At 51.3% G+C, this 57,671-nt stretch carries 40 protein-coding genes and 1 pseudogene (1 of these 41 running past the window's edge); 23 read left to right on the top strand and 18 right to left on the bottom strand.

Annotated elements, in window-relative coordinates:
* Nucleotides 1–202: 202 nt before the first annotated feature.
* The 5 genes from BGX12_RS15635 (at nucleotide 203) to BGX12_RS07595 (ending at nucleotide 4,005) form a co-directional block, all read left to right on the top strand.
* On the top strand, nucleotides 203–613 hold the full coding sequence (locus BGX12_RS15635; protein WP_199220742.1) for a hypothetical protein: 411 nt from the start codon (nucleotides 203–205) through the stop codon (nucleotides 611–613).
* Between the two features lie 77 nt (nucleotides 614–690).
* A complete protein-coding gene (locus BGX12_RS07580) occupies nucleotides 691–1,065 on the top strand; it encodes a hypothetical protein (protein WP_199220743.1) in 375 nt (124 codons plus the stop codon).
* The gene (locus tag BGX12_RS07585) at nucleotides 1,055–2,080 is read left to right on the top strand and encodes a phosphatase (RefSeq protein WP_233246306.1); all 1,026 of its coding nucleotides are present in this window, start codon (nucleotides 1,055–1,057) and stop codon (nucleotides 2,078–2,080) included. Before BGX12_RS07580 ends, BGX12_RS07585 begins: the two co-directional genes overlap by 11 nt.
* Nucleotides 2,081–2,446: 366 nt before the next feature.
* Complete coding sequence (locus BGX12_RS07590; protein ID WP_109735481.1) at nucleotides 2,447–3,166, top strand: pseudouridine synthase; 720 nt, start codon at nucleotides 2,447–2,449, stop codon at nucleotides 3,164–3,166.
* A gap of 8 nt (nucleotides 3,167–3,174) precedes the next feature.
* The gene (locus BGX12_RS07595; protein WP_109735482.1) at nucleotides 3,175–4,005 is read left to right on the top strand and encodes a metallophosphoesterase; all 831 of its coding nucleotides are present in this window, start codon (nucleotides 3,175–3,177) and stop codon (nucleotides 4,003–4,005) included.
* A gap of 182 nt (nucleotides 4,006–4,187) precedes the next feature.
* On the opposite strand, the gene BGX12_RS07600 is transcribed toward BGX12_RS07595, so the two are convergent.
* The 11 genes from BGX12_RS07600 to BGX12_RS07650 all read right to left on the bottom strand — a co-directional run bounded on the left by BGX12_RS07600 (nucleotide 4,188) and on the right by BGX12_RS07650 (nucleotide 15,565).
* A complete protein-coding gene (locus BGX12_RS07600) occupies nucleotides 4,188–5,429 on the bottom strand; it encodes a hypothetical protein (protein ID WP_109735483.1) in 1,242 nt (413 codons plus the stop codon).
* Nucleotides 5,430–5,534: 105 nt separating this feature from the next.
* The gene (locus tag BGX12_RS07605) at nucleotides 5,535–6,317 is read right to left on the bottom strand and encodes an ABC transporter ATP-binding protein (RefSeq protein ID WP_109735484.1); all 783 of its coding nucleotides are present in this window, start codon (nucleotides 6,315–6,317) and stop codon (nucleotides 5,535–5,537) included.
* A gap of 7 nt (nucleotides 6,318–6,324) precedes the next feature.
* Nucleotides 6,325–7,107 carry an ABC transporter permease gene (locus BGX12_RS07610; RefSeq protein ID WP_109735485.1) on the bottom strand — a complete coding sequence of 261 codons (783 nt, stop codon included), beginning with the start codon at nucleotides 7,105–7,107 and terminating at the stop codon, nucleotides 6,325–6,327.
* 17 nt (nucleotides 7,108–7,124) lie between these two features.
* The gene (gene dnaB / locus BGX12_RS07615) at nucleotides 7,125–8,540 is read right to left on the bottom strand and encodes a replicative DNA helicase (protein WP_109735486.1); all 1,416 of its coding nucleotides are present in this window, start codon (nucleotides 8,538–8,540) and stop codon (nucleotides 7,125–7,127) included.
* A 95-nt stretch (nucleotides 8,541–8,635) separates the two neighbouring features.
* Nucleotides 8,636–9,499, bottom strand: coding sequence for a hypothetical protein (locus tag BGX12_RS07620; RefSeq protein WP_109735487.1), 864 nt, complete (start codon nucleotides 9,497–9,499; stop codon nucleotides 8,636–8,638).
* Nucleotides 9,492–10,814 carry a phosphopantothenate--cysteine ligase family flavoprotein gene (locus tag BGX12_RS07625; RefSeq protein WP_109735488.1) on the bottom strand — a complete coding sequence of 441 codons (1,323 nt, stop codon included), beginning with the start codon at nucleotides 10,812–10,814 and terminating at the stop codon, nucleotides 9,492–9,494. The genes BGX12_RS07620 and BGX12_RS07625 overlap by 8 nt, the downstream gene beginning before the upstream one ends.
* Nucleotides 10,815–10,822: 8 nt before the next feature.
* A complete protein-coding gene (locus BGX12_RS07630; RefSeq protein ID WP_158278198.1) occupies nucleotides 10,823–11,902 on the bottom strand; it encodes an acyltransferase in 1,080 nt (359 codons plus the stop codon).
* Nucleotides 11,903–11,997: 95 nt separating this feature from the next.
* The gene (gene rpsA / locus BGX12_RS07635) at nucleotides 11,998–13,746 is read right to left on the bottom strand and encodes a 30S ribosomal protein S1 (protein ID WP_109735490.1); all 1,749 of its coding nucleotides are present in this window, start codon (nucleotides 13,744–13,746) and stop codon (nucleotides 11,998–12,000) included.
* A 36-nt stretch (nucleotides 13,747–13,782) separates the two neighbouring features.
* Nucleotides 13,783–14,451, bottom strand: coding sequence for a (d)CMP kinase (gene cmk, locus BGX12_RS07640; RefSeq protein WP_109735491.1), 669 nt, complete (start codon nucleotides 14,449–14,451; stop codon nucleotides 13,783–13,785).
* A gap of 36 nt (nucleotides 14,452–14,487) precedes the next feature.
* On the bottom strand, nucleotides 14,488–14,901 hold the full coding sequence (locus tag BGX12_RS07645) for a hypothetical protein (RefSeq protein ID WP_111361621.1): 414 nt from the start codon (nucleotides 14,899–14,901) through the stop codon (nucleotides 14,488–14,490).
* Nucleotides 14,902–14,941: 40 nt separating this feature from the next.
* The gene (locus tag BGX12_RS07650) at nucleotides 14,942–15,565 is read right to left on the bottom strand and encodes a hypothetical protein (RefSeq protein ID WP_109735493.1); all 624 of its coding nucleotides are present in this window, start codon (nucleotides 15,563–15,565) and stop codon (nucleotides 14,942–14,944) included.
* Between the two features lie 121 nt (nucleotides 15,566–15,686).
* Between BGX12_RS07650 and BGX12_RS07655 the strand changes: the two genes are divergently transcribed.
* The 6 genes and pseudogenes from BGX12_RS07655 to BGX12_RS07675 all read left to right on the top strand — a co-directional run bounded on the left by BGX12_RS07655 (nucleotide 15,687) and on the right by BGX12_RS07675 (nucleotide 21,168).
* Nucleotides 15,687–16,856 (top strand): TraB/GumN family protein, encoded by a 1,170-nt coding sequence (locus tag BGX12_RS07655; protein WP_109735494.1) that lies wholly within the window; start codon nucleotides 15,687–15,689, stop codon nucleotides 16,854–16,856.
* Between the two features lie 12 nt (nucleotides 16,857–16,868).
* Complete coding sequence (locus BGX12_RS07660) at nucleotides 16,869–17,369, top strand: hypothetical protein (RefSeq protein ID WP_109735495.1); 501 nt, start codon at nucleotides 16,869–16,871, stop codon at nucleotides 17,367–17,369.
* Between the two features lie 181 nt (nucleotides 17,370–17,550).
* Nucleotides 17,551–19,371, top strand: a complete 1,821-nt coding sequence (locus BGX12_RS07665) for a polysaccharide lyase family 1 protein (protein ID WP_109735496.1) — start codon at nucleotides 17,551–17,553, stop codon at nucleotides 19,369–19,371.
* Between the two features lie 77 nt (nucleotides 19,372–19,448).
* Nucleotides 19,449–20,000: a pseudouridine synthase gene (locus BGX12_RS07670; RefSeq protein ID WP_109735497.1), complete on the top strand. Its 552-nt coding sequence runs from the start codon at nucleotides 19,449–19,451 to the stop codon at nucleotides 19,998–20,000.
* A 67-nt stretch (nucleotides 20,001–20,067) separates the two neighbouring features.
* Nucleotides 20,068–20,319 (top strand): annotated as a pseudogene (locus BGX12_RS16105) (DUF4172 domain-containing protein); the annotation flags it as partial.
* Between the two features lie 24 nt (nucleotides 20,320–20,343).
* Nucleotides 20,344–21,168 carry a Fic family protein gene (locus tag BGX12_RS07675; RefSeq protein ID WP_233246307.1) on the top strand — a complete coding sequence of 275 codons (825 nt, stop codon included), beginning with the start codon at nucleotides 20,344–20,346 and terminating at the stop codon, nucleotides 21,166–21,168.
* Between the two features lie 321 nt (nucleotides 21,169–21,489).
* Here BGX12_RS07675 and BGX12_RS07680 read toward each other — a convergent pair whose 3' ends face one another.
* Nucleotides 21,490–23,127 carry a fumarate hydratase gene (locus tag BGX12_RS07680; RefSeq protein WP_109735499.1) on the bottom strand — a complete coding sequence of 546 codons (1,638 nt, stop codon included), beginning with the start codon at nucleotides 23,125–23,127 and terminating at the stop codon, nucleotides 21,490–21,492.
* A gap of 402 nt (nucleotides 23,128–23,529) precedes the next feature.
* Here BGX12_RS07680 and BGX12_RS15640 point away from each other — a divergent pair, with 402 nt between their 5' ends.
* The 6 genes from BGX12_RS15640 (at nucleotide 23,530) to BGX12_RS07710 (ending at nucleotide 41,288) form a co-directional block, all read left to right on the top strand.
* Complete coding sequence (locus BGX12_RS15640) at nucleotides 23,530–24,309, top strand: hypothetical protein (protein WP_109735500.1); 780 nt, start codon at nucleotides 23,530–23,532, stop codon at nucleotides 24,307–24,309.
* Nucleotides 24,310–24,690: 381 nt separating this feature from the next.
* Nucleotides 24,691–31,173, top strand: coding sequence for a glycoside hydrolase family 9 protein (locus BGX12_RS07690; protein WP_109735501.1), 6,483 nt, complete (start codon nucleotides 24,691–24,693; stop codon nucleotides 31,171–31,173).
* Nucleotides 31,174–31,194: 21 nt separating this feature from the next.
* On the top strand, nucleotides 31,195–37,059 hold the full coding sequence (locus BGX12_RS07695) for a glycoside hydrolase family 9 protein (protein ID WP_109735502.1): 5,865 nt from the start codon (nucleotides 31,195–31,197) through the stop codon (nucleotides 37,057–37,059).
* Nucleotides 37,060–37,074: 15 nt separating this feature from the next.
* A complete protein-coding gene (locus BGX12_RS07700; protein WP_109735503.1) occupies nucleotides 37,075–39,429 on the top strand; it encodes an ATP-binding protein in 2,355 nt (784 codons plus the stop codon).
* The gene (locus BGX12_RS07705; protein WP_109735504.1) at nucleotides 39,414–39,788 is read left to right on the top strand and encodes a response regulator transcription factor; all 375 of its coding nucleotides are present in this window, start codon (nucleotides 39,414–39,416) and stop codon (nucleotides 39,786–39,788) included. The genes BGX12_RS07700 and BGX12_RS07705 overlap by 16 nt, the downstream gene beginning before the upstream one ends.
* Before the next feature lie 24 nt (nucleotides 39,789–39,812).
* Complete coding sequence (locus BGX12_RS07710; RefSeq protein WP_109735505.1) at nucleotides 39,813–41,288, top strand: sigma-54-dependent Fis family transcriptional regulator; 1,476 nt, start codon at nucleotides 39,813–39,815, stop codon at nucleotides 41,286–41,288.
* 16 nt (nucleotides 41,289–41,304) lie between these two features.
* On the opposite strand, the gene BGX12_RS07715 is transcribed toward BGX12_RS07710, so the two are convergent.
* Nucleotides 41,305–42,258: a class I SAM-dependent rRNA methyltransferase gene (locus BGX12_RS07715; RefSeq protein WP_109735506.1), complete on the bottom strand. Its 954-nt coding sequence runs from the start codon at nucleotides 42,256–42,258 to the stop codon at nucleotides 41,305–41,307.
* Nucleotides 42,259–42,339: 81 nt separating this feature from the next.
* Between BGX12_RS07715 and BGX12_RS07720 the strand changes: the two genes are divergently transcribed.
* Nucleotides 42,340–43,068, top strand: a complete 729-nt coding sequence (locus BGX12_RS07720; protein ID WP_109735507.1) for a sigma-70 family RNA polymerase sigma factor — start codon at nucleotides 42,340–42,342, stop codon at nucleotides 43,066–43,068.
* Nucleotides 43,069–43,115: 47 nt separating this feature from the next.
* Here the strand turns inward: BGX12_RS07720 and nrdR are convergent, their stop codons facing one another.
* The 4 genes from nrdR to BGX12_RS07740 form a co-directional block, all read right to left on the bottom strand.
* Nucleotides 43,116–43,559 carry a transcriptional regulator NrdR gene (gene nrdR / locus BGX12_RS07725; RefSeq protein WP_109735508.1) on the bottom strand — a complete coding sequence of 148 codons (444 nt, stop codon included), beginning with the start codon at nucleotides 43,557–43,559 and terminating at the stop codon, nucleotides 43,116–43,118.
* A gap of 73 nt (nucleotides 43,560–43,632) precedes the next feature.
* Nucleotides 43,633–45,717, bottom strand: coding sequence for a transketolase (locus BGX12_RS07730; RefSeq protein ID WP_109735509.1), 2,085 nt, complete (start codon nucleotides 45,715–45,717; stop codon nucleotides 43,633–43,635).
* Between the two features lie 181 nt (nucleotides 45,718–45,898).
* Nucleotides 45,899–46,711, bottom strand: coding sequence for a hypothetical protein (locus tag BGX12_RS07735; RefSeq protein WP_143160210.1), 813 nt, complete (start codon nucleotides 46,709–46,711; stop codon nucleotides 45,899–45,901).
* Between the two features lie 10 nt (nucleotides 46,712–46,721).
* Nucleotides 46,722–47,402 carry a hypothetical protein gene (locus tag BGX12_RS07740; RefSeq protein WP_146196289.1) on the bottom strand — a complete coding sequence of 227 codons (681 nt, stop codon included), beginning with the start codon at nucleotides 47,400–47,402 and terminating at the stop codon, nucleotides 46,722–46,724.
* 75 nt (nucleotides 47,403–47,477) lie between these two features.
* Between BGX12_RS07740 and BGX12_RS07745 the strand changes: the two genes are divergently transcribed.
* The 3 genes from BGX12_RS07745 to gmk are packed head-to-tail and all read left to right on the top strand — an operon-like array spanning nucleotide 47,478 to nucleotide 51,542.
* Nucleotides 47,478–50,042 (top strand): NPCBM/NEW2 domain-containing protein, encoded by a 2,565-nt coding sequence (locus tag BGX12_RS07745; RefSeq protein ID WP_109735511.1) that lies wholly within the window; start codon nucleotides 47,478–47,480, stop codon nucleotides 50,040–50,042.
* A 13-nt stretch (nucleotides 50,043–50,055) separates the two neighbouring features.
* A complete protein-coding gene (locus BGX12_RS07750; protein WP_109735512.1) occupies nucleotides 50,056–50,970 on the top strand; it encodes a glycosyltransferase family 2 protein in 915 nt (304 codons plus the stop codon).
* A 14-nt stretch (nucleotides 50,971–50,984) separates the two neighbouring features.
* Nucleotides 50,985–51,542 carry a guanylate kinase gene (gmk, locus tag BGX12_RS07755; protein WP_109735513.1) on the top strand — a complete coding sequence of 186 codons (558 nt, stop codon included), beginning with the start codon at nucleotides 50,985–50,987 and terminating at the stop codon, nucleotides 51,540–51,542.
* Between the two features lie 93 nt (nucleotides 51,543–51,635).
* On the opposite strand, the gene priA is transcribed toward gmk, so the two are convergent.
* The gene (priA, locus tag BGX12_RS07760; RefSeq protein ID WP_109735514.1) at nucleotides 51,636–53,774 is read right to left on the bottom strand and encodes a primosomal protein N'; all 2,139 of its coding nucleotides are present in this window, start codon (nucleotides 53,772–53,774) and stop codon (nucleotides 51,636–51,638) included.
* 134 nt (nucleotides 53,775–53,908) lie between these two features.
* On the opposite strand from priA, the gene BGX12_RS07765 reads away from it, so the two are divergent.
* On the top strand, nucleotides 53,909–56,809 hold the full coding sequence (locus BGX12_RS07765; RefSeq protein WP_109735515.1) for a DUF349 domain-containing protein: 2,901 nt from the start codon (nucleotides 53,909–53,911) through the stop codon (nucleotides 56,807–56,809).
* Nucleotides 56,810–56,904: 95 nt separating this feature from the next.
* Nucleotides 56,905–57,671, top strand: the 5' portion of a protein-coding gene (locus tag BGX12_RS07770) for an L-threonylcarbamoyladenylate synthase (RefSeq protein WP_109735516.1). It continues 196 nt past the right edge of the window; the window shows 767 of its 963 coding nt (coding positions 1–767); it begins with the start codon at nucleotides 56,905–56,907; its stop codon lies beyond the right edge, outside the window.

The following is a 57,671-nucleotide window of genomic DNA, read 5'->3' on the forward strand; positions in this document are numbered from 1 at the left end:
TGTAGATGTAAAGATAGCCTACGAATGGGAATCGGAATCGAGAGAATCATCTAGCAAGGCTGCCTAAATGCTTCCACACATGTTGATGATGCCTCATTTTTCATAAAAATTTTCATTTTACGAAAAAAAGGTGTTGATTATTTGTTGAATTAAAGTTATTTTATAGACAATAAATTCACAACAACCATAAGGAAGAAGAAAAATGGCTACTGCAAAGAAGACCGTTGCTAAGAAGGCTGCACCTGCTAAGGCTGCTGCAAAACCCGCCGCTAAGAAGGCTCCTGCTAAGGCTGCTGCAAAGCCGGCTGCTAAGAAGGCTGCCGCTAAGCCCGCTGCAAAGCCGGCTGCCAAGAAGGCTGCCGCTAAGCCCGCTGCAAAGCCGGCTGCTAAGAAGGCTGCCGCTAAGCCCGCTGCAAAGCCGGTTGCCAAGAAGGCTGCCGCTAAGCCCGCTGCAAAGCCGGTCGCCAAGAAGGCTGCCGCTAAGCCCGCTGCAAAGCCGGTTGCCAAGAAGGCTGCCGCTAAGCCCGCTGCAAAGCCGGTTGCTAAGAAGGCTGCCGCTAAGCCTGCTGCAAAGAAGCCCGCTGCTAAGAAGGCTCCTGCTAAGAAGAAGTAATCTTCTTAACCAAGAATTCTCTCTTGTAAAAGGTTCTCCGCATTGCGGAGAACTTTTTGTTTTTCTATTTTTACGCCATGATTTCTGAAAAAGACCTTGCTGAACTTGAAAGCGTCCCTTACGAGGAACGCATTACCCGCGTCGAAAAACTTCTGGAAGGAAAATCCGAACCCCGAGCATTCGAATTGGGCCTCCTTCTCGCCCTCAAGATGGGCCAGGAATTGCGCCAGGGCAAGGAACTTGGAAGCGAATCCGGAGACCTGGTCGCCAGCTGGGTGGGCAAGCACCCGGATTCCATCGTAGAAGAGGCCATTGCACTGGCCAAGGAATTTCTCACCAACCCCGCCTCCCTTGCCGAAAAGATCAAGGCGGGCGTCATAAAGAAGGCGGAAGAAAAAGCCGCCGACGCAAACGAGAATAAGGCCGAGGACAAGTCCGAAGATGAACAATAAGCTCATCGCCACCGTGGACATTGGAAGCCATAGCTGCATCATGCTGATTGCAGCTTTCGAAGACGCACCCAATCCACCCTCCCCTGCCCCAAATCAGGAAGCAACGACCGAATCCGCCGATGCTGCGGAACCCGCTATTGCACCAGCCCCCCGCCAGATCCTCGTCCCGAAACTTCAGAAAGTTGAGGTTTGCCGTCTGGGCGAAGACATTTACGAGACAGGTTCCATCAGCGAGAAGCGCATCGAGGAACTGACCCGCATTATGACCAAGTTCCGCATGGATCTTCACGCACTGGGCGCCGACCTGAAGGCTGCCGCCGCTACGGAAGCCATGCGCAAGGCGGAAAACTCCGAAGTAGTTCTTGACGCTATCGAGAAAGCCCTCTGGGTTCGCCCCCAGATCATCTCCGGCGAACAGGAAGGCAAGCTGACCTTCCGTTCCGTCCGCGAATGGCACGGCAAGGACATTGTCACTCTGGACATTGGCGGCGGATCTACGGAACTTTCCAATGGGGAAACAACCTTCTCCATTCCGGTGGGCGCCCTGAAGATGTTCAAGGAAATGGGTCCCATCCCCGGTCCCGAATACAAGAAGTTTGTAAAGGAAGCCTTTAAGGACGTTTCCTTCAAGGGCATGACCAAGAAACAGGTCTACCTCATTGGCGGTACAGGCACAGCCCTCGCCATGGTCTACCTGAACAAGCAGGTCTTTGACTACAAGGCCATCGAAGGCCTGGAACTGACCATCCGTGATCTGGATGCAGTTACCACCCGCATTACCAATCTTTCCAAGGAATTGCGAGCCATGTTGCCCGGCCTGGAAAACGGCCGTCACGACGTCATTATCTGCGGGCTGTTCTGGCTCAAGTCCCTTCTGGAAAAACTCCGTGTGGAATCCTTCCGCATCAGTACCGCCGGTCTGCGTTTTGGTTTACTCTATCCCCCAGAGGCTGAACCCGAGGAAAAACCCAAGGCAAAACGAATCCCGCCCTGGATGAAAAAAGCGGAAACTTGAAATTAGAGACTAGAAACTAGAAATTAGAGATTAGAGGTTTAAGGGTACAGGGTACAGGGTATAGGGTATAGAGATTAGAGATGTTGGGAATACTCCATATGAAAATTTCAAGACGAAACTATCCAGAAATCAAAAGCATATACATCTTGACGCCCTAGCCCCTAGACCCTAGATCCTAGCCTCTAAAACCCCCTAGACCCTAGATTAGTGGTTAGTGATTAGTGGTCAGTGATTAGAGATGTCGGGAATACTCCATATGAAAATTTAAAGACGAACCTATCCAGAAATCAAAAGCATATACATCTTGACGCCCTAGACCCTAGACCCTAGACCCTAACCCCTAAAACCCCCTAGCCCCTAAAAAATATGCGCATCAATAAGTTCATCTCCCTCTGTGGAATCGCAAGCCGTCGCGCAGCAGAAGCACTGATCGAAGACGGCAAGGTCATGGTCAACGGCGAAGTCATTCGAGACTTGGGCCACCAGGTTGACGAAGACAAGGACCAGGTCATGGTAGACGGCAAGAAGGCTCGTCTCCCCAAGAAGACCACCACCATCATGTTCCACAAGCCCGCAGGCTGTGTATGCACCAAGGACGACCCCCAGGGTCGCCAGACAGTGTATGATTTTCTGCCGCCGGGATACCATAGCTTGAAATACGTAGGCCGTCTGGACTTGCAGAGCCGCGGTCTCTTGCTATTTACCGACGACGGGGAACTACTCCACCGCCTCACCCACCCCAGCTTTGAAATTCCCCGTAGCTATTACGTGTGGACCGACCGTCCCCTCAGCGAGCACGCCTGCCAGCGCCTGGTAGATGGCGTCGACATTCGTGAGGAAGGTTCGGACCAGGAAGAAATCGCTTTCGCTACGGACATCTATCTGGAAAATGGCTTTGCGGAACTTGTCCTGATTGAAGGAAAGAACCGCGAAATCCGTCGTATGATGAGAGCCGTAGGTTACGAAATTCGCGACCTGAAGCGCGTCAGCTATTGCCGCATGACCTTGGGAGATCTCCCCGCAGGTGAATACCGCGAACTGACCGCCGACGAAATGAACAAACTCCGTCAGGCAGTCCACATCTAGGAATCATCATGAAGCGCACTCTTTATATCGGGGACGTTCACGGCTGCGCCGACGAACTGGAACGCATCGTTGACGCATTCGGATTCGTTCGCGGTACAGACACTCTGTACCAGACAGGAGACATCATCAACAAAGGCCCCGACATGCTTCGCGCCCTGAAGTTTATTCAGGACAACGGAATCCTTGCAGTTCGAGGCAATCACGAGGAACATCTGATCCGCATGATGGCCACCGACGAAAGCGAATGGACCGAAAAGCAGCGAGCCCGATTTGCAAAGCTTCCCCTGGAAGATTGGCGCTACATTCTGGACGAAGTCAAGACCTGGCCCCTCTGGCGCGACACGCCCCACGCCCTGCTGGTTCACGCAGGCCTGGAACCCGGCAAGACCCGCCTGGAAGACATGGACCCCAAGGTCATTCTCTCCATTCGTGACTGGGATGGAAAACCCTGGTTTGAACAAGTGAAGTGGGAAAAGACCGTGGTCTTTGGACATTGGGCCAAGATGGGTTTTGTAGACAAGCGTCCTGGCTTTATCGGACTGGATTCCGGCTGCGTCTACGGCAAGAGACTTACAGCCTGGTGTCCGGAAGAAGACAAGTTCTACGAAGTTCCAGCCGCTCGAATCTACTCCCCCGTCAAGGATAAGGCAAAGACCGCTATTGACGCCCCCTGTATGGTCCCCGGCGACAAGCTTCCGGAAAACGAGCGTCCTAAGGATTTCGCAGACATCAAGGCAAGAATTGCAAGTGGCGACATCGCCATCGCGGACGACTCTCCCGAAGCACAAAAAATCCGTAAGGCCAGTCCCAGCATCACCGCCGAGTGGAGCGGGTATTAATGATGCAAAGGGGATTACCATCCCCTTTGGAACCCCCTACAAAAGAAGACGGCTTTCCAAGCAGAGCTTGGTTAGCCTTTTCTTTTGTGGTTGAGGGGAAGCGGAGCTTCCTCCTCAAGGGTTTCGGGATATAAAAAAGACCGACTCAAGGAGTCGGTCTTTTCTAGATCTTTTAATTGTGATTACTGGACACCGCAAGTAGCAGGAGCAGACAAATCAAAGTCAATCATGTCATCATCACACTGATCCACAGGCAACGATACGGTAACGTTAAAATCACCCGTAGCCTTAACACCACCAACAGTCATATTCAGTTTGCCTTTCAATTCCTGAGTCCAAGTGGTTTCGCAGAAAATCACACAAGGCTGACCAGAAACAGGAACCTTAACATGAACGGAGGTTGCTCCAGCAGGGATAGCAATCTTACCTGCGGCCTGATTTGCAAGAATTTCGTAATCAAGAATATTACTATCAATAGCCTTCACTTCGTCACATTCAACGAGTTGAACAGTGTTATCGTCATTAGCAACGCTCACACTGGGCTTCAAGGTCTGACCCTTTTCGGTGAAGGTGTGAGAAGCACTTTCACCAGCACCAGTAGCACCGGTCCAGGTGTAGCCAGTAATGTTAGCACCGACAGAAGTACAGCCCGCAACAGTCCAGCCAGCAATTCCACCATCAGCAACATCTGCAGTAGCTGCGGTAGCAGCACACTTACAACCAGTAATGGGAGCGCCATTCACCTGAAGGTCAGAGCAGGTCACGCTATAAGCAGCAGCACCCTTGGAAATGGAGACAGTAGCCTTAGCCAAACCGGAATTCATGTAAGTGATCGCACCGGTTGGAGAAAGGCCTGTAATCACCTCAGAGGGTTTAGAGGCATTAGCATCGAAGTTCCAGGTAAAGTCGTAGCCGATAATATCCTTAGCGGTCAAGCCAGCGGAGTTCTTGTTATTGAAGGAGAACTTCCAGGTAGTGGAGCCTCCCTTGGAAATAGGATTATCAACAGGAGCACAGGTACCGATATCGCCGGTACCACCCGGAACAACAGCGATGGAGCTAGAGGATGCGCCTCCCTGGGAGTCAGAGGAAGCAAAGACTATCTTACTGCTAGAAGATCTAAAAGTGGGCGCTGCTGCGGAGGAAGACGAGCCAACAACCGGCTGTTGCGGCTGCTGAGCAATAGAGGAGCTGGAAACAACGGGCGTTGAAGGAGCCTGGCCCATCAATCCGGCGCATGCGGGATCGCCCTTACAATCGTTAACGGCATTTACCATTATGGAGGTATCGTTGCTTTCAACGTAACCGAACATAATCGGGCCGTCATTACGTTCGTCGAATTCATAAACTTCGCCATCACCACAGGCAAGGAAAGTACCAGCAATAGCTAAAGAAGATAAACCAACAATAAACTTCTTATTCATATTAACCTCTTTGGGGCAAATCTAAATAATTCTTTTCAAAAACGAACACCTTGTTTTAATTTTTAGTGCGTCAAAACACTTAAAAACGCTTTTGTAAACTTTTATTTATTCATCCACCGAAATTTTACGCTGACCCGTAATAAACTGATGCACATACGGGTTGCTCGTATTCTTGATTTCATCCACAGTGCCCACTTCAATGATACGTCCATTGTAAAGCATGGCAATACGGTCCGCTACCTTAAACGCACTCACCATATCATGGGTCACCACCACAGATGTCACCCCAAGCTTGCTCTGCATATCCAGAATCAGGTCGTTAATCACGTCACTGGTAATGGGATCCAGACCGGTAGTGGGTTCATCGTACAGCAAAATTTCGGGATTTAGAGCGATTGCACGGGCAAGGGCCACACGTTTACGCATACCACCGGAAAGTTCAGAGGGCATCTTGGTGCGGAACTCCGGAACCAGGTTGATCATCTGGAGTTTTTCAGTCACCACATCCTGGATCTGCTTTTCCGTCAGTTCCGGATGATGTTCACGGAGGGCAAAAGCGATATTTTCGCCAGTGTTCATGGAGTCGAACAGAGCGCCCATCTGGAACAGCATACCCATCTTTCTACGGATGGTATGAGTATCAAAGAACTTCGGGGTACTGATAGTCACGCCATCCACGGTCACCTCGCCACCATCCGGCTGAAGAAGTCCGATCATATGTTTCAGGATCACGGACTTACCGCCACCGGACTTACCAATAATCACCATGGTCTCGCCACGGCGAATATCCAAGTTCACATCGCAAAGAACATTCTGGGGACCGAAGGACTTCTTCAGGCCCTTCAGGCGAATGGCAATATCGTTTGGGTCAATCTTTACGTTTGGCATAAGTTACCTAGAAGAATAGAACTGCGTCTACGATAAAGTCCGAAATCAAAATCATCAAGCAGCAGGACACCACCACGCTCATGGTCGCAAGGCCCACACCGCGTGCACCAGCCTTGGCGTTGACGCCATGATAGTATCCCAGCAGGAAAATCAACGTACCGAACACGAAGGACTTAAGAACCCCGGACCACAGGTCCATAGGGTCAAACAGGTACTGCATGCCGGTTGTATAAGTATATGTGGTAATATCCAATCCCAGGACGCATACAATCCAGCCTCCAATAAGGGCAAGGGCATTGGAAATAATGGTCAGGCAAGGAATCATGGTCACGAAAGCGACAAAACGGGGCAAAGCCAGATAGCGATAGGGTTCCAGTCCCAGCACCGTATAGGCAGCCAGTTCTTCCTTTTCCTTCATGGAGCCAAGTTCAGCAGCAATGGCACTTCCCACACGTCCCGAAAGCACAATCGCGGTAAGCAGGGGGCCAAGTTCAATAAGCACCATCTTACAGGCAGCCGTTCCCACAAATTTATCTGCAACCAGATTGTGAAATTCGAATTCAGCACAAACCGTAGCCACCATCCCCGTAAAGATGGAAGTGACGAACAGAAGAGGTAGGGAGGAAACACCCACAGAAATCATCTGCTTCACGATCAGGTTTGGATTCTTGTGAATATAGCGCAGCTGTTTCAAAGTATTCAAGAGGATACAGATCACTTCGCCCACACCGGAAATACCGGTGAAGATAATTTCACCAATCCAGGAAATAGGGCGTAGAATAAAAGACATCTTATAATCCTCGAATATTAACCAAAGTCTGCACCGCCGGGACCATCCTCAGCAAAATTGTATTCACCGCCATCCCCCTCGGAACCATAGCCGTCTTCAGGAGTATAATCGTAGAAGGTGGTGTATTCCGGAATGAAGGTCATAGGAATATCCTTCACGGAACCGTTACGGTGTTTTGCCACAATCAGTTCTGCGGAATGTTTGTCTTCTTCCTTATGGGTCTGGACAAACTTACGTTCCACAAACCACACCATGTCGGCATCCTGTTCGATAGAACCGGATTCACGAAGGTCTGAAAGCTGGGGACGTTCACGGCCCTTTTCTTCCACCTTACGGGAGAGCTGAGCCAGGGCAATCACAGGAATCTGCATTTCCTTGGCCAGAATCTTAAGGCCACGGGAAATAGCACCAATGGCCACGGCACGGTTTTCTTCCTTGCCAGTCTTCATCAACTGCAGGTAGTCAATGATCAGAAGGTCCAGCTTGCCCTTACGCTTCAGCTGGCGGGCCTTGCTCATCAGTTCCATAATGCCAAGGTCGGCATTATCATCCACATACAGAGGAGCCTGGTTGATAGGGGTGACCGCGGCAATCAGTCGGCGCTTTTCTTCGGCATTCAGGTAGCCGTTACGAAGTTTACTCTGGTCAATCTGGGCCTGGGAGCACAGAAGACGCTGGGCCAGCTGCACACCGTCCATTTCCAGGCTAAAGAAAGCCACATTCTGATTGTAGTTGATGGCTGCGTTTGCCGCAATGGTCAGGGCGAAAGATGTTTTACCCACACCAGGACGAGCAGCCAGGATAATAAGGTCGGAACGCTGGAGGCCGTTAGTCAATTCATCCAGTTCGGTAATACCCGTACGGATACCGGTAATACCATCCTTGCGTTCATTCAGGCGCTGAAGAAGGGGGGACACAAACTGGTCAATGGACTTGAGGGAGTCGCGGACCTGGTCATCCGCAATAGCGAACATGACCTTTTCCGCATCCTGGAGCACTTCGTCCGGAGCCGCAGCAGGATCCATCGCATTCTTGATAATGCCAGAGGACATCTTGATCAGCTTACGGAGGGTGGTCTTCTTTCGCAGAAGTTCAATATGCCAGGTCACATTAGCAGAAGAAGCCACCGTTTCCATAAGGGTAAATAGGTATTCACGACCGCCTACCAGGCTAAGTTTACCCATGGTTTCCAATTCAGAAGCCAAAGTAACCAAGTCAATGGGGGTCACTGCCTTATTCAAATTACAGAGGGCAGTCCAAATAATCTGGTGCGCTTCCAGGTAGAAGAACGACTCGTCCTTAATAATCATGATGGCTTCGCCCATCACTTCGGGATCACGAAGAATGCCGCCTAAAAGACAGCGTTCCGCGTCCAGGTCCATGGGGACCTGACGGCCTTCATACTGGTTCTGCTGGTTATCAAAATCTGGCATAGTCAATTACCCTTGAAATATAAATTATTGAATTGCGGTCTTTTGAAGACCACAACGTATAATCGCCAATATCAAGGGCTTTGTAAAAATTGCGGTTATTTAGCTGTAAAATAGGCGTTGCGAGGAATATGAACCTTCCAGGTGAGCCACTTCAGCTGTTTATCGTTTACCATCTGGTACGGGTCTACCAGCGGGCAGGTCCTGGTTCCGGAGAAGTCCTGATCGGAGCCGGCCAGTTCGTCAAAGTTCTTTGCCTTACCGAACAGTTGATGGAATAGAGGCTGTCCAAAGCACACCATCATTTCCGGCTGGATGAAAGACAGCTCCTTCATAAGCATCTTCTTGAGGGCGGTTTCCAGCAAGGGAGACAAGGCTCGTTCGGTGGATTTGAAGAAGTAAGTCACGCCCATGGATTCCTGGCCGATGTTCAAGTTGGCGAACAGTCGGACCAGCATCTCACCCACAGGGGACTGGAAAAATGCGGCAGGGGCCATTCCCGGTTTTGTCCCTGGAAGCAGGAACAGAAGTTTCGGATGTTCCGGACCCATATAGCGAACCAAGTTCGGCTCCTTGCTATAGAGCGCTTCATCCTTAATTTGTGTGTAGAATTCATCCAGGGAATTAGCGGATTCGAAAACAGAGGCGGAACGCTTTGCCACACGGGGTGCGGGGGCATTTGCGACGGCAGCACTGCCAAACATGGATCCCTGATTTCCATTGAAGGATGCCGGCTGTGGCGGCGGAGTGGGAGCAGAGTTCTGCTGCAGTGGAGCAGGACGCTGAGGAATGGGCGCCGGGCGACTTGCAGGAGTTGGCGGAATAAAAGGACGGGCTGGTGCCGCCTGTTTCTTTTCCAAGGCCCAAGGTTCATCCAGATAGAATTCGTCCAAACCGGCACCAAGGTCTACTTGCCCCTGGAGGTAATTGCGCAGCTCGCTAAAATCAAATTCGTCAGCCATTCAAACCTCTATCAGCACAAAAACGAAGGATGGTTTCTGCCAGGGAAACCTTACTGCCCATAGTCAGCGGGGGAATAGGCTTGCCATGTTCCACCAGGGAGTAGCGCACGTTATCACGTCCAAACCCGCTATCGGCAGCCACGGGAGCATTCAGCAGCAGGGCATCTGCACCGGACTTTTCAAATTTTTCGGCAGCATGCTCCTCGAAATGATCCGTTTCCAGAGCAAAACCGATAAGCACCTGACCAGGCTTTGCACGTCCCTCCTTACGGGCAGCGGCACAACCTCTCAGAATATTAGGATTGGGAACAAGCTCGATTGTCAATTGACTGCGGCTGTCCTTAATTTTTTCGTTGGCGGGTTTTGCAGGACGGTAATCAGCGACTGCAGCACAGTGGATGACCACATCCGCAGAAGCCAAGCGTTCCATAACAGCATCGTGCATGTCACAGGCGCTACGAACCTTGGCGACCCTTACGCCACCCGGGAACTGGGCTTCCATGGGGCCTGCAACAACTTCAACATCGTAGCCGTTGGCGAGGAAAACTGCGGACAGTGCAACCGCAGTTTTGCCGCTACTACGATTGGAAATGTAGCGGACCGGGTCGATAGCTTCTTCGGTACGGCCTGCAGTAATCAGCACTCTACGGGGCGCGGCTTCGCTCCGAGCATACGCAGGCAAGTCCTGCAAAGCAGTTTCTTCAAGGAATCCTTGCGCCTCGGAAACAGGAACTGTACCCGTCCCATTTTTCTTCTCGTAATTCGTACTTAGTAATTCATAATTCTCTAAGTATTCCACAATCTGCGCAGGCTCCAAGAGCCTTCCCTGCCCCACTTCGCCACAGGCCAAAAAGCCTGCAGGAGATTCTAGCACATGAGTGTGCTCAAATCCGCGAAGCATTTCAAGATTGCGTTTTACTGCAGGGGAATTGTACATGGCCACATTCATTGCCGGAGCAACAAAACGTTCGCAATCACAACTCATGAAGCAAAGGCTTACTGGATCGTCGGCAATACCGAAGGCAAACTTGCCTATCACATTGGCGGTAGCGGGCACCACCAGGTACAAATCCGCCCAACGGGGAAAATCAATATGCTGGAAGGGGCGCGCCTCGGCGGCTCCATTCTTCAGGTACACCGGGCACTTGCTCAGGCTGGCGAAAGTCAGAGGCGCCACAAACTGCGTCGCCGCTTCCGTCATGCACACGCGCACCTCAGCGCCCTTCTTTTGCAGCAGACGCAAAAGTTCGCAAGACTTGTAGGCGGCAATTCCACCAGAAACGCCAAGAAGGATGTGCTTACCAGAAAGATTCATACAGAAACTCAAGATAGAAATTTGCTCTCGGCAAATTTCACAACCTTATCGGAAACCAACTTCAATACGTATGCGGCCACCAGAATTACACCCAAAGTCGCGGCAAGAATCGCTAGGCAAAGCGGAGCACTAAATTCCACGGCGGGACGACCCAGGGCCTTTACAAAAGCCATTTGCAGCCACACGATGGCGATATGCTGAATCAAGAAAACGCAATAAGTCAAAGGCGCCAGTTTCTGCACAGTTTTCCACACCAGTGAGGACTCCTTGACACGTCCGCCAAAATTCAACACCCCAAGAAAAACGGCAATTCCTGCAACGGAACCAAGCAAGTCATTCTTAATGATTCCAACAGGAAGCATAACAAGGCTCAGTCCAAGAAACACCACCAAGGAAACCCACTTGACTGAAGGGGAACGCAACCTGGGCAACAAATCCATCAGCAGAAATCCCAGAACGAACTTTAACATCAAAGTGGCGGGAAAAACACTAATGTCCCATAGCCAACTGTTGGGCCAAACAAATTGCAAACCATAGCTGAAGCCCAGCACCACAAGTAAAGCAACCCTATTCTTCTTGTAAGCCCAGGCAAGGAACGGGAACAGCAGATAAAGCAAGATAATGGCCGCCACAAACCATTCACCACAGAAATAGTAGGACTCGTAGTCAAACAGTTTCAGATATCCGTCGACACCGGAAAAAGTCAGCAGCAATTTCAGTGGGTTTCCGGCAAAAAAGGGAGAACCATCAGAAATCCAGTGTCGCACCATGGCAAGCAGCACATACAAATTCAAAATCCAGAAAGGAGGATAAATCGCCTTCGCCCGCTTAAAATAGAAGGCAGGCAGACCGCCCACATTGCCGTTCCCGTACTTTCGATAAAGTAACGCACCGGAAAGCACCAGGAACATGGTAACGGCAACATTGCCAAAATCAAAATTGGGCGTTACGCAGAAAAAATTGACTATGGGAGAAAAAGGTCCGAAGCTATACTCGCAACCAAAGTGGTAAGTCACCACCCAGAACATGGCAAGCACACGGATGATATCAAATTCAAATATGCGGGATATCTTTGCGGAATGATCCATAAAACTAAAGTTAGCAAAAGCGGAAACAAAAAAGAAACCCCGCGGCATTCACCACGGGATTCCTTTAAGACCTTAAGGCCAGAAGCAAATTTTAATTAAGCTTCCTTCTTAGCGGACTTCTTAGCCTTGGGAGCTGCGTCACCGATAGTGGTGCCGTTTTCGCCCGGCTTATGAGAGTCCATCCAAGCCTTCAGTTCTGCGGATTCGCGATTCTTGAAGTAGTCGACCACAGAGAGGAAGATCTTGCGGTTGTTCTGATCGATTTCGGTAACAACGGCCGGAACTTCGTCGCCAACCTTGAATGCATCAGCAGGAACCTTGATGTATTCAGCGGTGAGCTTGGAAACGGGCACGAAGCCTTCGATACCTTCAGCCAGTTCAACAACAACGCCACGGTCAAGCATACGAACGATCTTGCCCTTGACTTCTGCGTTTACCGGGTAGGTAGAATCGATGGAATCCCACGGATCTTCGGTGAGGTGCTTCATGGACAGAGAAATGCGACGCTTTTCCTTATCGACAGCGAGAACGACGCATTCAACCTTGTCACCCTTCTTGACCATTTCGTTCGGATGGGTGATCTTCTTGGTCCAGGACATGTCGGAAACGTGGATGAGGCCATCAACACCTTCCTTGATTTCGACGAATGCGCCGAAGGAAGCGATGTTGCGGATTTCACCAACCACGCGTGCGCCCGGGGGAAGTTCGGTTTCGATAGAATCCCACGGATCAGATTCGAGCTGCTTCATGCCGAGAGAGATGCGTTCAGCTTCTTCTTCGACCTTGAGAACGACAGCTTCAACTTCCTGACCAACAGCGAGGATCTTGGACGGGTGCTTGACGTGCTGAGTCCAGGACATTTCAGAAACGTGAATGAGGCCTTCAACGCCAGAATCCAGTTCGATGAATGCACCGTAATCGGTGATGGAAACAACCTTACCCTTAACGATTGCGCCTTCGGGGTAACGTTCAGCGATGTCCTTCCACGGATGCGGCTTAAGCTGCTTCATGCCGAGAGAGATGCGTTCCTTCTTGTCGTTGAAGTCGAGAACCATAACTTCGACTTCCTGACCCAGCTGAACCATTTCGGTCGGGTGGTTGATACGCTTGTAGCTCATGTCGGTGATGTGGAGGAGGCCATCTACGCCGCCCAGGTCAATGAATGCACCGAAGTCGGTAATGTTCTTGACGATACCCTTGCGAACCTGATTCTTTTCGAGGGTTTCGAGAACGTCGCCACGCTGCTTGTTGCGTTCTTCTTCGAGAACAACACGGCGAGAAACGACGATGTTGCGACGAGCCTTGTTGACCTTGATAACCTTGAGGTCGAAATCCTGGCCGATGAGAGCGTTGATGTCCGGGATCTGACGGAGGTCGATCTGAGAACCCGGGAGGAAGGCGTCAATACCGAACAGGTCGACAACTACGCCGCCCTTGATACGCTTGGTGAGGGTACCCTTGACAACTTCGTTGTTTTCGAATGCAGCATGGATGCGATCCCATACGCGAACGAAGTCAGCCTTCTGCTTGGAGAGGATGAGACGGCCGTCTTCATCTTCGAGCTTTTCAACAAAAACTTCGATTTCGGAACCCAGTTCGAGAGAGTCAGAGTCCTTGAATTCTGCGCGATCGATCACGCCTTCGGACTTGTAGTTGACGTCAACGAGAACTTCCTGTTCGTTAACCTGGCTGATCTTACCAGTAACGAGCTTGCCCTGTTCGAGGCAGCCCATGCCTGCATACACGTCAGCGTTAGCCTTGCGGAAGTCAGCGCCGCATTCAGCTTCTGCTGCAAGGATTTCGTCGAGATCTGCCTGAGAACCGAATTTGAGATTATTTGCCATATTAGTTTGTTTTGGTTGCGGTTAAAAAAATTCAGGCTACGCCACTACACCTACGTAGTCGAGAATTTTTTGAACCTGTTGTTCAATTGAGGTTTGTGTAGTGTCAATTTCAATAGCGTCGTCGGCCTTCTTGAGGGGGGCCGTTGCTCGGGAGGAATCCAGACGGTCACGTTCGACCAGGTTCTGAAGTACGGCCTCCAGAGTCACCTGTTCACCGCGTTCGAGAAGTTCCTTATAGCGGCGTTCCGCACGGACCTTTACATCGGTGACCAGGAAAAACTTGTACTTGGCATTGGGGAAAACCACGGTTCCAATATCACGACCATCCAGGATGCAACTGGAGGTGGCGCCGATTTCACGCTGCTTTTCAGTCATGGCACGGCGGACGGACGGCAGGGCGCAGTAGATGCTCACATTGCTGGAGACACGCATACCACGAATATCGGATTCGTAGGAAACACCGTCAATGAGGATATGGTTTTCAGAATCAAAGCTAAGCTTGAGGTTCTTGAGCAATTCGTCCATGGCAGGACCTTCTTCGGCCGGGATACCCTTTTCAAGAGCGGCAAAAGTCACTGCACGGTACATGGAACCGGTATCCAGGTAGGTAATATTAAGCTTCTTGGCAATAATCTTTGCCGTTGTGCTCTTACCGGTACCGCTACCGCCATCCAGGGCGATCACAAAGTTTTCAGAATTACTCATAAGTGGGGCGAAATTTAGAAACATTCTTTCAATCGGTCACCACATTTCGTAGGAATAGATGGTGGCAACATGGTTTTCCAGGTCCCAGATAATCATTTCCGAGCCATCCTTATAGATGGTAAGCCCGCTACCAGCGTCATAAAAGTCAAAATAGCCGCCATGGCGATCCCAATCTTCATCGTAGGTCCCGTTCTCGAAATAGTACCCGTGGCCATCCAGATTTAGAGTCGCGTCACCAAACCCGTCAATACGAATGTGAACGACGTAAGCAGGACTTAGAGGTTCCACACGGCTGCAATCATGGAACCAGTCTCCGTCAACCAGGCATTCCTGTTCATAATAGTAGCGGAACGTCCGACTAAAGTGAGCGTCACTTAGAATGGGATCTCCCCCTAGATCGCCGCAACCACAGAACAAGAGGCAAGTGGCAGCCACGAAAAAAAACGGCACTTGAAAAAGCACCGTTCTTAACAGACTTGATGTAGGTTTCTTAATCGTCTTCGCCACCCACAGCACCGCCGTCAAAAGCTTCCTGAGCTTCGCGAACAGCTTCGTCGGTTTCGGAAAGTTCTTCCGGAGCCATGAGGTCACGAGTGCTGCCGTACTTACGCTTTTCTTCATCGGTCAGCTTGTTGGAGAATACGATTTCTTCCTGTTCCTGATTTGCAGCAGCTTCTTCTTCCTGCATAATCTTCTGACCCTGTTCCAGACGGCGCTTGATGCGTTCGTCTTCCATCTGCTTTAGGTTGGTACCAACCTTAGCCTGGTCAGCGGACATCTTGTTACGTTCGTTAGCTTCGTCCATAGCGGCCTTGATACCGACCAGACGACCACGGCCATCTACTTCCAGGCCCTGCTTACGAAGAACGGAAAGAGGCAGGCGGCGAGCTGCCAACATATATTCTTCCTTAAATTCGTAACCATCGGAAGTGCCGATTTCGTCAGCTTCATCCGGGGTGACGTATTCCAGAGCTTCCTGCCAGCGAGCGCCCTGCACGCAAGAGGTAAAGGCAACGAGAGCGTTGTCCAGAGCTTCAGGATCGTCAGACTTGGTTCCACCACATCCAATCAGAACCAAGGACATTAAAGAAAGATACACCAACAGTTTTTTCATAGGATTAACCTCCGAAAAATGAATCCCACGTAAAATATAACCATATTTTAGCATTTTTCCACATTATTGTACAATTTTTTACCTAACTTGTTGTTGTTCAATACAATCTACAGCGCAAAACATGACCGAAAACGCAGACATTTACCGAATCAAGAAAGACAACCGCGAAATTATTCTCGTGGGTACGGCCCACATCTCGCAGGCATCCAAGGAACTGGTTCGGCAGACCATCGAAACTGAAGCACCGGATACCGTCTGTGTTGAACTTGACGAAGGCCGTCTCGCTTCCATCAAGGACCCGGACCGCTGGAAAAAGACCGATTTACGCCAAATTATCAAGAACAAGCAGTTGGGGACCCTCATCGCCAACTTGGTACTGGGTTCCTACCAGAAGCGTATGGGCGACCAAACCGGGGTAAAGCCCGGAGCGGAACTGAAGGAAGCCGTAGACGTAGCCGAGGCCGCCGGTCACGAACTGGTCTTGGCAGACCGCGACATCAAGATCACCCTGAAACGCACCTGGGCATGCACCCCCTGGTACCGCAAGATGTCCCTCCTGGGAGGACTTTTCGGAAGCATTTTTGACAAGACCGAAGTCAGCGAAGAAGAGCTGGCCAAGATCAAGGAACAGGATGCGCTGAACTCCATGATGCAGGAGTTCGGCAAGACCTTCCCCGAAGTAAAGCAGGTTCTCATCGACGAGCGCGACCAGTTCCTGGCAAGCAAGATCAAGAACGCCCCTGGTGACAAGATCGTAGCCGTGGTCGGCGCAGGCCACATGCGCGGCATCGCAAGCATTATTGAAGAAGACAAGGAACTTCCGTCCGAGGAATCCATCTGTCTCATCCCCAAGGGAGCCCCCATCTGGAAGATTATAGGCTGGGCCATTCCCATCGCCATTATCGCAAGCATTATTGCCGTTGGCGTACACGCCGGTGCCGAAAAGGCTGGCGCACTTTCCCTCCAGTGGGCAATGCTCACCGGCGGCGGAGCCATGCTGGGAACGATTATCGCAGGCGGCCACCCATTGACAATTCTTGTAGCGCTGGTCGCAGCACCCTTTACGGGTCTTACGCCGCTTATTGGCGTCGGTTTCTTTACAGCCCTCACCCAGGTTTACATGCGGCCGCCCCGCGTTTCCGAAATGGAAACGCTCTCCGATGATATCTGGCAGGTGAAGCGTTGGTGGAAGAACCGTGTCACCCGAGTGATTCTCTGCTTCCTGTGCCCAGGCATTCCCGCCATCGTCGGAAAGATTCTCGCTATATTCAACATTTACCAGGCCCTTTAATCAGGAGTCCTCATGAAGCTGAACATCAAGGATTTCAAGATTGATCCCGACCAGGAAACCTTCGTTGAATTGAACTGCTTCGAAGTGAACCAGACCACGACGCTGACCTGCAACAACGACTTCATTTCCTGTCGAATGAATTCCTTTGGAAGCAAGGTCCTGCAGACAGTCCCCCTGAAATCCATTACCGGAATTTTCCTGCAGTTCCAACGCGACACCAAGTTCCTGGCAGCTTTCTGTTGCTTCATAGCAACAGCCATCGCACTTCTGGTCATTGGAATTTGCGTGGGTTCCAGCAGTGCCGGTCTATTCATCATGGCAAGCGTGAGCCTGGTCCTCAGCCTGACCTGTCTTCTGATTTTCTTCCTGAGCAAGACTATCCTTCTAGGTGTGCAGAACGGATCTAGCGATTTCGCTATTAAGATTTTCTGTAAGCCTACTGCAGAAAACGGACAGAAGAAATTCGAGGAAGCCATAGAGCTCATCCAAAACAAGATGTTCATGACCAAATAAACGGTCCGCCAAAGTAAAACAAAACTTTTGAGAACAAGCAAAACTACTCTTTTAGGGGTAGTTTTCTTTATTTTTACAAATTTTTATAAAAATTCTCGTATTTACCTATTGACTCAGTTCATTTTTTAGCATATATTTTGAGAAAGTTTTTGAGAACATCAAAACTAAAAGGGATGTGAGTATGAAAAATTTGACTAAAATCGCAGCAGGCGTGGTTCTGGGAACCCTCTTCGCAACTTCAGCCATGGCCTATGGCCCCGCACTTCCGCTAAGCGGTTGGGCAACACAGAACGGCGGCACCACTGGTGGAGCCAACTACGGCACTGTCACCGTGGACAATGTGAACGACCTGAAGTCTTACGCCAAGGCCGGCAACAAGACCATCTACATCAAGCCGGGTACTTACGCAGGAACCATCGAAGTGGGCAGCAACGTCACCCTCTACGGCTATCCGGGCGTCGTCATTACCCAGCCTTCCAAGGGCAGCGGCATCAAGATTTCCGGTTCCAAGAACGTCATCATCCGTAACGTTTCCGTACAGGGTGTAGGCGCCGTGGACGAAGATGACGAAGACTGCCTCCAGATCAACCACGAATCCAAGAACGTGTGGATCGACCACGTCCATGTCTACGACGGTCACGACGGAAACATGGATATCGTGAACCAGTCCGACTACATTACCGTTTCCTGGAGCAAGTTCACCTACACTTCCAAGTCTAAGAACCATCAGTTTTCCAACCTCTTCGGCAATAGCGACTCCAAGACTGCAGACGCAAACGCCCTGAAGATTACAGCACATCATAACTGGTGGGGCGACGGTGTGAAGGAACGCATGCCCCGAGTTCGTTTCGGTCAGGTTCATGTGGTGAACAACCTCTATACCAGCAGCGCCGCCAGCTATTGCGTCCGCGCCGGCATGAAGGCAAACATCCGCGTGGAAAACAATGTGTTCATCGGCGTCAAGAATCCCCTGGATTACAACAATCAGTCCAAGGAAGATGCCAAGGTATCCATGATTGGAAACTACTACGAAAAGACTTCCGGAAACACCACGGGCCAGGGCACCGCTTTTACCCCGGCTTACAAGATGAGCATTACCGACGTCAGTACCCAGGCAAAGGCCTACGCTCTCCGCGATTCCATCCAGGCATACGCAGGCCCCACCCTCCCCGCTCCGGGTTCTAGTGAAGTCACCCCCATGTCCTCTAGCGCAACGCCTAAGAGTTCCTCCTCCGTTGTCGTTCCCGTCGCAAGTTCCAGCTCTGTAAAGTCCTCCAGCTCCAGCGCAAAGTCTTCCAGTTCCACCGCTCCCGTTACTGGCGAAGCTACCCTCACCAAGCACGGCGTGGGCAGTTCCACACAGACCGTTGCTGCAGGCGCTGCCATTGACGAATTCTACTTCACTATCGCAGGTGCTACTGGCGCAACCGTCAAAGGCCTCCCCGAAGGTGTAAGCGGCACCTTGAAGGGTTCCGACTTCTACATCTCCGGAACTGTTTCTGCAAACGCTCCCGCAGGCGATTACAAGTGGACCATCACCACAACCGGCGGAAACAATACCGCAACAAAGAGCGGGACCTTTACTGTTACGAACGATTCTGCACCTGCAGCATCCTCCAGCAGCGTCACTCCCGAAAGCAGTTCCGCAAGCGTTCCTGCCAGCTCCAGCGATGTACAGCCAGCATCCAGCAGCACTCCGGAAAACGAGCCCGTAATCGAATCCAGCAGTTCTGCAGAAGAACCTTCTGTTGAATCCAGTTCTTCCGTAGAAGAAGACCAGGCAATTCGCCAGGTTGCAGCCATCAACTTCAAAGTTTCCATCACCGGCCTCACCCTGGTCGTGCATGGGGCTGCCGGCAGCACCCTCCACATTATGGACATGCAGGGCCGCCACATTTTCGGACGCTACATCCAGACAAACAACTTTGATGTAACCCTCCCCCATGCAGGCTCCTACCTAGTCCGTGTGGGCAAAACAACCAAGAGAATTTCTCTCAAGTAAGAAAATTCCAACAACCAAAATCAAAATTCGGCTCCACCCCTAATAAGGTGGAGTCTTTTTTTATATTGTCACCAGCCATGTCCAAGGTCATTCTGTTCAACAAGCCTTTTGGCGTATTAAGCCAGTTTACGCCGGAGTCGGGCCACCCCGCTCTGGACACCTTCGGCTTTCCGCCGGGAGTGTACGCCGCAGGCCGCCTGGATCATGACAGCGAAGGGGCTCTCCTGTTGACCGACAATGGGAAGCTCATCAAGAAATTGCTGGATCCAAAATTCGAACACCCCCGAACATACCTCGCCCAGGTCGATGGACAAATTACGGAAGAAGCCGTGGGCAAGCTCTGCAAAGGCGTAGACATCAAGGGGTATCACACCAAGCCCTGCCGCGCGCGAATCGTGCCCGCCCCCGATTGGATTTGGGACCGCAATCCGCCGGTTCGCTTCCGCGCAAACATTCCCACCAGTTGGGTGGAGCTCACCCTCATCGAAGGCAAGAACCGCCAGGTCCGCCATATGACAGCCGCCGTGGGATTCCCCACCCTTCGCCTGGTCCGCGTAAAAATCGGCAACATCCCCCTGGGTGATTTGCTGCCAGGTGAATGGCGGGTTGTAACGGAGAAAGTGATTTAATCCATTTGCGGAGAATGTTACAAATATCCACCGCATTTTTGCGGCGAATATTTTATATATTTACCGCATGCGAGTGTGTCCGAAATATATCTATCAGTACAAAAGTTGGCCAAACTTCACCTGGGATAATTCAAAAATACAGGTTTTACTTGGGAATGTAAGGCACCTGCAAGGGAAGATTTTCGGACAGCTTAGCGCCCTCGGATTTTCACTTCAAGACGAAGCTTTACTCAAAAGCCTGACCGAAGACGTGGTTCGCTCCTCAGAAATTGAAGGGATCGCCCTAAACTATGAGCAGGTTCGTTCGTCCATTGCAAGGCAACTAGGTCTAGAATTCGCAGGCATGGTCAATTCAGACAGAAGCATCGACGGCATCGTCGCCATGCTCCTTGACGCAACACAAAACTTCAAGAAAGCGCTTACCGCCAAAAGATTATTCGGATGGCACGCTTCCCTCTTCCCCACTGGTTTCAGCGGCATCTACAAGATTGACGTAGGCAAGTACCGCAAACACGAGATGCAGGTGGTTTCCGGAGGCATCGGCAGAGAACGAGTCCATTACGAAGCCCCTATGCCAAGCGTCATCAAAGCCGAGATGGACGTATTTCTAAAATGGCTAAACGCAAACAACATGGATTTGACTTTGAAGTCAGGCATAGCTCATTTTTGGTTTGTAGTCATCCACCCTTTTGACGATGGTAACGGACGCATTGCACGAGCCCTGTCAGACTATCTGCTAGCACAATCCGATAACTCCGAAAAACGCTTTTACAGCCTGTCGGCGCAAATTCTCACCGAGAAAAAAGAATACTATCGAGTTCTTGAGCTAACTCAGCAAAACGATGCGGACATCACCGAATGGCTTGTCTGGTATTTGAATTGTCTGAAGCACGCCCTGGAAAATAGCGAGAATAGCATCGCCAAAATACTTAATAAAACCCACTTCTGGGACCGCATCAAAGACGTGCCTATCAACGAACGCCAGCGCCTAATGATTAACAAACTGTTAGAAGGTTTTGATGGAAAATTAAAATCATCCAAGTGGGCAAAAATCACAAAATGCTCCGAGGACACTGCCCTCCGCGACATCAAGGATCTTGTCTCAAAAAGTATCCTGAAGCAGGAAGACGCTGGCGGCAGAAGCACCAGCTATATGCTGGTAGAATAAGGCCCCTTCCGGGAAACGCCAGAAATGACCTTGTCGCTAATGAAAACGATTCTGTCTATGCAAAAAAGCCCCGCCGGTGCAAACACGAACCGACGGGGTTAATTTTACTGGATCCTTCGCGACTTCGTCGCTCAGGATGACGCTGTATTAATCAATTACAGCAAGCCCAACGACTACTAAAGGAGACCCTTAAAGAAGTCGTTGCCCAACAAAGACTCCACACTTGATTATCGCAAATAGGAACATGTGTCATCAAGTGTTCCGCGCTTCAACGACTCGTTAATACGAGTCGCTTACGCTTGGCGACGGGCACTTTGTTCTTTAAAGGAGACCCTTAAAGAAGTCGTTGCCCTTGTCATCAACGAGGATGAAGGCGGGGAAGTTCTTGATGGTGATCTTGCGGATTGCTTCCATGCCCAGTTCCGGGAAGGCCACGATGTCGTTGGACAGGATGTTCTGTTCAGCAAGGATTGCAGCCGGACCGCCGATGGAGCCCAGGTAGAAGCCGCCAAACTTCTGGCAAGCGTCGGTAACATCCTGAGAGCGGTTGCCCTTAGCCACCATGATCATGGAGTGGCCCTTGCTCTGGAAGCGCATTACATACGGGTCCATACGGCCAGCAGTTGTCGGGCCGAAGGAACCAGTGGGCATGCCTTCCGGAGTCTTAGCCGGACCGGCGTAGTAGATCGGATGGTTGGAGACAACTTCCAGCACCTTCTTTTCGATGTCGGAGAGTTCCTGGCCAGCTTCCTGCTTGTCGAGGATTTCAGCAATCTTTGCGTGAGCCATGTCGCGAGCCACAATCATGGTGCCCTTCAGGTTCAGGCGAGTTGCAACCGGATACTTGGTCAGGTCTGCGCAGACATCCTTCATGGGGCGGTCCAGATCAATTTCCACAGGATCAGCAATCTTCACAGCTTCGCCCTTGGGCAGGTACTGTTCCGGATTGTGTTCCATCTTTTCGAGCCAGAGACCGTTTTCGTCGATCTTAGCCTTGATGTTACGGTCAGCAGAGCAGCTAACACCGATGGAAACCGGGCAGCTAGCAGCGTGGCGGGGGCAGCGGATCACGCGAACGTCGTGAACCAGGTACTTGCCGCCGAACTGAGCGCCGATGCCAGTCTTCTGGCAGATGTGGAGAACCTTTTCTTCCATTTCCACGTCGCGGAACATACGGCCGCCTTCGGAACCTGTGGTCGGAAGGTCATCGTAGTAACCGCAGCTAGCCAGCTTAACGGTATGGGTGTTCATTTCAGCAGAAGTACCGCCGATGACGATAGCCAGGTGGTACGGCGGGCAAGCTGCAGTACCGAGAGTCTTCACCTTTTCGGAGATGAACTTTTCCAGGTTCTTCGGGGTGAGGAGGGCCTTGGTCATGGGCCAGTAGTAAGTCTTGTTGGCAGAGCCACCGCCCTTGGCAACGAAGAGGAACTTCATGTCGGCACCTTCTTCGGCGTGGATGTCGATCTGTGCCGGCAGGTTGCAGGCGGTGTTCTTTTCTTCGTACATGGTCAGAGGAGCGATCTGGCTGTAGCGGAGGTTCTTGGTAGTATAGGCGTTGAAGATACCTTCGGAAATTGCTTCGAAGTCATCGCAGCCGGTCCAGACTTGCTGGCCCTTGTGGGCAACGCAGATAGCGGTACCGGTGTCCTGGCAGAACGGGAGCACGCCCTTTGCAGCGACGCAAGCGTTCTTCAAAAGGGTGAGGGCGACAAACTTGTCGTTGTCGGAAGCTTCGGGATCCTGGAGGATCTTAGCCACCTTGGCGGTGTGAGCCGGGCGAAGGCGGAAGCTGACTTCTTCGAAAGCAGCCTGAGCGATCTTGGTGAGGGCTTCCTTAGAAACCTTCAGGATCTTCTTGCCTTCGAATTCGGTTACGGAAACGCCTTCCTTGCCGAGATTTACGTATTCAGTGGTGTCACCCGTGTGCTGGACGGTTGCTTCGTACTTGAATTCCATATGAGCCTCTTGAAATCGGCAATTATAAATTACGAGTTATGAATTACAAGATCTAACCAGGCGGCATAGCCGCGATTATTCTTCTCATAATTCATACTTTATAATTCGTAATTACCCGTAGGGTTAAAGTTACATGGGCAAAATTACATAATATTAGCTTAAAGCGGAAAGAAATATCTTAAACCTTTAACATATTCGCTCTTTCCATCTTAGACCGGCATTTCAGGATAAACCACACATTTTGGGCGACAAATGCTCATTTTTAGGGGATGAACAGGCTGTTATCGCATTTTCGCCACACTTTTCACCCTTTTTTTTCACTTTTTTCTTATTTTTTGTTTCTGTTTTGTCAAAGAGAATTTATTTTTTGGCAGGAAAAATTTTAAATCAAAGAGGAATACTATGAATATAAAGAACCTGATGCTGGCTACCATGCTCGCCTCCGCAGTTGTTTTCGCAGCACCGGCCGCCAAGAAGGGCGCCGCTCCTGCTAAGAAGAAGCCTGCTGCCGCTGCTCCTGCTCCGGCTCCTGCCGAAGCTCCGAAGGCTGAAGTTGCCGCACCGGCTCCTGCTACTGAAGCAGCTGCTCCGGCCCCTGCCGCTGAAGCTGCTGCCGCTCCGGCTCCTGCCGCTGAAGCTGCCGCTGCTCCGGCTCCTGCCGCTGAAGCTGCCGCCGCTCCGGCTCCTGCCACTGAAGCTGCCGCCGCTCCGGCTCCTGCCGCTGAAGCTGCTGCCGCTCCGGCTCCTGCTGCTGAAGCTGCTGCCGCTCCGGCTCCTGCTGCTGAAGCCGCTCCGGCTCCGGCTGAACAGGCTGCTGCTCCTGCAGACTCTGCTGCAGCTCCTGCCGCTGAACAGGCTGCCGCTCCTGCTGATTCTGCCGCAGCTCCCGTTGCTGAACAGGCTGCCGCCGAAACCGCTGCAGTAGACACAGCAAAGACCGAAGTTCTCGAAGCAAAGGCTGAAGAAGCTCCTGTTGATTCTGCCGCCCTCGCTAAGTCTGAAGAAGAAAAGAAGGCTGCTGAAGCTGAAGCAAAGGCCAAGGCAGAAGAAGAAGCTAAGGTTGCTAGCGAAGCTAACGGCGCTGCCAAGACCTCCGTCATGGAAAACCCCTGGGAATTCCTGATTGTGTCCGTGGCATTCGTTGCCTCCGTTCTCGCCATCATCTTCACAGGCAAGGATTAATGACCGCTCGTGTAAACCGCCTGGCTATGAACCTCCGGTCACACTCGCTCTCTTAAAAAAAGCTCCGCTAATGCGGAGCTTTTTTATTCACTGGATGGCATCTCAGGGAATCCATATGGCAAAGCCCCGCGGGTACACCTTGAAAATTTTTGAAAATAAGAACAGAGTTTGTTACTTTTTTCTTACTTCGAGAGAATAGTCTTCGACTCCCGTAGGATTTTTAAAGGCTGTTGTCAGTTTGAGAACATTTATAGAACGTTTTATGGTTTACCCGAGAAACTTTTTCCACGGATAAATCTATTTTAGCTTGGAACGTGTTTGGATGTTAGGTTGAGTGCATCGTGTACTCATCTATTTTGTTGCGTATAAAAAGGAGGCCCTGTGCCGTTGAAGAAGAATCTTGCAGCCGTTTTGATGGCAGCCACGACAATTGTGGCAGCCGCTACTCAAGAGCAGCCCACTCCTTATGATCTGATAAGACCTGTCTGGCCTTTGACTTGGGACGAATCCGTCTTTGACCGTTATGATACTACGGTAACCACAAAGCATAACATGGTGCCCAAGAAGCGTACCCCGGCATCTTTCTTGCCAAACACCTTCATTCCGGACACACTGAACCAGGCCTATCTTGATGCCATGAACGTCAAGATGTCTCCCATCCGTGTAAACCAGGCTGGTTACATGGAAAGCGACATGGAACGCCAGTTCTATTATGTGGGATCCGCCACCACGTTCGAAATCGTGGACATTGACGGTAATTCTCTTTCACCAAAAGTTACTGGCAACTTTAAGTCATCTGGTCAGAGCATTTCTTCCGACTGGACCATTATTGCGGGTACCAACGCAGCAACCAACGACCAGAAGCGCTACCAGGTCGACATCACCGGTCAATCGGGCATGGTCCAAATAGGCAACATCCCGACAGCAGGACTTGCTACCGACACCCGTTACCGCATCAAAGTAGGAAACGATATTTCCAGCACCTTTATTATTAGTAACCGCGTTTATTCCATGGTCCGCTCCGCTGCGCTGAGATTCTACGGAATCAACCGTAGTGGTAACGGAGAATCCTGGTTCCATGGTCCCAGCCACACCTTGGACGGAGGCGGTCCCGTTGTAACCGGTGCGGATGATGTCCGCGGTCCCTTCAACCAGTCTCTGGCAGGAACTCTGGAAGGCGGTTATTACGACTGCGGTGACCACCTGAAGGAATCCCAAACCCAGATGTACGCTTTCATGGTGGCAGCCGTCATGGCAGCCGCCAATCCCGACGCTGACGAAGACGTTTATGCCTACAACCAGGGAGAAACCGTTAATACCGACGGTATTCCCGATATGCTCCGCGAAGCCAAACACGGTGCGGATTTCGTTCTCCGTGCCTACAATCGAGCCAAGGGTGTCATTGACGACATGGCCCTTTCTGTAGGTAACTTTGGTTCCGACCACGGCTGGTGGGGCCGTCCTGAAAACCAAGACAAGCTTCCTATTGATAATTCTGCAGCGGCAACGGACCGTGGCGGCCCGTCGTCCAGAACCGTCCGTCTTGGAGAAATCGGCGCAAACATCGGTGGTGAAACCGCCGCAGGTCTTGCAATTCTCTCCAAGAACTACCGCGAATTCGACGCTGCATTTGCCGATTCCTGCTTGATGGTCGCCGAAAAGATGTACGACTTTGCCAAGGCTCTTGCAACAGGCAAGTCCACCTATGACGGTGGTAAACCCTTTGTAAACAACAAGGAAGCCGCCGGTTGGAGCTCTCCCGCCTATAACGGCAACAACGAATACTTCGACGACATGGCACTTGCTTCTGTAGCCCTCTGGTATGCTACCGGCAAGAAGGAATACGCAGACGACGCCATCCGTTCCCGCACCCTTGGAACCACCGTTCCCCAGTCCTTTATGGAGAACTGCGTAGGCTGCTTTGAAGGAGGCTGGTTCGTAACCGACAATAAGGGCTTCTTGAAGAACCACAAGAATACCAGCTGGGCAAACGCCTATGCTTATGCAACCTATGCACTCTATAAGTTGATTCTCGCAGACAAGAACAAGGCTCTGACCGAATACGGACTCACCGAAAAGGAATGGCAGGATGCTATTGAAGACTGTGTCATGAGCATGATCCACAATCTGAACGACGTCAGCGCCGGTACAGCGACAATTACCCTCCCCAGCAAGGATCCTGCAAACTACATGGTCCAGAGTATTGGCTGGAAGGGCAACTCCGTGAGCTATGACCCGCTGTGGTACTCCATGCAGACGGACCAGACCTGGATTTACAACCGTTACCAGGCAGGTAACATCTTTGAAGTTCTCGCTTATGCAGACGTAGCAAAAGACATCCAGGAGAAAGGCATAGTCCTTCCGAATCTGGGTTCTCCCGACTGGAAGGCAGACGAAATGCACCAGTTGGGTATCAACCAGCTGAATTACCTCCTCGGTGTGAACCCCTGGGATGTATCCTACATTTTGGGCATTGGCGATAAGAACGATAACCATCCCCACCATCGTGCAGCCAACCCGGAAGGAAAGAATCAGCCCGGCGCAAACTACAAGTACAATCCTCCAGTAGGCGCTCTCTACGGTGGTGTCACTCCGGGTCTTACCAACTCCATGGTTCCCGACAACAAGAGCTGGGAAGACTACCACAAGTCAGAAACCTGTATCGACGCAGCAGCAACTTTGGTTAGCTCCGGCGCTCTTGCCGCAGCCAAGTTTGACCGAACCGAAGCCCCCAAGGTGAACGTGGAAATCCGCCATGTAAGCATGGACTCCGCCATTGTCATGGTAAAGCTTTCCAACCGCGGAACAGCAACGATTGTCTATGGTACAGCTGAAGGCTCCTACACCATGACAGCTTCCGATGACGAAAAGGGAATGCAGCACGAAATCATTCTGCGAGGTCTCGATAACGGAACCACCTATTACTTCTACGCCATTGGCGTTAATGCATACGTAGAAACCAACTACACAGAAAAGTTCATGGTGGATAGCACTAAGGCTCCTTACACCTTTACCACGCTGAACACTGTTGAAGCAGCAGAAATCAACAATGTAACTGTCTGTAACCTTCAGGGTGACAGTGCCGAAATTATGTGGTACACTCCCAACGGCGAATACGAATCCAAGATTTACTGGGATACCGTAGCTCATGCCACCCCAAGTGAATTCGCTTTCAATTCTGGAAACCGCAATGCAGATGTTTCTGGATTGCCCACCAAGTTCCATTATGTAAAGATTGGCGGCCTTAAGGAAAAAACTACCTACTACTACATGGTAGAAAGTAACGGTGTTTCCACCAACGTAAACGACAAGGGCGAACTGCTGAAGTTCACCACCCCCGTGGGCTGGTACGACTTTAGCGTCCGTACCTACCAGTACGTATTTGGTGGAATGGACTTCCTGGATGCAAATGTCTATAACAACGAAGCCCGTCCCTTTGACAGCTTGACCTTGCGTCTGTACTTTACTGCTAAACCAGAGCAGGTCGAAAAGTGTGCCACATTGATTGACTCCGACATCTGCCAAGCTTACGACGAAGCAGGCTTCAATAAGCCCTGCGAAAATGACCGTGAACTTCGCGACCTGCTGAGAGCCGCCCTGCCGGTCCGTTTGGACGACACCTACAATCCCAAGGACGGAACGTACTCCTACTACTTCCCGGCCCCCCTCGGTTCAACAACCATCAAGTCCCAGTCCCGTATGCGTGTTGACTTCGGATTCTCTTCAGGTATGTCCAACGATGGTTACAAGACTTGCGAGACCCAGCGTCAGCCGGGTAAGAAACGCTTTACCAAGGAATCTGGCGACTGGTCCTGGTCACCCCATGAATTCCTGGTTGACGGAGCAGACTACGACGGTATGCCCATCGAAGACAAGGACTACGGTGATATCGACAATGAAATTGCAATTAACCAGTTCATTACCGTTTACCGCAAGGACGAATTCATTTGGGGATATAGCCCCTCCAAGCAGGAAATGGGCACCAAGCGCGCCCACTACGAAATGAGCGTGGAATTCGACGCACCGTTTAATGTTTCCGAAGGAAGTTACGTCGAGCTGGACCAGACCAGCAGTACCGTATACGTAAAGGGCCATGCCTCTATTACGGAACAGGGTTACATCACCAAGATTTGGGCTAACGGCGTTCAGCTAAAGACCACCACCCAGCGCATTGGTGACGAAATTCTCATGTACAACACAGAAGGCGTTATTGTCGCCCACTACAATGTAGAACGCGGTGACGGTCCCATTGACTCTACCGGCCTCTGGACTTTGAATATTCCTGTGAAGATGGCTATTGGCAGCAACAAGGTGGACATCACCCTGTTTGCCGGTCCGGATCCGGAATGCGAAGCCTGTTCGGAAAACGGTGGCTGCGCCTTCGTGAACCGTAACTACTATGTACAGTTCTCTCGTGGAAACATGACCGCATCAGCCTTGACCATCAAGGACATGGCAGGTAACCCTGTTGCAAGTCCCGCAGATCCGAACAACACAAGCTTCAACATCTTCCTCGTCGATAGGGACAAGGCTAATTACAGCGGAGCACTCAACGTCCTGGTCATCAACAACAAGAAGAGCGACACTCTGAAAGTTGCCATGGGTGAAGACCCCAATAGTCCGGGTTCCTTCACCAGCAAGTTCACCGTGAATGCAGTATCCGTTGCAAAGAACCAGCGTAAGGGAGACCAGATTTCCTTCTTCGCAGGCGATACCATCCAGGTCATCTACCTGGATCCGGATGACGATGAAGACGTTTCCAAGCAAAGCTTCTACGCTGAAGCCACCTACCCCACTCCGCTGAAGGTCCTGGCACAGGACACCGACTGCGATAACGTGGCAGACCAGTTGCTGGTGCAGTTCTCCAGCGAATTGGACGATAACGTTCAGTTCCAGAGCATACGTTTCTACATTAACGGCATGTCCGATACCATGGACGTTTCCCTCGCCGGAATCAAAACCTCCGGAGAAAGAGACGTGGTGATAAAGATCCCTGCAGGAATTGTCATCCCCGAAACCGCAGCACCCACTGGTGTAGCAGAGCTCTTCCTGAAAGCCGATGGCGAAATCAGCAAGGAGCGTCTGGCCATTAGCGATGGCATTCTTCCCCAGCTGATCAGTGTCACCCTTCTGGAAAATCCGGACCGTCAGTATCCTGAAGATACCTTGATGGTAGGCTTCAACGAGCCGGTCCTGCTGGCTTCTAACACGGTATGGCCCATTGAAGTTCAGGGTGTTACTGGGGCAGTTATCAACGTCGTCGGCAAGGCTACCACCTCTAACAATGGCAAGAGCTGGATGTTTGCTGTTACCGGGAACACCGACGGACAAATTCTGAAGGAAGGTGCCTTTGTTCATATGTTGGCCAATATGGCTACCGACAATGCATTCAACGCTCTTGATCCTGTAAGTGCCTGTTATAATGTGCAGATTGCCGAAACCCCCAGACCTGTGGCCATCACCTTGGCAGAAATGCGAGACCTGCAGGGAGATGGTTATCCGGATGAACTTTACATGAAGTTCGAAAAGCAGCTTCGTGAAAAGGACATGCTGGACAGTTTCGTGGTCGTATGGGGCCTGAACGCAACAACAGTAAGCTTTAAGCCCAGCTCCTGGACTCACACCGTTGAAGAACAGACCCGTGACGAAGAAATCATCGACAAGGATTCCTCCAGCGCAACCTACGGCCAGGTCATCGGAACTCAACCTGTTACAGAAACCGTTTCCGTCATTTTAATCCAGATGGATGCCACCAACGGATTCCCCAAGGGAGCTACCAGTGGACCTAACGATGGTATCGGCGGCCGAGTGACTCCGCGTCTGGGACCGGAAGGTGGATTCTTCGACACCCACTATTCTATCGTCGACAAGTGTCCGCCCATTATTCTGAGCGCCATCAAGGAAAATCGCGGCGACAACGCATACCTTTCTGTAAAAATGTCCGAACCGCTGAATTCAAGCAAGGATATGCTCACCAGCTATATCGAACGTAAGCGTACCGGCAATGTCCCTGCCAACGCCTTCCTGAATCCTTTAGGCGTTATTGACGCCGATAGTAGGTACACGTTCTCCTATAAGGATGACGCCGATGACGCAATCCGTGTCGGTGACCAGATCAGGCTCGTTTATGCAGGCCAGGACCCAGCACCTCGTTTCAGCGACAAGACTGGTAACTTTGCAACGGATCAGAACCCCTGGGTCTCTGTATCGGGTAATTCTTCTGAAAAGACCCGCTTTATCGTGACCATGAATCAAAACATTGGAAACGAGGCAGATGTACAACCCTCCATGGTACCGCTCCAGTTCCAGGACTATCCTTTTGTCTTGACCGTCGCCAACAGCGAAGGCAACCGTACGTACCTGGAAAATCACAATGGATCCTGGTCCGTAGGTAACGTAACCTCCGCCATGCCGACTAGTTTCACAAGCCCGGTATTCAACATTACCGTCGTGATTCCGTCGGCAAGCTTGACAGGTAACACAAAGCCGTACTTCTACGATTACGAGATGAACATTGCCGCCGATGTCTATGACAATCTAGGCCAGTTCATCAACAATCAAAAAATCAAGATTAACGCGGCAAGTTTCAACGTCCTCCGTAATTACATCAACGAGAACGGCGAAATCAGGCTGAGCCTGGAATGGGTTGCAAAGGATGGCGAAGCCCCTGTATCCGTTGACGGTAGAAAAATCGGTACCGGTCCCTATATCGCCAAGTTTGATTTCAAGGCAACCTCCTACTGCACCGAAACCGTAGATGGCAAGCTTCGTGACGACGGTCTCAGCTGCACTCAGGGCGTACGCAAGAAGGAAACTGACTCCAAGACAAGGACCTTCGGCTTTAAGAGATCCAAGAGACGTTAATTTCTAATTCTAAAAATCCCTATGATGAAACTGATTAAGACAGCACTTTTTTTAGGCATGACCATCGTCACTGCAGCAACCGCTGCAGACGATTTTCCAAACATCGACCGCACCGACAAGGTCAGCGAGCGACGCTATTTGGATTCATTGAACGTCTATAATAGGCGTCCTATTCGAGTGAATCAAAGCGGATTTAGGCCACAGGACCACAAGTACGCTTACGTGGCTGATCCCTCCGTCAAGACATTCAAGGTGATTGACGCCAACACAGGCAAGCAAGTGGATGCCGGGAACACAAACCTGACCTTGCTGGATGCAAACGCCCCAAAGCCAAACATCTGGGTAAATGGATCATTCAACTCTCTTGACGTTCTTTACGAATTCGGGAAAAATGATTCCCTCACTACAGCAACGGAAGCGCTATACAAGGCAGACTTTACCGGTCTTACCACCATGGGTGAATATTACATCGTAGTTGGTAACGACACCTCCGCCACCTTCTATGTGCATCCCTCCATCTTCAACGCCATTCTTGAAAACTCCTTGAAGTTCTTCGGCATCCAGCGCTGTGGCAATACCAAGTCCCACATGCACGCTGCTTGCCACTTGAAGGATGGTTCTGCCATAGGTCACGACTTGACCGGTGGCTGGCACGACTGTGGTGACCATTTCAAGCCTTCCGAAACCATCGGCTACACAGCCTATGCACTAGCAACCACCTACCTCGTCTATAAGGACAAGGCGGAAGACCGCTATGGCAATTCCTACGCAGATACCACCATTACGGATGGTATTCCTGATATCCTTTACGAAGCAAAGGTCGGCGCAGACTATATCTTTAAGCTTTACAAGGCATCCAAGGCAGATGGTCTCATTGCCAAGAACGATATGTACCACACGGTGGGTAGTGAACTGGACCATCAATTTTGGGACGTTCCCGAAAAGCAGGATGCCCAGGCATACACAAAGGGCGGTCCCGATCGCGATGTGACTGCTGAAGTGGGAACTTACTCTGGCGCATTTGCCGCTGCCCTGGCCTACTTCGCCGCAGGTTGGGAACCTTATGACCCCGTTTATGCAGACTCCCTTCTGGAAGCAGCAAGAGACATCTACACAAACGTCACTTTCCCCCATACCACCGCAGGACAATATGGTTTAACCAAGTCCACAATCCCCAGCGATCTCTATCCCGGTGGTAGTAACCCCTCCAACATGAATGACGATGCTGCAGCAGCCGCATTGGCATTGTGGTACGCCACCAAGGATACCATATATCAGTACGATCTTTACAAGAACACGAAAATTCATGACAATCCGGACAACTACAGATTCAACAACGAACCCAATGATGCAGGTCCGTACTTTAGAGGCGGGTACCTAGGCCAGATTAGCGGTTTCTATCCCGGCGGCTGGATGACCGACTATGAAAATGTTCATGCCTATGTGCTGTTTTCCTTCGTCAAGCTTATTCTCGAAAACAAGGAAGTGGCCCTGAGCTACAATGTAGGCGAACTGGAAAGAGATACTTTGCTCCAGCGCGCCACCAACTCACTGCGTCGTTTGACCGATGACGGGTCCCAAGGTTCCAATAAGATCTATGAAAATCGATTCGGTAGCGTCAAGGCAGTTCCTCCCTACAATCTTGTCTGGACATCCAGCGACTGGGGTTTCAACCGTTATAACATGGGTGCCGCAAACGCAATCTTCATGCTTTCTGAAATCACCACAGGCGCAGAACATGAAGCCTACCTGAACCTGGCTCTAGACAACATCTACTACAACCTGGGCGCAAACCCCTGGGATATTTCCTTCATTATGGGTGCTGGCGACAAGAACCAGAATCACCCCCATAACCGTACTGCAAACCCCGATGGTTATAATGCAGGTGGCATGCCTTACGAATACCGTTGCCCCCGAGGAGCCTTGATGGGAGGTGCAGCCCCCACTAGAACCTTGCTGGAAGACTGGAAAGATTATACCGCCACGGAAACCTGTATTGACTTCTCCGTCCAGCTCTTGATGCCGGCCCAGAGTTTGGCAGCAACACTTCCCATCGATGCCGAAGGACCTCTATTCAGTAACATCGCAGGAACCCCCATTACGGAAACTTCCGCTATCGTTAGCTGGGATGCCAATGAAGTTGCGCTGGTAACCGTATTCTACAACACCACACCTTCTGCATCCGGCGCAAAATCAGTCCAGCAGACCACAGCAAGCAAAGGCGGTGCAGTGACTCTTGAAGGCCTTGTGATGGGAGAAACCTATTACTTCTTCCTGGAAGGCATGGACACCAAACGCAATATTTCTACGGACGACAATCATGGTCAGTGGTATCAGTTTACCATGACCCCTTCCACCACCACCATTAGCGGTGTTACCATCTGCCAGGTGGACAACCGTAGTGCAAAGATTTTCTGGTGGAGTGGCGACCGTATGAACGGCATCGTAAACTACGGTACGTCCATGACCGCTCTTAATGAGGCCCAGGCGGCAGAAGGCGGCGCAGTTCTGTTCCATCAGGCAACGCTCACCAACCTGAAGCCCGGTACCACTTACTACTTCAACGTTTCTTCCGGCGCAACGACCGACGACAACGGTGGTAAGGGTTACTCCTTCACCACGGACGCCTACTCTACCTACGCCAACCTGGACATTTCCATTAAGCCCAGCTCTTACCAGGACAATGCAGTCTGTTCCGACTGGAAGGATTGTAAGCAATTTATCATCAACATTACCAACAACGATACCATTCCCTTTGAAGACTTCGAACTTCGTCTGTACCTGAACAATCCCAACCTTTCAGCATTGTGCAATATCAAACAGAACTTTGGCGGTAGCGGTCTTGCCGGGCCTCCCATCTCCATTGATTTTGGTACGGCTCAGCCCGATGGATTTGGCGGGTACTATTTACCCATCAAGGCCAATGGTGTCCTGGAAGTTTCCGGTCGTCTGGTATTCCAGGTTCTGCTCCATGACTACAACCCCAACAACAAGACAACAAACTTCGGAGAACTTGTAGGTTCCTGGTCTCTGCGAGCCCATACCAGCGAAGACGATCCTGTACAGTTCAATGGTATTGACCTGACTAAGGGTCCCTACTACACGGGATCGGAAACAACCTTCCTGGAAACCGTCAACGGAGTCAAGGAAGTTGCATTCACTCGCGACCCCTACGTTACCGTATACTATCACGGAAGACACATCTACGGTTACGGCCCCGACTATACTCCGGAAAACGGTCCTCAGGTCCACCGCGTTGTCAATCTTGCATTTGAAAGTCCCTTTGTTTCACCGGTTTCCTCCGTGGAAAAAGAAGAATACCAGACTTCCTATATTGCAACATCTGCCGTATCCCCCACCGGTATGCTGGACGACTTCGAAATGAACGGCAACTCCCGTATGGGTAACACCATGTACCTGTCCAGCAACCGCAAGGACTCCCTGTTGTTCAGAATGGATACCACTTTGGGCTATTCCAACAACTACATGGAATTTGTAAGCTGGCATAACCACGCCGCAAACCTCAACGGAAGCTACGATTGCGCCTGCGCTGTTGTTCGCAGCAACGTGGAGATCGACACCATTACCGTACCTCCAGAACAGCGTTACCTTGTCTTTACGGTAGATACGGTCAGGGCCTACATTCTGGGTTCCCCCACAGAGGTCCATGTCAAGCTTTTGGACAGCGCCCACACCCCCATTACCAACGAGCGCATTACCATCATTCTCGGTTCCGAAGCGGGTCTTGCAAAGTTCTACGCCTCTGCGGAAGCAACCATTTCCACCGCGGAAGACTTCAAGGTGGACGTGGTCAATGGCGAAGCAGTCTTTTACGTGAAGGCAGATCAGGTTCTGGAAACCAACCTGACCGTTCTAGGTCCCAACACGTCCAAGGTAGTCTATGCAAGTTCCACGGCACATCTTTCCGTGGCAGATCTTCCCCCATGGCCTCTAATTGAAACAGCAGTGATGGTGGATACGGATTGTGACAACAAACCGGATGCCATGAATATCGTCCTGTTCAACGACTATACAGAAGGACAGACCTTCAAGTCCATCAAGTACGTCTACAACAATGACACCTTGACCGCCACCAACGTTATCAGTAAGGATGGCTTGAACATGGTGATCGCCCTGGACATTCAGGACACGTCCGTCAATACCAATCCCTCCGGCTACGTAGCCCTCGTGACTAACGACAAGGGAACCATCAGGACCGAGTCCACATTCTACAAGGACGGCATCGCACCGACACTGCTTTCCGTATCTGTCCTGGAACGACTGGACACCGCAACAACAGACCATGTCTACTTCCAGTTCAGCGAGCCCATTGCCGATCCGGGAATTGAATGGCCCGTACAGCTATTCGCAGGCGATCAGATTACCGCAGGCGCCACCCCCGTGATCATTGAAGCAAAGGAATACAACCCGGCTCTGAATATTTGGGAATACGAAATCGCCTTTGATGCAGGTGGAGGATCCCTGGTAAAAGAAGGCATGTTCGCCCAGTTACTGAGCACAAGCACAATCCAGGACAAGAACGGTAACGGAATCGCTGCACTTTGCGGCCAGCCCAAGCTACCGATCACCCTGAAGCTAATTCCGATTCCCATGATCTACGCCTTCATCTCCGATAACGATGAAGACGGCCTTGCAGAACATGTGGAAGTTGAATTTGCCCGTCCTATGGACACAAGACATATACCGGATAGCATATCCATTGACTTCGGTCTCTCCGAGGAAGAATCCATCAGGATTCCTGGCACAGACGCAATAATCGCCCCGGACGGAATGACAGCTGTCATTAACTTGAAAACGCCCTTTGCCCTGGGTAACACCAGCGGCAAGCACAGCGGGACAGTCAAGGGTATAGAAATCGAAGGCGCAGGTCTCGTTACCGAGCATCTTGGTTCCGGAGCCTCCTACACCACTTCCAGCACCCTTGCTGAAGACATGGTGGGCCCGGTCATTACTTCCGCGGTCATGAGCAATAACAATTCCAGCAACCTCCAGTTCTTGCTGATTAGCTTGAGTGAACCCTGCAACAACCGGGACGCTTCCCTGGTACTTTACCGTCAAAAGCAGGATGGTCACGATACCACTATCTTCGAATCGGATCTTGCAACAGCGAATACACCGTCTAGAAGTTCTATCATGACTGTTGGCTACGATAAGGAAAGCCCGCTTTCCGTAAACGACGGAGACTACGTTCGTCTGCAGCCCAAGGAAATGAGCGCTATCATCGACATGAAGGGAAATCTCCCCTCCCTCAATAGTCCCTGGGTTCCCATTTCCGGAGTAGGAAAGCCTAGAATCAAGTTCAACGTAAAGATGGCTCAGCACCTGGTAAGCTCTGGCAACACCCAGCTTTCCGCACAGATGGGCGACAAGAATATCCGCTACTACGTAATGAACCCCACCACCAAGAAGCTAGATCTTATTGTAGGCGGCAAGGCTGTTCCCACCGTCCTCGATTCTGCAGCGTTAAGTGGTGCCGTATGGAAAATCGAGTTGAACGTACCTCGCGGAGCACCTTCTTCCGAAGAAGCCGCCTGGGACACCCTGAAGGTTCACTACAATATTCCCATCTACACGAACCTGGGTAGCTACGTAAATCGTCTTGCTGGCACCTTCAAGGTACTTCCCAACCAGCACTTCTCCTCTGCAGGCAAGGTCATATTCTTTGCAGAATGGGCCAATATGCCAGAAACCGGTATCCAGACGGAATCTGGTCGTGCCGCAGGTACAGGCGCTTACGTCTACAAGGCAGAATTTGATTGCAAGTTCATCCCCAACAAGAATAAGGATGCGGCAACAATCAAACGATTCGAAACTACCAATAGTTACGAAAAGACGGAAACCTTCGGTATCAAGAGAATCAAGTAAGAGGGAACTCCTTTCATGGCAGAGTGCTTATACTCCGATTCTCTCTACCTTCAGTTCATCACGCTTCTAACGCTATTTACCGTAATAGCGTTCCCCATGCTGATGAAAAAGAAGATCGAAGTTAAGCACACGCCCTCTATTTTATCGAGATTCGTCTTCATCTGTGCCGTATGGAGTATCTGTAGCTTTGTCGGAAACACGTTCTTTAGCGGTTTCATGGAAATCGGTTCCGATCAATATATCGGTCGTCAGATAGTTTTCGGAATTCAGTCCATTGCCTGGGTCCAGCTAGGTATCCAGGCAATCCGTATGGGAGACCTTCTCGCTCTCCAGAAAAAGACGACTTCCTTTGATAGTGTCAGGATTATTGCAATCATTGCGGCCATATCCCTGAACACACTGCTGATCATCGCCCCAAACGCCATCACAAGCATTTCCATTGGTGGTTTCACGCCCTTTGCCGAGCAGCCCATTGCCATCAGCTTTGCATGTCTGTTCCTGATATTTGTATCGCCGTTTCTCATAGGAGCAAGTTTCTTACTGTTGAAACAGGCAATGAACAGCACACGCAGTTCATTCAACAGCACCTCCATCCATATGGCCGCTGTATTTTCCTTTGTGGTTGCAACCGCATTTTTCTTTGACTTCATCATCCCTATTTTCATCGGTAACCGTTCGGGACTTACACTCAACCAGTATATGATTTGGCACCAGTACTTTACCGTCATGATCACCATTATGAGCGGACAATACTACACCTCCACCTCCATGAAGAACAAGGGGGCCTCCTGGTTCCTGAGCAAGCTGATCAGCAAGATGGAGGAAGGAATCATCTACTTTGATGATTTTGGAAAGATCGATTTCGTAAACGGGGGAGCCTGCAAGTTGCTGGGATTGAAAGCCGAAGATATCCGAGGAAAATCCATCCGAAGCTTATTCCCTCCCAACCTGGACTTTTTCCGCGAAGTGGTCTACAACAACATCAAGATGAACATCAATGGCGAACCCCACTCCTTCAAGATTCATTTCTTCAAGAGTAGGCAGACACTGACCACGGTGATCAACATCGCCTACTTTACGGACCTTTCCAAGACCATGCTGCTCCAGCAGAACCTAAAAACACTGAACGCACAGTACGTGGAGTACACCCATGATCTAGTTCGTTACCAGGACCGTCTGAATAAGGAAGCCAGCATTAAGGCCGAAAAGGAAAACGTTCTGAACACCTTGATTAACGCACTTCCCTTTAGAGTTTGGTACAAGAGCGAAAAGGGCGTGTACCAGAAGCAGAACCAGCAGGATCTGGACAGGCAGGGATCTCTGGAAGGAATCATCGATCCTCCGGACAAAGTTTCCATTTACGAGTCCACCGCCCGCGAAACCGGTGAAGTCGGGACGTACACTTCCTACGAAGACAAGGACGGCACCGAGATCTCCCTGGACGAAGCGAACAAACTAACAAAGGACGGGGAACCGGTTTCCACATTCGACATCATGTATATTCCCATTGTGCAGGGAAAGCCTCCTTTCAAGACACTCTGCATCATGGTGGACATGACAAAGCAGCGAAGGCTGGAACAGGAGCGAAATATGCTGCGCGAGCAGAAGTTCATCCATAGCCGTCTTGAAGAACTGGGCACCATGTGCGGAGCCTTCGCTCACGACTACAACAATATTCTCGGCTCCCAGATCGGATTCTGCCAGCTGGCCCAGGAAATGCTCCCCAAGGACCATCAGGCCTACATGTTCATTTCCGAAGCATTGAAGGCTGCAGAACGCGGCAAGACCTCCCTGAACGAACTGCTGGATACGATCCGTGGCAAGGCAAGTTCTGCAACACCCGCAATCGTATTTGCTCCCTACATGATTATCGAAGACGTGGTGAAGAAGATTTCCCTCACCTTGCCGCCCACCATTACAGTCCACAGTGAAGAGCTGGATCGATCCTTGAAGATTAGCGGTATCGTAGCCTCACTGGACCGTGTCATCAGCAACCTGGCAAACAACGCCATCTTTGCCATGAAGGAAAAGGGAGGAAGCCTTACCTTCAAGTTGGATTCCACCGAGCTTAAGGAACAGTTGGTGGTACCTTATGTCCCCCCGATTCCTCCAGGAACATACGCCAGGATTTCCGTCGCCGACACAGGCACCGGAATGGACTCTGGCACCCTGGAACGCATCTTTGCACCCTTTTTCACCACAAAAGCACCGGGCGAAGGCCTTGGTTTAGGCCTCTCTTCCGCATTAAGACTGCTAAAAGAGGGCAATGCCTACTTTACAGTGCAGACCACATTGGGAAAAGGAACTACATTTAATCTGTATTGGCCATTGGTAAATGAAAATAAGGAGGACTCATGTCCACAATCCTGATTATTGACGACGACGAACAGTTTAACCTGATGCTGAAATCCGCCCTTGAAATCAAGGGTTACGAAGTTGAAACCGCCAGCAGTGGAAAGTCCGCTCGTACCATGTATCAGAACAAGAAGTATGATGTAGTCATTACCGACATCATCATGCCGGATGGAGATGGCTTTGAAGTTATTTTGGACCTGCGTCGCATGAACATGATCGACCGTACCATCGCAGTGAGCGGTGGTGGCCGTACCGCTGCAGACGACTACCTGGTCACTGCAGAACACTTCGACGTAGCAGCCGTATTCAACAAGCCGGTGGACCTGCAGGGTCTCCGCGCCAAGGTTGAAGAAATTATCCAGAAGCACGCCTAATAGGTTGTTTCAATCGTTCGAACAATGAACATTCTTATCGCTGATCAGGATCAGAAGTTCCTCAGCGACATCCAGCGCTCTTGGTCCGTCGGGGACACGGAGTTGTTGTGCTGTCATGAAGAACGGGATCTCCTAACGCTTGTCAAAAAGACCTCCCTGGACCTCGCCTTTGTCGAGGTTCCTTTCCTCATGCAGGAAAACATCGACATGGTGAGCTTTTTGAAGGAGCATCATCCGGGGATCGAAATTTTTGTTCTTTGCGATGACCGAAACTGGCAGGGTGCCGCCAGTGCCATTACCCGCGGCGCCAACAGTTTCTTAAAGAAGCCCATTACCATCTCCCAGTTGGAGAGCACCGCCCAGAAAATCCAGGCGCAACTCCACAACAAGTCCAACAACCAGCTCATGGAATCCCAGGTGCTGGACAGCCTGTTGGGCAACACTCCGGAGATGCGCAAGATTCTCAAGACCGTCTACAAGATTGCCCCCACCAACAGTACCGTACTCATTACGGGCGAATCCGGTTCCGGCAAGGAATTCCTGGCAAATGTGGTCCACCGCTACAGCAAGCGCGCAGGCGAGCCATTCGTCGCAGTGAACTGCGGGGCCATTCCGGAAAACCTGGTGGAAAGCGAATTGTTCGGTAGCAAGAAGGGCGCCTATACCGGTTCTACGGGCGACAAGAAAGGTCTTTTTGAATCCGCCAATGGCGGAACCCTTTTCCTGGACGAAGTGGGCGAACTCTCCCCCGCAACCCAGGTCAAGCTGCTGCGCTTCCTGCAGAGTCACGAGATCCGCAGAGTGGGCGAAACGGAGCCCCGTTATTTGGACGTACGCATTATTGCAGCCACCAACAGAAACCTTCAGGAACGAATGGTCAGCGGGAACTTCCGCGAGGACTTGTACTACCGCCTGAACACATTCCACCTGCAGTTGCCGCCCCTCCGTGAACGCAAGCCCGCACTTCCCAACCTGATCAAGTACTTCATTCTCAAGAATAAGGAATCCCAAGGCAAGGACATTGTGGACCTGGAACCGGCAGCGCTTTATGCCCTGACCAAGTATCCCTACCCCGGCAACATCCGCGAACTGGAAAATATTATCGAGCATGCCATCGTGCTTTCCGAAAACGGTATTATCCGCCTGGAAGACCTACCGGAGAACGTCCAGCAGGAAGCCAAGGAAAAGACCATGGCCATCTGCCACACCCCCAGTTCCAAGGCAGCCAGCGTCGATGTAACGGAATCTGCAGCGTCTGCGGAACCTTGCGTCATCGAGTTTTCCAAGCCGGCAGCAGCGACTACGGCAGCACCTGCAGTTACCGCTTCTACAGACGACGACATTCTTTCCCTGGAAGAAATGGAACGCCGTCACATTCTGCATGCCCTCAGCATCTGCAACAACAACAAGACCAAGGTCTGCGAAAAGCTGGGCATTAGCCGAGCCACTCTCTGGCGCAAGCTGAAGGAACTGAAAATCGAAATGGAAGGGGAAGACTAACTAGACGCCGTCGGCCCTAGACTTCCACAAGGGTTGCCACCAGGCAGGAATCCTTAGAGCTTCCGCTGGCAACAAAGTCAATATCCTGGGATTTCTTCCAGGATGTTTTTGCATCGGGATGAACCGCGCCCACGGCATCACGGACACTACGTGCAAAGCGATTCAACTCAAATTCGCTATAGTTGGAACTGACCATAAAGAAGCCGCCCTGATTCAGGAGCGTGGCACAGTCTGAAACCAACGGCATCAGGTGTTCACGAACGTTGAAGTTGGTTCCCTTAAAGCGAGCGAAGCTTGGGGGATCCAGGACGATACCATCAAACTTCAGGCCTTTCTTCTGGGCCCAATGGACATACTCCACGGCGTTTCCCTTGAAGAATTCACCCGGGCGTAAATCCAGATGGTTCAATGCGAAATTCGCACGGCCCTTGTCCAGAATCTTTCCGCTAATGTCTGCGTTAGTTGCCTGTACGGCACCGCCCAGGCGGGCATGAACCGAGAAGGAGCAAGTGTAACTGAACAAGTTCAGGAAACGCTTGCCTTCGCAACGAGTCCCCACTTCCAAGCGGATGGCTCGCATATCCAGGAACAGGCCCGGATTCACCGTATCCAGCAGGTCAATATTGAATTTGGCGGGTCCTTCAAAGACTGTTCCCGTGGAGTCCGCCTCACTGCCGATCAGAACTTCCATAGGCGCGTTTTCCAGGGACTTTCCGGAACTGGAAAGACGTTCCTTCACCACCAGGCAAGCCGGAGAGAAAACTTCACCTACGGCAGCTACAACAGCGGATTTCTGACGGAGAAGTTCGTGGCCGAAATACTGGATCTGGTAGCGGTCGCCAAAGCGGTCCAAGGTAAGGCCGGGAAAACCATCAGCAGCGCCGTTCACCACACGATAGGCATTCGTGATTTCAAAAAGAGGTTCACGCTTTTCGTGGGCTTGCTGCAGGAGGTTCTTTAAGTCGGCCATAAAACAAAAATAAAAAATGTGGAGCGAAACTTCAACAAAGTCCGTATTAAGAGGTAAACCTCTTTCCAAAAGGAATCTATCATGAAGAGGATCAAAGAAAAGTTCAAGTCCGACCGTCTCCTCACCCGCGAAGAAGAAGAAATTCTTTTCCATCTGGCCAAGAAAGGCAATCACGCAGCCAAGGAAAAAATCCTTCGATCCAACATGCGCTTCGTCATCCAGGTAGCACACAACTACAGCAACCAGACCCTCTCCCTGGAGGAGCTGATCAATGAAGGCGCCATCGGACTGTGGAATTCCATTGACTACTACGACCCCAGCAGAGGAGTCCGCTTTATCACCTATGCAGTCTGGTGGATCAAGGCCAGCATCACCCGCGCCATCAGCGAGAAGGGAAACCTCATTCGCATTCCCCTCAACCAGCAACTACTCCTGAAAAAAGCAAAAAAAGAATGCCGCTGCGGAGCGGAACTTAATCCAGAAATGAAGCTTCTGGACACCGTCATGAGTCGCCCTTCCTTCCCCCTGGACGAAATCATTCGGGACACCAGGAGTACTCCTGTAGACCAAGGAATGGAGCAGGAACTCAAGAGCAAGTTTTTAAACAAGATTCTAAATAAACTACCGCTCAAGGAACAAATGGTCACCAAGGACCTGAATGGAATCGGATCGGATTACGCCCGAAGCGTCCGGGAGGAAAGCAAAATCCTAAAAGTGTCCCGGGAAAGAATCCGCCAACTAAGGGACCAGGCATTGACCCGGATCCGCAACATGAATCACGATGGCTACCTTACCGCTGAACTAGGATAAAAAAAGGAGCCTTACGGCTCCTCTTTTCGTCATGCTGATGCTCAGCTTTATTTTTCCATGATCTTGATCTGGTTCACAAATTCGTCCACTTCCTTGAATTCGCGGTAAATGGAAGCGAATCGGACGTAAGCCACAGCGTCCAGCTTTTTCAGTTCCTGCATGACCAGATTGCCGATTTGATCGTAGGACACTTCAAAGTTTTCAGTAACCGTCAAGGCGTTTTCCACATTGACGGCCAGCTGTTCCATATCTGCAACGGAAACGGGACGTTTCTTGCAGGAGTTGATGACACCGCGAAGCAACTTTTCGCGCTGAAAAGGCTCATGTTCCCCATTGCGCTTAATAACGGTCAGGGGCTGAAGTTCCACGTACTCGCGGGTTGAAAAACGACGACCGCACTCCACGCATTCGCGACGGCGCCTAATGTAGGAACCGATAGCGCGGCTATCGACTACCTTGTCGTTATCTTTCTTGCAAAACGGACAAATCATAATTAGTAGGAAGTAGGAAGTAGGAAGTAGGAAGTGAGATGCATTCTGTCTACTTCCTACCGTCTACTGTCTACTATGCGTTATTCTTCTTGAAGTCCTCGATGTTTGCCTTGTATTCAGCCAGGTATTCCTTAGCGGCTGCCACAACAGCTTCCGGAGTGTAACCGAATTCCTTTTCAAGCACACCTGCCGGAGCGGAAGCGCCGAAGCGTTCCAGACCGGAAACCTTGCCGAAGCCACCCACAACCTGGGCGAACAAGAGCGGGAGGCCGCTGGACTTTGCAAACACCGGAGTCCAAGGAGTGATGATAGAATCGCGGTATTCCTTGCTCTGGCTCATGAAGAGGGCCGGGCTAATCATGGAAACCACGCGGACCTTGAGGCCTTCTGCGCGGAGAACTTCTGCAGCGTCGTGAGTCAAGAGAACGTCGGAACCGTTGGAAACGAAAGTGAGATCCGGACGGTCGGAACCGCAGTTGTCGCTGACGACGTAGGCACCCTTACGGCACTTGGCAGCTTCTGCCTTGCGGTCGCCGGGGAGTGTCTTCACGTTCTGGCGGGTCAGGATAATGGTGGTGGGGCTGTCGTTATTTTCGAAAGCCATTTCCCAGGCAGCCACAGTTTCGAAGGCGTCGGCCGGGCGGAGCACCAGCATTTCGGACTTGCCCTTGTTGGGGCCGTGGGTCTTCTTGAGACCTTCCAGAAGACGGATCTGGGTTTCGTGTTCGATAGGTTCGTGGGTCGGACCGTCTTCGCCAACGCGGAAGCTGTCGTGAGTGTACATGAACTTCACAGGCAGGCCCATGAGGGCAGCCATACGGAGAATGGGCTTCATGTAGTCGCTGAACACGAAGAAGGTTGCGCAAATCGGATAAAGACCGCCGTGAAGGGCGATACCGCAGCAAATAGCACCCATGGTCAGTTCTGCAACGCCAACCTGAACAAAGCCGCCCTTGAAGTCGTTAGCACGGAAGATGCCGGTCTTGTTGAGGAAGGCCTGGGTGTTATCGGAGTTGGAAAGGTCAGCAGAAGAGCAAATGCAGTTCTTGACGTTTTCTGCAAGGTGGCCGAGAATGGTACCGGAAGTAACGCGGGTTGCAACCCCTTCCTTCAGTTCCAGACCGGAGAGGTCGATCTTCGGAGCGTTGCCGGAGAGCCAATCCTTGAGGGTTGCAGCCTTTTCGGGATTTGCAGCATCCCAGGCAGCCTTGGCCTTCTTCCAGGCTTCAACTTCCTTGCGGAGTTCGGCCTTGCGAGCTTCGAAAGCTTCTGCAACTTCCGAGAAAATCTTGAAGGGATCAGCCGGATCGCCACCGAGATTCTTGACGGTAGCATCGGTAGAAGCGCCTGCTGCGTTCAGCGGCTGACCGTGAGTGGAGACAGCGCCTTCGAAGGACTTGCCGTCTTCGGCGATGGCGCCCTTGGCCATGGTGGTATGACCGATGACGATAGTGGGCTTTTCTGTTTCTGCCCATGCAGCCTTGAAGGCTTCACGGAGAGAGGCGATGTCAGAACCGTCAGCCACGTCGATAACACGGAAGCCCCATGCTTCGTACTGCTTCTTGAAGTCGTGGCTCATCACGTCTTCGCAACGGCAGGACAGCTGGACCTGGTTTGCATCGTAGAAGAAAATCAAGTTAGAGAGTTTGAGATGACCAGCAACGCGACCCACACCGTAGGCGATTTCTTCTTCGAGACCGCCGTCGGAAACCAGGCAGACCACCTTGTGGTTCAGGATGTCGCCGAAACGTTCCACCATGAAGCGTTCTGCAATGGCGTTACCCAGGGCTACAGCATGACCGATGCCCAGAGGACCACTGGAGTTTTCGATGCCCAGAGCAAAGTCCACTTCGGGGTGACCCGGAGTACGGCTGTTAAGCTGGCGGAAGTTCTTCAGGTCTTCCATGTTGAGCTTGCCCTGGATGGCAAGTTCGGAATAAAGAAGCGCAGACATATGGCCCGGATCCATGAAGAAACGGTCACGGGCTTCCCAGTTGGGGTTTTCAGGGTCAAAACGAAGGAATTCTGCGAAAAGCAGGGTGATGGCGTCTGCTGCACCCATAGCTCCACCCGGATGACCGGACTTAGCCTTCTGCACCATGGCAGCGGAAAGAATTCGAACGTTGTCGGCCGCTTTAGTAACGATCGCGTCTTGCACTTTTTTACCTCTCTCTAGATATAAGGCGATGAGCCGCCTATAAAAATTCCGTGCCAAATGTAGCTTTTTTATACTAGGCGCTCAAGTCGAAAAGGAGAAAAACGCACTTTCCAATGAAAAACGGGTATTTTTACTGAACATCAGTGCAGTTTCCGTGTTTTCAGCAGACCTATTCAATGGGCTAAAAAAGAAGGTAGGAAACCCCAAGGACGATTCCAACGGAATGAAAATTATAAACATGCGCGGCAAAATCCTTGTTAAACGACTCACTCATCTGCACGTTCCATCTCAAGTCCAGATTAAAATGATCCGCCAAAATAACACACATACCAAAAATAAGGTCGTAATCCACAGATGACCGAAGATTCTTTTTAATCAAATTTTCCGATCCTAAACTAGCCGTTAATGGAATGTTTACCTGAGCGCCTACATCAAACATTACATTCCACCGAGCGCCCTTGAAGGCTAGCAACATCGGAATGGCCAAGCGAGTCTGTTCCAGATCTCGACGTTCCTCCACAAGCTCATCCTTTTCTCTTCTTAAAAAGCTTTCTGAATTTTTCGAAAACGAGTACTCATACAACACTCCCAGCCGTAAGGCGACATCGTTATACACCCCAATGGGAATTTGAGCAACGATTCCTACCGAAAAAGAGATCCCATTAAATTTCCCTGTAGTATCGCTTCTTTCCCTATAATCCTGAATTTCGTAATCCGCACTCGCTAAGTCCATATACCCCAGCGTTATGCCAAGTCCTAAATTCCAATCCAGAGGCACCACCCTCATCTTGGCTTCCTCTACCGTGATTTCCGTGTGGGTAACACTATCCATCACATAATGTTGCGCATGATAAACGCTATCCTTGTAAGCTTTCGTCTCTTCCGGTCTAATGCGTATAATACGATAGCCCTCGAGAGTCCGTTCCGGCAAGGAATCTTCAGCGAAGGAGAAAACAGTAAGAAAAAGGAACAAGCAGCAACATAAATGTTTCATGTTCCCTCTCCTAATAACACTTGTTGTCGTTCAACAAAGCAACCAATTCAGACTCGGATAAATACTCATCGCACCGATACGCTTCATCTTCTACGGGCTTGTCCATATTAGGCGCTCCGTCCACAAGCAGTCCAATGGACGCCCCAATTCCAGCTCCGATAGCTGCACCAAGCGCAATCATCTGCCCCCAAACAGCGCCGTCCTGAGCCATGAAGGCGGCGATCCATCCACCAGCAAGCCCCGAAAAACCCAATACGATTCCTCCCGTCAACGCCCCCCAAACAATACCATGCAACGGATGGTTCCTACTTAAATAGGAGTTATTCTTAAAACCTTTCTTGCATATTGTGATGCTATCTTTCGGGATAATTGTAAATAGGCCTTTATTAAGAGAATCGTCATAGAACCAGCGATCTGTCGAATAACCCTGAGCGCTGGGTAAAACGATATAATCATTCTGGGGATCGTAACAGAACCGGTCTATCATAAATAAAGTTGTATCCGTTTCCGTCCGAGATTCATAAGCAAGCTCTCTAGACTGGGTCTTGGGAATAACGCCCTCGTACTTGACAACTTCCGCCTTACTTTTTTCCGGCTTATCCAGAGGATGATATATGCGGGACTCCGTAGGATTTGCACATCCCGTCAAAAGCAGAAAAAACAGAAACAGCAGAAACAATAAACGCTTCACATTAACCTTCAGGAAATACCATCCTTGAATATATACAAATCTTTTATCTATATTTCGGGCACTTAGGAGTTTTTGATGAAAGCGACTGTTTTACGTATTTTGAAGAACCTCGCCCACCCGGGAACCATCATAGGCATTATCGCATCTATGGCGATTCCCTTTCTGGTATATCTCGCCCCCAATATTGGCCACAAGGATATCATCCAGCAGCTGGATCTGTACCTTCCCTTCCCCTTGTTTGCGATCCAGTTCATTGCCTCCATCGTACTCTTCGTACTGTTGCAGAAGGATTTCAGGAACTGGATCAAGACCATCCTGCCGGAAAAGAAGTTCACCATCCTCATGGTCCTTTTCACTCTGGCAGTCACCATTTTTGCAGCTACCCAGATCGAAGCCCGTCACCGCGTTCAGAGTGACGAAAGCGTATTCATGTCTGTAGCCCAGAACATGTATTACAACCAGGAATCTGGCACTTGCAACCAGGGCTATTTCGAGGATGGAAAACTCACTTGCGTTTCCAAGTCCAACAGTTTCAAGACCAAGGGACTTTCCTTCCTGTACACCTTAGGCATCCCCCTGCTGGGCACGGACCTCCACTGGATTTTCAACTTCGAGCTGTTGCTGTTGCCTTTGGCAGTTCTCCTCATGTTCCTGGCGGTGGTCGCCTGGACAAGGCAGCCTCTCCTGGCGTTTTTCGCAGCGCTCCTTACTGCACTGCAGCCCACCGTACTTTTCCAGTTCCGCTCCATGTCCGTGGAGCCTCTCTATGTTTTCCTTTCCGCACTTTCTGTACTGACCTTCCGTTACGCATATGATCGCAATACAGTAAAACACTGGGCCCTGTTCGCCCTGATTCTCGCCTTCTTTGCACAGACCCGTCAGGAAACAGTCTTCTGTTTCGCGCCTTTCATTCTGGTTTCCCTGCCGAAACTTCTGGACCAGAAGAGCGCCAAGGCACCTACCTTCTTCGTTCTTTTGTCCCTGTTCTCCGTGCCGGTGCTTTTAACCATCAGCTATTTCCAGGGTTTCGGATTCCAGGGCGGTGAATTTGAAGCTCACGGTCACTTCCTGGAAGATGTTTCCAGGAACTGGGAAGTCATGACCAAGCCCCTGAACGACAAGGGCGAACTGGTCAACCCCTTCCTCACCTATTTTAACTACCTGTTTGCCGTAGGCGGAATCTGCCTGATTCTCAAGGCGATCTTTGACGCATTCACCCGCAAGGACAGGTACCGTTTCTTCTTCCTGGAATTTCTGGTCTTCCTGGTCCTTTACCACCTGCAGACCTACGTCATCCTGGAAAACGTCTCCGGCGACTTTACCATCGAAATTAACCAGCGCTACAGTCTGGTCATGCTGCCCTCCATGGCAATCCTTGGTGCAATTCCTGTATCCTACCTGATTCTATTCGCAGCAAAGCTAGTCAGTTCCAAGCGCACCACAACAGTAGCCTGCATTCTCGGACTCCTTGTAGGCGCAGGCTTTACCGCCTGGACATTCCACTACAAGGATGATTTCAACAAGAACATTATGTACAACCGTAACCACCTGACCATGGAAGAATCCGAAATTCTCCACTGGCTGGGAACGTTGTCCCAGAAGAATAGGCTCTTCATTTACGGTAGACCTTGGCACTTTATCGGTTACGGAGTATCCTCCATCCATTACGACCGAGCCCGTCTGATGTCCAACGAGGAACTGAAAAAGCTGGTGGACAAATACCAGGGCGAAGTCTACTACATCCGCGGCCTGGATTGCTGGGACAGCCAGACCTACCACAAGAAAGCTGTGGAACACAGAATTCCTACCACCTGCGACGTCTTTGAACGAGAAATGGACATGGAAGGAGTGGCAAACTTCCTGATTACCAACAATTACTGGGTCCAGATCGCTAAATTCAACGGACGCAGGGACTATAATCCCGTAAATATTATTGCCGTAAACGACCCCGTCTTTGAAGTTCCTACAGACACTCTGGCCGGTAAACCGGGTCTCCGCATTTCCTTTAGCCTGAACGAAAGAGGGAACGCCATTAACGACTGGTCCTACGCAATCTTCGTCAATGGCGAAAAAAGCAACGACGGTCCGTACATCCGTGGCGACATCCAGATGAACTATTCCGCAAGCAAGCTGAAACAGGGCTACAACACCATCCGCTATGTGGTATACGACAACCTGAAGCGTAAGGCAATCGCAGATATCCAGAGGTTCTATTTCCACAAGGACGGAGGCGTTCTCCCGTTAGTAGACGTGCCCTACGAAAGTCACCAGCAGGGCTGGGGCAGCATCCAGAAAAACAAGAGCATTGACGGAAACGCATTCAGGATTGCCGGAAAGCAGTACGTCTATGGTCTCGGCATCCACACCCCGTCTTCCACCGTCTACCATGTGGACGGCAAGTTCAAGACCATTCAGGCCTCCTTCGGGCTGGACGAGGAATCCCTCTGTGGCGACGGCGCAAGACTTCAGGTTATCGGTGATGGAAAGGTCCTCTACGAAAGCGAAGCCTTTACCGCAGGAACCTTGAACAACCTGGACGTGAACATCGAAGGCGTCAAGCAGCTTACGCTGGCCACTCTCCAGCTTGAGTCCAACAACTGCGACCATGTGGACATCATCAATCCCGTTCTCATTCCGTAACAGAGACTGACCTATGCTATTATCCGTAATTATCCCCGTATTTAACGAAGAAGAAATCGTAGCAAAGACCTACGAAGTACTGGAAAATGTCCTGAAGGATGTGGAACACGAACTGATTTTCGTGAATGATGGTTCCAGAGATCGCACCCGTGAAATCGTGGAAGGACTGCTCCCCGGCAATCCCAACAACAAGATTGTGAATTTCAGCCGAAACTTCGGTCACCAGGCAGCCTTTAGCGCAGGCCTGGACCACGCCCAGGGCGACGCAGTCGTCATTATTGACGGCGACCTGCAGGATCCGCCGGAACTGATTCATGAAATGCTGGAAAAGTGGCGCGAAGGCTACCAGGTAGTCTACGCCCAGCGTAACAAGCGTGCCGGCGAAACCATCTTCAAGCGTTTTACCGCATTTGCCTTCTACCGCATTATCGGACGCTTGACCAGCATCGACATTCCCCCTGACACCGGTGACTACCGCCTGATGGACCGCTGCGTCGTGGACCAGCTGAAGAACCTTCCGGAACGTAGCCGATTCCTTCGTGGTCTCGTCTGCTGGGTTGGCTTCAAGAAAATCGGCGTCAAGTACGATCGCGCGGAACGTACCGCAGGCACTTCCAAGTACCCCCTGAAGAAGATGATCCGCCTGGCTGTCGACGGCATTACAGGCTTTAGCACTTCCCCGCTGAAGATCAGTTTCTACATGGGCTTGTTCGCTGCCATCGTCGGCTTCGCCGTTTTCGTATGGTCCATCGTGGAAAAGATCGTCAATCCCGCTACGACCGTACCGGGCTGGGCCTCCCTCATGACCGCCATCGTATTTTTCTCCGGCGTGCAGCTCATTACCATCGGTATTCTGGGTGCCTACATCGGACGAATCTATGAAGAAGTAAAGCAGCGTCCGTTATATATTGAGGATAAGAAGAAATAATTTTTGGAGTGTTTATGAAGAACAAACTTTTCGTCATGAGTTCCGCCAGTGGCGCAGGAAAGTCCACCTTGCAGAAGATGGTCCTCCCCGACTTTCCCGACATCAAGTATTCCATTTCCGCTACCACCCGCAAGCCTCGTGAAGGTGAAGTAGACGGCGTCCACTATTTCTTCAAGACCCGCGAAGAATTTGAAGAACTGATCAAGAGCGACGGTCTCATCGAATACAACGAAGTCCACGGGAACTATTATGGCACTCCCAAGAGCTTTGTAGAAAAAACTCTGGCAGAAGGCAATCGCGTCCTGTTCGACCTGGACGTATTCGGCAAGGTGAACTTCGACAAGGTCTATCCCGACGCAACCGGTATTTTGATTCTCCCCCCCAGCGACGAAGAACTGGAACGTCGCCTCCGTGGCCGTGGTACTGATTCCGAGGAAGTGATCCAGCTCCGTCTTGCAAACGCCAAGAAGGAAGTGGAATTCGCCAAGACCCAGGGCAAGTACGAATACACCATTGTCAATGACGACGTGGAAAAAGCTGCCGAAGAACTCCGCGCCATCTTGAAAAAATAAAACGGACGGACAAAGCATCCTCTGAGTAGGCGAAGCCTATGATAGCGCAGTCGTTTTTTGGGGGTTCTAAGGGGGCAACGCCCCCTTACGTCATTAGTCTATTTCCACCTTAATATCTACGCCCGGGGCCCATGGCTTCGGGGCGTTTACGATTGGGCTTAAGATGCGGCGGACAAGGACCAGGTCCTTGGTCTTGACATAAAGTTTCGCCCAACGGACATTCTGGACCATAGAGATAAAGGCATCCACAGGCCCTAAGACGAGTAGGGATTTTTCAGCTCGTAAGATTTGTTCCAGACGATTGACCGTAGCAGTCAGGAGAGATTCATCCTTACTGCCGCAACTGATTTCCACCAGTTTGCAGAACGGCGGATAGAATGCGTCCTGACGGTCCTGAACTTCCTTGGCCGCAAACCCTTCGAAATCGTGATGAACCGCAAACTGCATGACAGGTTCAGTCGGTTTCAATGTCTGGATGAAAACTTGTCCAGGAACATCTCCCGCGCGCCCCGCACGACCCGCCGTCTGGCTCAGCAACTGGTACATTTTCTCGCCGGAGCGGAAATCCGGAATTCCCAGGCCAGAGTCAGCGCCTACCACACCCACCAGGCGGACGCCCGGAAAGTCATGGCCCTTCGCCACCATCTGAGTCCCTATAAGGATATTGTATTCCCGATTGCGGAAAGAGTCCAGAATCTTCTCGCTGGCCCCCACGTTCTGGGTAGTGTCACGGTCCATACGGATTACCTTGGCGCCGGCCACCCACTCCTGGATTTCGTCTTCCAGCATTTCGATGGCACCGCCTACGAACTCATAAGTTTCCGCCCCACAGCTATGGCAGGGAGAATTCACCGGGTAAAGTCTCCCGCAGTAATGGCACATCAGGGAGCTGTACTGTTTGTGGTAAACCAGCGGGACATGGCAATCCTTACAGTAAAGAGTTTCGCCACATTCAGAACAAACTCTTATTTTGGAATAACCGCGACGGTTCATCAGCACAATGGCCTGACCTCCTGCGGCAACACAATCCGTCAAGGCCTCTCGAAGTTGCGGAGACAGCATGATGCCCTTCTGCTGGCGCATCTTGCACATATCCAGGATGCTCACCTGAGGCATAGGGGCCTGGGTTGCACGCTCCTTCAAGGTCAGGACTTTCAGGTTTCCAGCCTTGGCATTATTGTACGTCTCAAGACTTGGGGTAGCGCTACCTAAAACCACAAGCGCCCCGTGCCTGTAAGCCAGATGGAAAGCCAAGTCCCGGGTGTGGTACCGAGGCGCCGGATCCTGCTGCTTGAAGGAAGAGTCATGTTCCTCGTCAACAATCACCAGGTCAAAATCGAAGGGAGCGAGAATGGCACTGCGGGTTCCCAGCACCACCTGGGCGGAACCATCCATAATGGACACGTAGCCAGCACGTTTCTTCGGGCTGGACAAAGCCGAATGGAGCACCACTACGGGAACCTGCAGGAAATTTTCAAATCGGGAAGCCGTCTGCGGTGTAAGGCCAATTTCCGGAACAAGAATGAGGACCCTTTTCCCGCGGGAAAGAGCCTCGTAGGCAAGTTCCTGATAGACACGGGTCTTGCCCGAGCCCGTCACACCGTGGAGCAATGTCCCGCGGAAACCGGTACCATCCAGATCAGCAACCAGGGATTGCAGTGCATTCTTTTGTTCTAAAGTCAAGGGAGGCAAATCCTCAGGACGAGGCGGCAACCCACACGTCATGCCGGACCTTGTCATGCCGAACTCGTTTCGGCATCGGCTCTCTTGTGCAAGGGCAGTCTCTGCGTCAGCAATGTTTTGGCATCGGCAGTCCTGTTCCGCGTTCTCTCTAGCGGCATACGCTTCCAGAAACCTTTCGAAATCTGCCGGCCAGAAGACAAAGAGCGCCTTCATGGGAGTGCTTATATAATAACTGGCAGTCCATTCCAGATTCTCCATATACCTTTCGGAAAAAGAAAACCCGGACTGATGGGGCATCGCCAATCGCACGTCAAAACTGGGACGTTCCCAATGGACCTTGGAAACGACGGCAAGGGCAGGCTTTTTACGGGTTGCAAACTGAACCCACACCAGATTGCCTCGTCGCATCTCCACCCCCTGGGGCACCCCATAGGTGTAAACCGCAGGCGCCATGGGGATATAGACTTCGCAAAACTGCGTGAGAGTCGCAGACTTTACCTTCGTCTTTATTTCCTCCGGCGGAATGATTTTGGGGATGCGTTTTGCCATAGGGGCAAAGATAGTTAAACCCGCCCCCCAAATTCCCCTAAAAACCGATTTTTTTTGGTTGACAAAATATTTTTTAATTAGATTATGTTATATAGACCTGATACCATGGTCTACCTACCTATTGGAGATTTTTTATGAGCCTTTTTGATTTTGTGAAACCGAACTGGAAAAAGTCCGACCCCTCCGTACGTGCTGCCGCCGTAGAAAAGGAAGTCAGCGATCAGAGTATCATCGAAACTCTGGCCAGTTCCGATCCTGATGTAAAAGTTCGTACCGCAGCCGTCAAGAAAGTTGCAAGCCTCAAGGTGCTGAAGGCAATTTCCTCCAACGACAGCGACGAAAGCGTCAAGACCCTGGCCAAGAACCGCTACCAGGATGAAGCATACAAGAAGCTCAAGAACCTTAAGGACGTCGCCGGCGAAGACCTGGACCTGCTGAACGACCTGAAGGAAACCCATTTTGCAGATGACCTGCTGAAGAACAACACTACTTGCGAAGCAATCCGCAAGGTCCTGGTTGAAGCATGCAAGAAGGCTAGCATCCTGGCAGGTGTTGCCACCCGTGACGCAAGCGAAGCAATCGCAACCATCGCCGCAAAGAAGGTGGACTCCGATGCTCTGATGGCCGACATCGCCAAGAATTCCAAGCACATTTCCGTACGTAAGCTGGTCTCCGACAAGATCCGCGCCAAGAAGGAAGCAGAAGACGGCGGCAAGAAGGCCGCAGCCCTCCTGGCAGGCAAGCAGGACGCACTTCTCGGTCAGGCACACCACCTGGCAGCCCAGAAGGATCCCCTCGCAGTAAAGGACCAGTTCGACAACCTCATGGCAGAAGCCCGCGCTCTCGGCATGGGCGACAAGCAGGCTGCACTGGACGAAGTTTACGCAAGCTTTAACAAGTTCTGCGACGAAGCAAACGCAGAAAAGATTGCAGCCGAAAAGGCTGCTGCAGAAAAGGCCGCAAAGATTGCCGCCATGACTGCAGGTCTGGAAGAACTGGAACAGCTCATTTCCGATAGCAAGGTGGCCGACAACGCCCAGCGCGTTGACGAAATCGTCGCACTCTGGAATGACGGCAAGTCCATCATGGACGCAAGCCTGATCAAGCGCTACAACAACGCCTTCTTCAAGGTTCAGGAAATCCAGAAGCCCGTAGTCGTAGAAGTTTCCGAAGGCGAAACCGCCGATGAATCCGCCCGTCCGGAACTGCTGGAACGTCTGCAGACTCTGGCCGATACCGACGTCAACGAAAGCACCGGCAAGTATCTCCACGCCATCGTCCGCGAATGGGAAAAGCTTCCCCTGCTGGAAGGCGAAGATCCGACCCTCCAGAGCTACAACGCCATTAGGAACAAACTATCCGAAAAGATTGCAGCCTTTACCGAAAGAGCCCAGAAGCTGGTGGAAGAAAATTCCGCGAAGCTCCGCGCCATCATCGACAAGGTCAAATCCTTCGACGAAAACGAAGACTTCCGCGAACTGAACAAGAAGGTTCGTGAATGCTACAACCAGTGGAAGGAAATCGTTGGCGAACAGAAGTTCAAGTATCACGACCTGTGGCAGGAATACAAGGCTGCCACTAGCCGCTTCCAGGAAATGCAGCAGTGGGAAAACTGGCGTAACGAACAGGCCCGCGACGAACTGCTTGCAGAAATGGATTCCATGACTAAGGAAGAACCCAGCCAGGCTCTTCTGAACAAGCTCCGTGAAATTTCCAACCGCTGGAAGGAAATCGGTCCTATCTCCGCTGCAAAGCTCCAGGAATACCGCGACCACTTCCAGGGCAACTACGAAAAGATTAAGGAAAAGTGCGCACCCTTCATTGAAGAAATGAACGCCGAACGCATCAAGAACCTCGCCGACAAGGAAGCCATCTGCGCCAAGATCGAAGAACTGGTCAACAATGCAGAAATCTTCTGGAAGGACAAGTTCAAGACCATGCAGGAACTCCAGGAAAGCTGGAAGAACATCGGCATGGTTCCTAAGGAAAATGTCGCCGCCCTGACGGAACGTTTCAAGGCAGCAGCAAACGCATTCTACGCCCAGCACAAGGAAAACCTGAAGGCCGAAGATGTTTCCCGCGAAGCCAACTACGAAAAGAAGGTGGCTCTCTGCATGGAAGCCGAAGCCATTCAGGAATCCAGCGACTGGAACGCAACTTCCAGCAAGCTGAAGCAGCTCCAGGACGCATGGAAGGCAACGGGTCCCGTACCCAAGAGCAAGTCCGACGAAATCTGGACTCGTTTCCGTACCGCTTGCGACGCCTTCTTCGAAAAGAAGCGCGCCCACTTCGAAGAAATGGACGCCTCCAAGCAGAAGAATCTGGACGCCAAGAATGAAGTCTGCGCCAAGTTGGAAGCCATGGAAGCAGCAGCCCAGGGTTCCCTCGAAGAACTCAAGGCCATGGAATCCGAATTCAAGTCCCTGGGCATGGTCCCCAAGGAAGCCATCGAAACCGTTAGCGAACGCTTCAACACCATCTACAACAAGATTCTCGCCCGCCTTGCCAGCGCAGACGCAGCCTTGACTGCTGCACTTGCCGAAGTGAAGACCAAGAAGCTTGAAATGATCGACAAGGTCAAGGAATTTGCAGAAAGCGCCGGCTCCAACCAGCTGGCTGATGCCGTCCGCGAAATCCAGAAGGAATGGCGCGAAATCGGTTCCTGCGGTGCAGAAGATTCCGCACTCTACAAGACCTTCCGCGAAGCCTGCGATGACTTCTTTACCCGCCGTCGCGACCAGCTGGACATTCAGGAACAGGCCCGCCAGAACAACCTTCAGAAGAAGCTTTTGCTCTGCGAACAGGCTGAAGAACTGCTGAACGACCTGAGCGAAGCTACTGTAGGCGCTTCCATGAACAAGGTGAAGCATCTGCGTCGCCTCTGGAAGGAAGTGGGCGCAGTTCCTCGTGAACATTCCGAAAAGACCTGGCAGCGCTTCAACACCGCCTGCGACAAGGTTTTCGCATTCGGCCGCAAGGACGAACCCAAGCCCGCCGAAACGGAGGCTCCTGCCGAAGCACCGGCTGCAGAATAACGTCATCCTGAGCGGCAACGCCGCGAAGGATCCAGGGACGATCTAATAAACGAAATACGTTCTTTTTAAGAACGTATTTTTTTATCTTTAGCGTCATGAAATTTCCTCCTTGGACATCGGTTGACGAAGCGGCCCGCTTACTTGCGGACGGCCAGGTTGTGGCAATCCCTACAGAAACAGTTTATGGCCTTGCAGGTAACGCCTACGAGCCTAAGGCACTGGCTCAGATTTTCGCCATCAAGGAACGTCCCACGTTCGACCCCCTGATTGTCCATATCTGCCATATTGACCAGCTAAAGGACATCGCCAAGGATATTCCCGAAGCCGCCTACAAGTTGGCGGAAGCCTACTGGCCCGGCCCCATGACGCTGATCCTTCCCAAGAAGGACTGCATCCCGGACCTGTGTACCAGCGCATTGCCCTCCGTGGCAGTACGTTTCCCGGCACACCCTGTAGCTCAGGAAATCATCCGCAAGGCAGGCGTCCCTCTGGCAGCCCCCAGCGCAAACCTCTTTAAGCACGTAAGTCCCACAACAGCCAAGCATGTCGCCGACCAGCTGGCAGACCGCGGGCTTGCAGGCATTGTAGATGGCGGCCCCTGCGATGTAGGTGTGGAAAGTTCCATCATCTCTCTTACGGGCGAAATTCCCACGGTGCTTCGCCCCGGTGCAATTACCCCCGAAATGGTAGAGAAGGTTCTTGGTCAGGTGGCTATCAAGGAATCAACCTCTAAGCCGGGCCAGCCCATGGCCGCCCCCGGCCAGTGCGACACCCACTATCGCCCTCAGGTACCTTTGTATTACGGAGTCGTTCCCGAAGGAACAAAGCTGCCGGAAAACACCGTCCGTATCGCCTTTGGCAA

Origin of the sequence: Fibrobacter sp. UWR4 (genome assembly GCF_003149045.1) — a bacterium.
Taxonomy (GTDB): domain Bacteria; phylum Fibrobacterota; class Fibrobacteria; order Fibrobacterales; family Fibrobacteraceae; genus Fibrobacter.

Coding starts and splice junctions, on each gene's coding strand:
- BGX12_RS15635 (WP_199220742.1), top strand. CDS start 203: ATGGCTACTGCAAAGAAGACCGTTGCTAAGAAGGCTGCACCTGCTAAG.
- BGX12_RS07580 (WP_199220743.1), top strand. CDS start 691: ATGATTTCTGAAAAAGACCTTGCTGAACTTGAAAGCGTCCCTTACGAG.
- BGX12_RS07585 (WP_233246306.1), top strand. CDS start 1,055: ATGAACAATAAGCTCATCGCCACCGTGGACATTGGAAGCCATAGCTGC.
- BGX12_RS07590 (WP_109735481.1), top strand. CDS start 2,447: ATGCGCATCAATAAGTTCATCTCCCTCTGTGGAATCGCAAGCCGTCGC.
- BGX12_RS07595 (WP_109735482.1), top strand. CDS start 3,175: ATGAAGCGCACTCTTTATATCGGGGACGTTCACGGCTGCGCCGACGAA.
- BGX12_RS07600 (WP_109735483.1), bottom strand. CDS start 5,429: ATGAATAAGAAGTTTATTGTTGGTTTATCTTCTTTAGCTATTGCTGGT.
- BGX12_RS07605 (WP_109735484.1), bottom strand. CDS start 6,317: ATGCCAAACGTAAAGATTGACCCAAACGATATTGCCATTCGCCTGAAG.
- BGX12_RS07610 (WP_109735485.1), bottom strand. CDS start 7,107: ATGTCTTTTATTCTACGCCCTATTTCCTGGATTGGTGAAATTATCTTC.
- dnaB (WP_109735486.1), bottom strand. CDS start 8,540: ATGCCAGATTTTGATAACCAGCAGAACCAGTATGAAGGCCGTCAGGTC.
- BGX12_RS07620 (WP_109735487.1), bottom strand. CDS start 9,499: ATGGCTGACGAATTTGATTTTAGCGAGCTGCGCAATTACCTCCAGGGG.
- BGX12_RS07625 (WP_109735488.1), bottom strand. CDS start 10,814: ATGAATCTTTCTGGTAAGCACATCCTTCTTGGCGTTTCTGGTGGAATT.
- BGX12_RS07630 (WP_158278198.1), bottom strand. CDS start 11,902: ATGGATCATTCCGCAAAGATATCCCGCATATTTGAATTTGATATCATC.
- rpsA (WP_109735490.1), bottom strand. CDS start 13,746: ATGGCAAATAATCTCAAATTCGGTTCTCAGGCAGATCTCGACGAAATC.
- cmk (WP_109735491.1), bottom strand. CDS start 14,451: ATGAGTAATTCTGAAAACTTTGTGATCGCCCTGGATGGCGGTAGCGGT.
- BGX12_RS07650 (WP_109735493.1), bottom strand. CDS start 15,565: ATGAAAAAACTGTTGGTGTATCTTTCTTTAATGTCCTTGGTTCTGATT.
- BGX12_RS07655 (WP_109735494.1), top strand. CDS start 15,687: ATGACCGAAAACGCAGACATTTACCGAATCAAGAAAGACAACCGCGAA.
- BGX12_RS07660 (WP_109735495.1), top strand. CDS start 16,869: ATGAAGCTGAACATCAAGGATTTCAAGATTGATCCCGACCAGGAAACC.
- BGX12_RS07665 (WP_109735496.1), top strand. CDS start 17,551: ATGAAAAATTTGACTAAAATCGCAGCAGGCGTGGTTCTGGGAACCCTC.
- BGX12_RS07670 (WP_109735497.1), top strand. CDS start 19,449: ATGTCCAAGGTCATTCTGTTCAACAAGCCTTTTGGCGTATTAAGCCAG.
- BGX12_RS07675 (WP_233246307.1), top strand. CDS start 20,344: ATGGTCAATTCAGACAGAAGCATCGACGGCATCGTCGCCATGCTCCTT.
- BGX12_RS07680 (WP_109735499.1), bottom strand. CDS start 23,127: ATGGAATTCAAGTACGAAGCAACCGTCCAGCACACGGGTGACACCACT.
- BGX12_RS15640 (WP_109735500.1), top strand. CDS start 23,530: ATGAATATAAAGAACCTGATGCTGGCTACCATGCTCGCCTCCGCAGTT.
- BGX12_RS07695 (WP_109735502.1), top strand. CDS start 31,195: ATGATGAAACTGATTAAGACAGCACTTTTTTTAGGCATGACCATCGTC.
- BGX12_RS07700 (WP_109735503.1), top strand. CDS start 37,075: ATGGCAGAGTGCTTATACTCCGATTCTCTCTACCTTCAGTTCATCACG.
- BGX12_RS07705 (WP_109735504.1), top strand. CDS start 39,414: ATGTCCACAATCCTGATTATTGACGACGACGAACAGTTTAACCTGATG.
- BGX12_RS07710 (WP_109735505.1), top strand. CDS start 39,813: ATGAACATTCTTATCGCTGATCAGGATCAGAAGTTCCTCAGCGACATC.
- BGX12_RS07715 (WP_109735506.1), bottom strand. CDS start 42,258: ATGGCCGACTTAAAGAACCTCCTGCAGCAAGCCCACGAAAAGCGTGAA.
- BGX12_RS07720 (WP_109735507.1), top strand. CDS start 42,340: ATGAAGAGGATCAAAGAAAAGTTCAAGTCCGACCGTCTCCTCACCCGC.
- nrdR (WP_109735508.1), bottom strand. CDS start 43,559: ATGATTTGTCCGTTTTGCAAGAAAGATAACGACAAGGTAGTCGATAGC.
- BGX12_RS07735 (WP_143160210.1), bottom strand. CDS start 46,711: ATGAAACATTTATGTTGCTGCTTGTTCCTTTTTCTTACTGTTTTCTCC.
- BGX12_RS07745 (WP_109735511.1), top strand. CDS start 47,478: ATGAAAGCGACTGTTTTACGTATTTTGAAGAACCTCGCCCACCCGGGA.
- BGX12_RS07750 (WP_109735512.1), top strand. CDS start 50,056: ATGCTATTATCCGTAATTATCCCCGTATTTAACGAAGAAGAAATCGTA.
- gmk (WP_109735513.1), top strand. CDS start 50,985: ATGAAGAACAAACTTTTCGTCATGAGTTCCGCCAGTGGCGCAGGAAAG.
- priA (WP_109735514.1), bottom strand. CDS start 53,774: ATGGCAAAACGCATCCCCAAAATCATTCCGCCGGAGGAAATAAAGACG.
- BGX12_RS07765 (WP_109735515.1), top strand. CDS start 53,909: ATGAGCCTTTTTGATTTTGTGAAACCGAACTGGAAAAAGTCCGACCCC.